The organism is Ruegeria sp. HKCCD6428, from assembly GCF_013110595.1.
Taxonomy (GTDB): Bacteria; Pseudomonadota; Alphaproteobacteria; order Rhodobacterales; family Rhodobacteraceae; genus Ruegeria.
Map to the genome: position 1 here is coordinate 736445 of NZ_WVQX01000001.1, position 57671 is coordinate 794115.

General features: G+C 58.9%; 54 protein-coding genes and 3 tRNA genes (2 of these 57 running past the window's edge). 32 read left to right on the forward strand and 25 right to left on the reverse strand.

Translation table 11 applies throughout. The annotated features are described in order from the left end of the window. Together GS620_RS03615 and pdxH are read right to left on the reverse strand one after the other, a co-directional pair. Positions 1–47, reverse strand: partial view of a cold-shock protein gene (locus tag GS620_RS03615; RefSeq protein WP_174829352.1) — the 5' end (the start) only. 460 nt of this gene lie to the left of the window's left edge; the window shows 47 of its 507 coding nt (coding positions 1–47); its start codon is at positions 45–47; its stop codon lies off the left edge, out of view. A gap of 142 nt (positions 48–189) precedes the next feature. Continuing rightward, on the reverse strand, positions 190–795 hold the full coding sequence (gene pdxH, locus GS620_RS03620; RefSeq protein WP_171116534.1) for a pyridoxamine 5'-phosphate oxidase: 606 nt from the start codon (positions 793–795) through the stop codon (positions 190–192). Between the two features lie 135 nt (positions 796–930). Here pdxH and fabI point away from each other — a divergent pair, with 135 nt between their 5' ends. The 5 genes from fabI to trpE all read left to right on the forward strand — a co-directional run bounded on the left by fabI (position 931) and on the right by trpE (position 6893). After that, positions 931–1737, forward strand: coding sequence for an enoyl-ACP reductase FabI (gene fabI, locus GS620_RS03625; protein ID WP_171167969.1), 807 nt, complete (start codon positions 931–933; stop codon positions 1735–1737). Between the two features lie 4 nt (positions 1738–1741). Then, complete coding sequence (gene gpt, locus GS620_RS03630; RefSeq protein ID WP_152458089.1) at positions 1742–2251, forward strand: xanthine phosphoribosyltransferase; 510 nt, start codon at positions 1742–1744, stop codon at positions 2249–2251. Between the two features lie 21 nt (positions 2252–2272). Next, complete coding sequence (locus GS620_RS03635; RefSeq protein WP_171614097.1) at positions 2273–3448, forward strand: aminotransferase; 1176 nt, start codon at positions 2273–2275, stop codon at positions 3446–3448. 80 nt (positions 3449–3528) lie between these two features. Next, positions 3529–5370: a peptidylprolyl isomerase gene (locus tag GS620_RS03640; protein ID WP_171614099.1), complete on the forward strand. Its 1842-nt coding sequence runs from the start codon at positions 3529–3531 to the stop codon at positions 5368–5370. 11 nt (positions 5371–5381) lie between these two features. Next, entirely contained in the window at positions 5382–6893 is a 1512-nt protein-coding gene (trpE, locus tag GS620_RS03645) for an anthranilate synthase component I (protein ID WP_171204822.1), read from the forward strand. A 58-nt stretch (positions 6894–6951) separates the two neighbouring features. Here the strand turns inward: trpE and GS620_RS03650 are convergent, their stop codons facing one another. Further along, the gene (locus tag GS620_RS03650) at positions 6952–8385 is read right to left on the reverse strand and encodes a divergent polysaccharide deacetylase family protein (protein WP_171614101.1); all 1434 of its coding nucleotides are present in this window, start codon (positions 8383–8385) and stop codon (positions 6952–6954) included. A gap of 198 nt (positions 8386–8583) precedes the next feature. Between GS620_RS03650 and GS620_RS03655 the strand changes: the two genes are divergently transcribed. From GS620_RS03655 to lexA, 6 genes are all read left to right on the forward strand, one after another. Then, positions 8584–9165, forward strand: a complete 582-nt coding sequence (locus GS620_RS03655) for an aminodeoxychorismate/anthranilate synthase component II (RefSeq protein WP_171115746.1) — start codon at positions 8584–8586, stop codon at positions 9163–9165. Beyond that, positions 9162–10181 (forward strand): anthranilate phosphoribosyltransferase, encoded by a 1020-nt coding sequence (gene trpD / locus GS620_RS03660; protein ID WP_171115744.1) that lies wholly within the window; start codon positions 9162–9164, stop codon positions 10179–10181. The genes GS620_RS03655 and trpD overlap by 4 nt, the downstream gene beginning before the upstream one ends. After that, positions 10178–10990, forward strand: coding sequence for an indole-3-glycerol phosphate synthase TrpC (gene trpC / locus GS620_RS03665; protein WP_152458096.1), 813 nt, complete (start codon positions 10178–10180; stop codon positions 10988–10990). Before trpD ends, trpC begins: the two co-directional genes overlap by 4 nt. Then, the gene (moaC, locus tag GS620_RS03670; protein ID WP_171614103.1) at positions 10990–11463 is read left to right on the forward strand and encodes a cyclic pyranopterin monophosphate synthase MoaC; all 474 of its coding nucleotides are present in this window, start codon (positions 10990–10992) and stop codon (positions 11461–11463) included. The genes trpC and moaC overlap by 1 nt, the downstream gene beginning before the upstream one ends. Next, the gene (gene glp, locus GS620_RS03675; RefSeq protein WP_171614105.1) at positions 11460–12632 is read left to right on the forward strand and encodes a gephyrin-like molybdotransferase Glp; all 1173 of its coding nucleotides are present in this window, start codon (positions 11460–11462) and stop codon (positions 12630–12632) included. The genes moaC and glp overlap by 4 nt, the downstream gene beginning before the upstream one ends. Before the next feature lie 78 nt (positions 12633–12710). Next, positions 12711–13409, forward strand: a complete 699-nt coding sequence (gene lexA / locus GS620_RS03680; RefSeq protein ID WP_171614107.1) for a transcriptional repressor LexA — start codon at positions 12711–12713, stop codon at positions 13407–13409. On the opposite strand, the gene GS620_RS03685 is transcribed toward lexA, so the two are convergent. Then, positions 13403–15451, reverse strand: coding sequence for a ComEC/Rec2 family competence protein (locus GS620_RS03685; protein ID WP_171614109.1), 2049 nt, complete (start codon positions 15449–15451; stop codon positions 13403–13405). The two genes, lexA and GS620_RS03685, sit on opposite strands and share 7 nt — an antisense overlap. Positions 15452–15529: 78 nt before the next feature. Here GS620_RS03685 and gltX point away from each other — a divergent pair, with 78 nt between their 5' ends. Together gltX and gltA are read left to right on the forward strand one after the other, a co-directional pair. Continuing rightward, entirely contained in the window at positions 15530–16930 is a 1401-nt protein-coding gene (gene gltX / locus GS620_RS03690; protein WP_171614111.1) for a glutamate--tRNA ligase, read from the forward strand. Between the two features lie 121 nt (positions 16931–17051). After that, entirely contained in the window at positions 17052–18347 is a 1296-nt protein-coding gene (gene gltA, locus GS620_RS03695) for a citrate synthase (protein WP_171115733.1), read from the forward strand. Between the two features lie 135 nt (positions 18348–18482). Here the strand turns inward: gltA and GS620_RS03700 are convergent, their stop codons facing one another. Beyond that, a complete protein-coding gene (locus tag GS620_RS03700; RefSeq protein ID WP_171614113.1) occupies positions 18483–19550 on the reverse strand; it encodes a PA0069 family radical SAM protein in 1068 nt (355 codons plus the stop codon). Between the two features lie 270 nt (positions 19551–19820). Here GS620_RS03700 and GS620_RS03705 point away from each other — a divergent pair, with 270 nt between their 5' ends. The 3 genes from GS620_RS03705 to GS620_RS03715 all read left to right on the forward strand — a co-directional run bounded on the left by GS620_RS03705 (position 19821) and on the right by GS620_RS03715 (position 22455). Continuing rightward, a complete protein-coding gene (locus GS620_RS03705; RefSeq protein WP_152458104.1) occupies positions 19821–20519 on the forward strand; it encodes a B12-binding domain-containing protein in 699 nt (232 codons plus the stop codon). Positions 20520–20680: 161 nt separating this feature from the next. Continuing rightward, positions 20681–21718 carry a Hint domain-containing protein gene (locus tag GS620_RS21915; RefSeq protein ID WP_171614115.1) on the forward strand — a complete coding sequence of 346 codons (1038 nt, stop codon included), beginning with the start codon at positions 20681–20683 and terminating at the stop codon, positions 21716–21718. A 77-nt stretch (positions 21719–21795) separates the two neighbouring features. After that, positions 21796–22455, forward strand: coding sequence for a DUF1638 domain-containing protein (locus tag GS620_RS03715; RefSeq protein WP_171614117.1), 660 nt, complete (start codon positions 21796–21798; stop codon positions 22453–22455). A gap of 2 nt (positions 22456–22457) precedes the next feature. On the opposite strand, the gene GS620_RS03720 is transcribed toward GS620_RS03715, so the two are convergent. Then, on the reverse strand, positions 22458–22868 hold the full coding sequence (locus GS620_RS03720) for a SufE family protein (protein ID WP_117868838.1): 411 nt from the start codon (positions 22866–22868) through the stop codon (positions 22458–22460). Positions 22869–23007: 139 nt separating this feature from the next. Here GS620_RS03720 and GS620_RS03725 point away from each other — a divergent pair, with 139 nt between their 5' ends. Then, complete coding sequence (locus GS620_RS03725; protein ID WP_171204833.1) at positions 23008–23538, forward strand: hypothetical protein; 531 nt, start codon at positions 23008–23010, stop codon at positions 23536–23538. A 6-nt stretch (positions 23539–23544) separates the two neighbouring features. Here GS620_RS03725 and rnd read toward each other — a convergent pair whose 3' ends face one another. From rnd to purM, 3 genes are all read right to left on the reverse strand, one after another. Next, positions 23545–24702: a ribonuclease D gene (gene rnd / locus GS620_RS03730; RefSeq protein WP_171362791.1), complete on the reverse strand. Its 1158-nt coding sequence runs from the start codon at positions 24700–24702 to the stop codon at positions 23545–23547. Positions 24703–24816: 114 nt separating this feature from the next. Further along, a complete protein-coding gene (purN, locus tag GS620_RS03735) occupies positions 24817–25413 on the reverse strand; it encodes a phosphoribosylglycinamide formyltransferase (protein ID WP_171614120.1) in 597 nt (198 codons plus the stop codon). Further along, positions 25410–26456, reverse strand: coding sequence for a phosphoribosylformylglycinamidine cyclo-ligase (purM, locus tag GS620_RS03740; RefSeq protein WP_171614122.1), 1047 nt, complete (start codon positions 26454–26456; stop codon positions 25410–25412). The genes purN and purM overlap by 4 nt, the downstream gene beginning before the upstream one ends. Positions 26457–26562: 106 nt before the next feature. Between purM and GS620_RS03745 the strand changes: the two genes are divergently transcribed. After that, a tRNA-Ile gene (locus GS620_RS03745) sits at positions 26563–26639 on the forward strand. A 53-nt stretch (positions 26640–26692) separates the two neighbouring features. On the opposite strand, the gene GS620_RS03750 is transcribed toward GS620_RS03745, so the two are convergent. Then, positions 26693–27250: a hypothetical protein gene (locus GS620_RS03750; RefSeq protein WP_171614124.1), complete on the reverse strand. Its 558-nt coding sequence runs from the start codon at positions 27248–27250 to the stop codon at positions 26693–26695. Between the two features lie 98 nt (positions 27251–27348). Continuing rightward, positions 27349–28668 carry an ATP-binding protein gene (locus GS620_RS03755; RefSeq protein ID WP_171167937.1) on the reverse strand — a complete coding sequence of 440 codons (1320 nt, stop codon included), beginning with the start codon at positions 28666–28668 and terminating at the stop codon, positions 27349–27351. Between the two features lie 44 nt (positions 28669–28712). On the opposite strand from GS620_RS03755, the gene GS620_RS03760 reads away from it, so the two are divergent. From GS620_RS03760 to GS620_RS03770, 3 genes are all read left to right on the forward strand, one after another. Next, the gene (locus tag GS620_RS03760; RefSeq protein ID WP_171614126.1) at positions 28713–29627 is read left to right on the forward strand and encodes an MBL fold metallo-hydrolase; all 915 of its coding nucleotides are present in this window, start codon (positions 28713–28715) and stop codon (positions 29625–29627) included. A gap of 76 nt (positions 29628–29703) precedes the next feature. Next, positions 29704–29778: transfer RNA gene (locus GS620_RS03765), tRNA-Asn, on the forward strand. A gap of 128 nt (positions 29779–29906) precedes the next feature. Continuing rightward, positions 29907–29981, forward strand: a tRNA-Asn gene (locus tag GS620_RS03770). A 21-nt stretch (positions 29982–30002) separates the two neighbouring features. Here GS620_RS03770 and GS620_RS03775 read toward each other — a convergent pair. The 4 genes from GS620_RS03775 to zwf all read right to left on the reverse strand — a co-directional run bounded on the left by GS620_RS03775 (position 30003) and on the right by zwf (position 35540). Beyond that, positions 30003–31622, reverse strand: a complete 1620-nt coding sequence (locus GS620_RS03775; protein ID WP_171614498.1) for a long-chain-fatty-acid--CoA ligase — start codon at positions 31620–31622, stop codon at positions 30003–30005. 186 nt (positions 31623–31808) lie between these two features. After that, on the reverse strand, positions 31809–33413 hold the full coding sequence (gene pgi / locus GS620_RS03780; protein ID WP_171614128.1) for a glucose-6-phosphate isomerase: 1605 nt from the start codon (positions 33411–33413) through the stop codon (positions 31809–31811). Positions 33414–33417: 4 nt separating this feature from the next. Beyond that, complete coding sequence (gene pgl / locus GS620_RS03785) at positions 33418–34089, reverse strand: 6-phosphogluconolactonase (RefSeq protein WP_152458116.1); 672 nt, start codon at positions 34087–34089, stop codon at positions 33418–33420. Continuing rightward, on the reverse strand, positions 34086–35540 hold the full coding sequence (zwf, locus tag GS620_RS03790) for a glucose-6-phosphate dehydrogenase (RefSeq protein ID WP_171614130.1): 1455 nt from the start codon (positions 35538–35540) through the stop codon (positions 34086–34088). Before zwf ends, pgl begins: the two co-directional genes overlap by 4 nt. Positions 35541–35703: 163 nt before the next feature. On the opposite strand from zwf, the gene GS620_RS03795 reads away from it, so the two are divergent. Next, positions 35704–36657, forward strand: a complete 954-nt coding sequence (locus GS620_RS03795) for a radical SAM protein (RefSeq protein WP_171614132.1) — start codon at positions 35704–35706, stop codon at positions 36655–36657. On the opposite strand, the gene GS620_RS03800 is transcribed toward GS620_RS03795, so the two are convergent. Then, complete coding sequence (locus tag GS620_RS03800) at positions 36658–37320, reverse strand: hypothetical protein (RefSeq protein ID WP_216597803.1); 663 nt, start codon at positions 37318–37320, stop codon at positions 36658–36660. Positions 37321–37419: 99 nt separating this feature from the next. Then, the gene (locus GS620_RS03805) at positions 37420–37689 is read right to left on the reverse strand and encodes an usg protein (protein WP_152458119.1); all 270 of its coding nucleotides are present in this window, start codon (positions 37687–37689) and stop codon (positions 37420–37422) included. Positions 37690–37882: 193 nt separating this feature from the next. Between GS620_RS03805 and gyrA the strand changes: the two genes are divergently transcribed. Continuing rightward, entirely contained in the window at positions 37883–40609 is a 2727-nt protein-coding gene (gene gyrA, locus GS620_RS03810) for a DNA gyrase subunit A (RefSeq protein ID WP_171328236.1), read from the forward strand. A gap of 191 nt (positions 40610–40800) precedes the next feature. After that, positions 40801–41403 (forward strand): hemolysin III family protein, encoded by a 603-nt coding sequence (locus tag GS620_RS03815; RefSeq protein ID WP_253283782.1) that lies wholly within the window; start codon positions 40801–40803, stop codon positions 41401–41403. A gap of 961 nt (positions 41404–42364) precedes the next feature. Here GS620_RS03815 and GS620_RS03820 read toward each other — a convergent pair. The 3 genes from GS620_RS03820 to GS620_RS03830 are packed head-to-tail and all read right to left on the reverse strand — an operon-like array spanning position 42365 to position 45787. Next, positions 42365–43834 carry a carboxypeptidase M32 gene (locus GS620_RS03820; RefSeq protein WP_171614136.1) on the reverse strand — a complete coding sequence of 490 codons (1470 nt, stop codon included), beginning with the start codon at positions 43832–43834 and terminating at the stop codon, positions 42365–42367. 1 nt (position 43835) lies between these two features. Further along, positions 43836–44984 carry a heme A synthase gene (gene ctaA, locus GS620_RS03825; RefSeq protein WP_171614138.1) on the reverse strand — a complete coding sequence of 383 codons (1149 nt, stop codon included), beginning with the start codon at positions 44982–44984 and terminating at the stop codon, positions 43836–43838. Between the two features lie 59 nt (positions 44985–45043). Continuing rightward, entirely contained in the window at positions 45044–45787 is a 744-nt protein-coding gene (locus GS620_RS03830) for an RNA methyltransferase (protein WP_171614140.1), read from the reverse strand. 155 nt (positions 45788–45942) lie between these two features. Between GS620_RS03830 and GS620_RS03835 the strand changes: the two genes are divergently transcribed. Then, positions 45943–46563 (forward strand): thiamine phosphate synthase, encoded by a 621-nt coding sequence (locus tag GS620_RS03835; protein ID WP_171362777.1) that lies wholly within the window; start codon positions 45943–45945, stop codon positions 46561–46563. Here the strand turns inward: GS620_RS03835 and GS620_RS03840 are convergent. Further along, positions 46560–47702, reverse strand: a complete 1143-nt coding sequence (locus tag GS620_RS03840; protein WP_171614142.1) for a HupE/UreJ family protein — start codon at positions 47700–47702, stop codon at positions 46560–46562. The two genes, GS620_RS03835 and GS620_RS03840, sit on opposite strands and share 4 nt — an antisense overlap. A 171-nt stretch (positions 47703–47873) precedes the next feature. Here GS620_RS03840 and GS620_RS03845 point away from each other — a divergent pair, with 171 nt between their 5' ends. From GS620_RS03845 to GS620_RS03855, 3 genes are all read left to right on the forward strand, one after another. Beyond that, entirely contained in the window at positions 47874–48767 is an 894-nt protein-coding gene (locus GS620_RS03845; protein WP_152458128.1) for a PfkB family carbohydrate kinase, read from the forward strand. Next, positions 48764–49675 carry a pseudouridine-5'-phosphate glycosidase gene (locus GS620_RS03850; RefSeq protein WP_171614143.1) on the forward strand — a complete coding sequence of 304 codons (912 nt, stop codon included), beginning with the start codon at positions 48764–48766 and terminating at the stop codon, positions 49673–49675. Before GS620_RS03845 ends, GS620_RS03850 begins: the two co-directional genes overlap by 4 nt. Positions 49676–49739: 64 nt before the next feature. Then, a complete protein-coding gene (locus GS620_RS03855) occupies positions 49740–50417 on the forward strand; it encodes a DUF502 domain-containing protein (protein WP_152458130.1) in 678 nt (225 codons plus the stop codon). Here GS620_RS03855 and GS620_RS03860 read toward each other — a convergent pair whose 3' ends face one another. Both GS620_RS03860 and GS620_RS03865 read right to left on the reverse strand, forming a co-directional pair. After that, on the reverse strand, positions 50418–51443 hold the full coding sequence (locus tag GS620_RS03860) for a patatin-like phospholipase family protein (RefSeq protein WP_171614145.1): 1026 nt from the start codon (positions 51441–51443) through the stop codon (positions 50418–50420). It lies immediately after the preceding gene. 64 nt (positions 51444–51507) lie between these two features. After that, entirely contained in the window at positions 51508–52281 is a 774-nt protein-coding gene (locus tag GS620_RS03865) for a 3-hydroxybutyrate dehydrogenase (RefSeq protein WP_171614147.1), read from the reverse strand. 297 nt (positions 52282–52578) lie between these two features. On the opposite strand from GS620_RS03865, the gene GS620_RS03870 reads away from it, so the two are divergent. Further along, positions 52579–54396: an extracellular solute-binding protein gene (locus GS620_RS03870; protein ID WP_171614149.1), complete on the forward strand. Its 1818-nt coding sequence runs from the start codon at positions 52579–52581 to the stop codon at positions 54394–54396. Between the two features lie 26 nt (positions 54397–54422). Here the strand turns inward: GS620_RS03870 and GS620_RS03875 are convergent, their stop codons facing one another. Beyond that, positions 54423–54830: a hypothetical protein gene (locus GS620_RS03875; protein ID WP_171614151.1), complete on the reverse strand. Its 408-nt coding sequence runs from the start codon at positions 54828–54830 to the stop codon at positions 54423–54425. A gap of 123 nt (positions 54831–54953) precedes the next feature. Between GS620_RS03875 and GS620_RS03880 the strand changes: the two genes are divergently transcribed. Continuing rightward, positions 54954–55193 (forward strand): hypothetical protein, encoded by a 240-nt coding sequence (locus tag GS620_RS03880; RefSeq protein ID WP_171614153.1) that lies wholly within the window; start codon positions 54954–54956, stop codon positions 55191–55193. Here GS620_RS03880 and GS620_RS03885 read toward each other — a convergent pair. After that, on the reverse strand, positions 55182–55805 hold the full coding sequence (locus GS620_RS03885; protein WP_171167898.1) for a helix-turn-helix domain-containing protein: 624 nt from the start codon (positions 55803–55805) through the stop codon (positions 55182–55184). The genes GS620_RS03880 and GS620_RS03885 overlap by 12 nt on opposite strands. 64 nt (positions 55806–55869) lie before the next feature. On the opposite strand from GS620_RS03885, the gene GS620_RS03890 reads away from it, so the two are divergent. Together GS620_RS03890 and GS620_RS03895 are read left to right on the forward strand one after the other, a co-directional pair. Then, positions 55870–57387, forward strand: coding sequence for a class I adenylate-forming enzyme family protein (locus GS620_RS03890; RefSeq protein ID WP_171614155.1), 1518 nt, complete (start codon positions 55870–55872; stop codon positions 57385–57387). After that, positions 57384–57671 carry the 5' portion of a DsbA family oxidoreductase gene (locus GS620_RS03895; RefSeq protein ID WP_171167894.1) on the forward strand. 372 nt of this gene lie beyond the right edge of the window, so the window shows 288 of its 660 coding nt (coding positions 1–288); the start codon lies at positions 57384–57386; the stop codon falls past the right edge of the window. Before GS620_RS03890 ends, GS620_RS03895 begins: the two co-directional genes overlap by 4 nt.

Consider the following 57671-nt stretch of genomic DNA (forward strand, 5'->3'; position numbering starts at 1 on the left):
CCCTTGGCAGGGTCGAACCATTTTACGTGTCCACGGACGCGGTACATGTTGTTCAGGTCTTCTGGCACGGTTTTCCCATCGCGAATTTCAACAGTTCGTTAAGGGTTTGTTGTTTATGGGAATGGCAGGCAAATTCAAGCTGAAAAAATCGTTTATTTTCTGCCTGTTGCATTTCACGACACGTGAACGTCATGGATTCAACCTTTCAACATGCCATGCCGATCCCGGCTCAATTCGTTGCCATCTGAACCGGTCATGCAAGCGGAATGCTCCATCGGCCCAGAACTCAATCTCGGTGGGCGTCAATCTGTACCCGCCCCAAAACGGCGGACGCGGTGGATTTGGCCCAAGTTTCGCCGTCACTTTCGCGACCTCTGCCATCAAAGCTGCCCGGCTTGAAAGCGGTTGCGACTGCTTTGAAGCCCACGCGCCCAGTCGGCTTTTCAATGACCTTGATGCATAATACTCATCTGCCTGGGGCCCATTTTCACGACGTATTGTACCACGAACACGAAGTTGACGCCGCAAAGATTTCCAATGCATCACAAATGCAGCTTTTCCTGCGGTATCCAGTTCCTTGGCCTTGGCGCTTTCGTAGTTCGTATAAAAAACAAACGAGTCCGCTTCGATTTCCTTGAGCAACACCATGCGTGCATTTGGCAAGCCATCCGGATCAACGGTTGCTAGCGCAATCGCATTCGGGTCGTTCAATTCGGTTTCTTCAGCCTCGGCAAGCCACCGGGCCGCTATTTCAAACGGATCGGAGCCAGCAAAGATGCCATCACGCTCGGTCATTTCCATCCCCTGGAAAGTATTAACGACGAACCTAAGGCGAGAACCCGCTGCGGGCAAGAGCGCACGGCCTTGATGCAACGCAACCAATGGCATAAACCAACTCAACATAACGCGAAGACAGGCGGAGAACCGAACATGTCAAATCAGTTGATGGCCGGCAAACGCGGCCTCATCATGGGACTGGCCAATGACAAATCAATCGCATGGGGAATCGCCCGCGCCTTGTCGAATGCCGGGGCCGAGCTGGCCTTTTCCTATCAGGGCGAGGCTTTGAAAAAGCGCGTCGACCCGCTGGCGGCGCAATTGGGCAGCGAAATTGTTCTGCCCTGCGACGTCAGTGACGAAGCATCCATCGACGCGCTCTTTGCAGCGCTGGAAGAAAAATGGGGCAAGCTGGACTTCATCGTCCACGCCATCGGCTTTTCCGACAAGAACGAGCTGCGCGGTCGCTATGTCGACACCAGCCGCGCGAATTTCAAACTGACGATGGATGTTTCGGTATATTCCTTCACAGCCGTGATGCAGCGTGCTGAAAAGATGATGTCCGAGGGCGGCAGCGCTGTGACCCTGACCTACTACGGCGCCGAGCAGGTCATGCCGCATTATAATGTCATGGGCGTCGCCAAGGCCGCGCTGGAGGCGTCGGTCAAATACCTGGCCGAGGATCTGGGCAAGGATGGCATCCGCGTAAACTCGATCTCGGCCGGCCCGATCAAGACGCTGGCCGCCAGCGGCATCGGCGATTTCCGCTATATCATGAAGTGGAACGAATATAACTCGCCCCTGCGCCGCAACGTGACGATCGATGACGTCGGCAACTCGGCGCTGTACCTGTTGTCGGATCTGTCCAGCGGTGTCACAGGTGAGAATCTTCATGTGGATTCGGGGTATCACATTGTCGGCATGAAGGCCGTTGACGCCCCGGACGTTGAAAAAGGTTAAGAACATGAGCGCCAAGGACCGCTTGCCCCACGAAAAAGGCTTTCATATCAGCTGGGACCAGATTCATCGCGATTCGCGTGCACTGGCCTGGCGTCTCGACGGGCAAGGTCCCGATGATGGCAATTGGCGGGGTGTTGTCGCGATCACGCGCGGCGGCATGGCGCCTGCGATGATCGTCAGCCGAGAACTGGATATACGCACGGTCGATACGATCAGCGTGCGTTCATACCACCACCAGGAACAGGGTGAAGCAGAGGTGTTGAAATCTCCGGACGCCGACCTGATGGGTGACGGAACCGGTATTCTGATCATCGACGACCTGGTCGACAGCGGAAAGACATTGGAACTGGTTCGGGACATGTACCCAAACGCGCATTTCGCGACGGTTTACGCCAAACCAAAGGGCCGCCCGATGGTGGATACCTTCATCACCGAAGTCAGCCAGGACACATGGATCTTCTTCCCATGGGATATGGCCCTTCAATATGTCGAGCCGTATCGCGGCACCGATTGATTTCTGAACAGTAGACCGCACATGACGCTCAGCCGCACCGCCGCAACATTCGCACCTCCGGTGATGGAGGCGCGCCGATGGGTCGAGGGCGTTGCCTTCCCATCCGACCGCCCGTTGATCAACGTAAGCCAGGCGGCCCCGGTCGATCCGCCGCCGCTGGCCTTGCGGCAGGCTATGGCCGAGTTTGCTGTGCGCGAAGACAGCGCGCATCTTTACGGCCCGGTATTGGGCAATGACGATCTGCGCACCGAACTGGCGGCGCAGATCAGTTCTCACTATGCGGCGCAGGTAGACGCACCTCGGATCGCCATCACCTCGGGCTGCAATCAGGCGTTTTCGGCCGTGATATCGGCGATCACCGGCGAAGCGGATGAGGTCATTCTGCCAACCCCATGGTATTTCAACCACAAAATGTGGCTGGATATGGCCGGAGTACAGGCTGTGGACCTGCCGACCGGCGATGATCTTTTGCCCGATCCAGAGCGTGCCCGCGGAATGATTACCGACAAGACACGCGCCATTGCGCTGGTCACGCCCAACAATCCGGGCGGCGTCGAATACCCTGCCGAACTTGTCAAAGCCTTCTACAACCTGGCCCGTGAAACCGGAATTCGCCTGATCGTCGATGAAACCTATCGCGATTTCGACAGCCGCAGCGGCCCCCCGCATGATCTGTTTCAGAAACCCGGGTGGGACGAAACGCTTGTCCACCTATACTCTTTCTCCAAAGCTTATCGTCTGACGGGCCACAGGGTGGGTGCCATCGCAACAAGCCAGGCGTTGTTGGCCGAGGTCGAGAAATTTCTGGATACGGTCGCCATTTGCCCCGGCCAGATCGGCCAGTTCGCAGCGTTGTGGGGTATGCAAAACCTGTCGCAATGGCTGGCCGGCGAGCGTGACGAAATTCTTGACCGCCGCGCAGCCATTGCAGAAGGGATGCCGGCGCTTGAAGCACGGGGGTGGCGGCTTTTGGGACTTGGCGCCTATTTTGCCTATCTCGAACATCCGTTCGATATGCCCTCAGACGAGCTTGCGCGCCGTCTGGTCCAGGAAGTTGGCGTGCTGCTGTTGCCCGGCACCATGTTCATGCCGGATCATGACCCGGCTGGAAAACGGCAGGTGCGCATTGCTTTTGCCAATCTGGATCGGGCCGGGCTGGGCCAATTGTTCGACCGGTTGCAGGACCTGTCCTTCTAAGCTTGCCCCTCGGCGGTGTGCGTCGTATTCAGGGCCGCAACCGACAGGGCAGAACTCTGCCGAAAAAACAAGAGGGCATCATGGCCGCAGGCGCTAAAAGTCTTTCGAAAACCTTTGTCTGGATTCTGATGGGCCTGCTGATGCTGGGCCTTGCGGGATTTGGCGCGGTCAACCTCAGCGGTACGATCCGCACAATTGCGACAGTCGGCGACGAAAGCATCTCGGTCGACGACTACGTGCGCGAATTGCAGCGCGAGATCCGAGCGGTGGAGGCACAATCCGGGCAGCCTTTGCAGATGTCGCAAGCCCGCGACCTGGGTCTGGACCGAAACGCCCTTGCCCGTCTGACCGCTTTGGCTGCGCTGGACAACGAGGTCGGTCAGCTTGGGATTTCCATCGGCGATGAGAATCTTCAGCAAGAGATCATCTCGATTCCGGCGTTTCAGGGTGTCAACGGAACTTTTGACCGTGAATCCTATCGCTTTCAGCTGGAACAGGTCGGCATGACCGATTCCGAATTCGAATCCGATCTGCGCAAGGAATCCGCCAGAACCATCGTGCAGGGCGCAATCATGGGCGGCGTGAAAATGCCGGCAACGCTGACGGACACGATGATCGATTATATCGGCGCGCGGCGCAGCTTTACGGTTGCAACTGTTGGAACGGAAGCGCTGGAGTCACCTGTGGCCGATCCGACGGACGCACAGATCCAGGCATTCTATGATGACAATGGCGACCAGTTCATGCTGCCCCGCACCAAGCAGCTGACTTATGCGATTCTGTCGCCTGCAATGTTGGTGGACACGGTCGAAATCGACGACGACGCGCTGCGCAAGCTTTATGAAGAACGAAACGACGAATACAACCAGCCCGAACGCCGTTTGGTCGAACGTCTGAACTTTCCAAGCGAACAGGCCGCCAAGGACGCTTTGGCGCAGCTTGAGGTTGGCGGCACAACTTTCGAACAGTTGGTTCGGGATCGCGATCTGGAACTGAACGACATTGATCTGGGCGACGTGACGCGTGAGGATCTGGGCGAAGCTGCGGACGCCGTTTTTGCGGCCGAGCTTGACGCTGTCGTGGGCCCGTTGCCTTCGGTGTTCGGTTCGGCGCTGTTCCGCGTCAACGGATCACTGGCGGCGAACAACGTTCCATTTGAAGAGGCCGAGCCGGCACTTCGCGAAGAGTTGGCGACTGAACGCGCCCGCCGTCTGATCGAGGCGCAATCCGAGGATATCAACGATATGCTGGCTGGCGGTGCCACGCTGGAAGAACTGGCGGAAGAAACCGAAATGGAACTGGGTCAGATCGACTGGACCCGTGACAGCGACGAAGGCGTTGCGGCCTATGACGGGTTCCGAGCGGCCGCAGAAGCCGTTCAGGAAGGGGATTTCCCTGAAATCGCCTTCCTCGAAGACGGGTCAATTTTTGCCCTGCGCCTGGACGAGGTTCTGCCGCGTCGCCCGGAACCGCTGGAGAGCGCGCGCGACCGTGTCGCCGAGGCCTGGCAACAGGCCGAGATCAACAAAGCCCTGCGCGAAAAGGCGGATGCCATTCTGAACCAACTGGCACCTGACGGTGATTTCGCAGCGACTGGCCTGCCCTTCCGCGTCGAAAACGCCCTGACCCGCACCGCGTTTCTGAATGACGTTCCGGCCAATTTCATGAACGAAGTTTTCGCGATGGAACCGGGCGAGCTGCGCGTTGTTTCGGGCAATGGTGCGGCTTGGATAGTGCGTCTGGATGAAACCCTGCCGCCGGCGGATACGGATGAACTGCGTCAGTTGCGTGATGCCCTGAGCTCGCAGATGGATCAGGCTTTGGCACAGAATATCTTTAACGCCTACGTACGTGATGCCCAGACTCGGGCGCGCCCCGTGGTGGATCAACAGGCGCTGAACGCCGTGCAGGCGAGCTTTTAAACGAGACCGATATGGCCCTGACACCCGATTTCGAAACCTTCGCGCGCGCCTATGATGCGGGCGAAAACCAGGTTGTATATACGCGTCTGGCCGCCGATCTGGACACACCTGTTTCACTGATGCTCAAGCTGACGGGCGCGCAGAAAGATGCGTTCATGCTGGAATCGGTGACAGGCGGTGAGGTTCGTGGCCGCTATTCGATCATTGGCATGAAACCTGATCTGGTTTGGCGCTGTCATGGGGAAACCTCGGAACTGAACCGTTCGGCCCGTTTCGATGCCGAGGCGTTCTCGCCCCAAGATGGCAACCCGATGGACAATCTGCGGGCGCTTCTTGCCGAAAGCCGCATGGAATTGCCCGATGACCTACCACAGGCCGCTGCCGGGCTGTTCGGGTATCTGGGTTATGACATGGTTCGGCTGGTGGAACACCTTCCGGATGTGAACCCTGATCCACTGGGTTTGCCCGATGCGATCATGCTGCGCCCGTCTGTCATCGCGGTACTGGATGGTGTCAAGGGTGAGGTGACGGTGGTTTCACCTGTCTGGGCCAGCGACGGTCAATCGGCCAAGGCGGCCTATGCCCAGGCGGCTGAGCGTGTGATGGATGCGGTCCGCGACCTGGAACGTGCCATGCCCGCGGAAACCCGCGATCTGGGCGACGCACGCGAGGTTGCCCCGCCGGTGTCGAACTTCACCAAATCCGGCTATATGGAGGCGGTTGAAAAGGCCAAGGAATACATCCGCGCGGGTGACATCTTTCAGGTTGTCCCGGCACAGCGCTGGACGCAGGATTTTCCACTGCCACCTTTTGCTCTCTACCGATCCTTGCGGCGCACGAATCCGTCACCCTTCATGTTCTACTTCAACTTCGGCGGTTTTCAGGTAGTGGGGGCAAGCCCCGAAATCCTGGTGCGTGTGTTTGGCAATGAAGTCACCATTCGCCCCATCGCAGGCACGCGCCCGCGTGGCGCGACGCCTGAAGAAGACAAGGCGAACGAGCTGGACCTGCTGGCCGACAAGAAAGAACTGGCCGAGCATCTGATGCTGCTGGATCTGGGTCGCAACGATACCGGTCGTGTGTCAAAGATCGGAACCGTGCGTCCGACCGAAGAGTTCATCATCGAACGCTACAGCCACGTGATGCACATCGTATCAAACGTTGTAGGCGAACTGGCCGAAGACAAAGACGCGTTGGATGCCTTTTTTGCGGGTATGCCGGCAGGAACGGTTTCGGGCGCGCCAAAAGTGCGCGCGATGGAGATCATAGACGAGCTGGAGCCGGAAAAACGCGGCGTTTACGGCGGCGGCGTCGGCTATTTCAGCGCCGGCGGAGACATGGACATGTGCATTGCCCTGCGCACCGCCATCGTGAAGGATCAGAAACTCTATATCCAAGCCGGTGGTGGTGTTGTTTACGACAGCGACCCCGAAGCCGAGTTTATGGAAACTGTTCATAAATCCAACGCCATACGGCGCGCGGCAGCTGACGCCGCGCGGTTTACCGGCAACGGAAACGGCTAAAAAAACAGGGGCGGCCGATCAGATGATCACCGCCCCTTTTCTTTGCATTCTGCGAAGATTACTGCACCTGTTTCATCATGACGGCCGAAATCGGAGCCATTGCCACGCGGTTGCCCCGATCTTCCAGCCCCCACAGCAACAGGGCTGAAATCGTCTCGGGACGCACGCGTCCCAGCATGACCACTGTCCCTTCCTGACCCGCACGGAACGCGGCCTGATCCAGGAATCTGCGCATGATTTTGGGATCCTGCCGTGCGCCGTCGATATCGCGGAAAACGACACTGGACGGAACTCCGTTTCGCGCCGCCAGTTTCTGCACGGTGTTGAGCCCATTGTCCTGCGTAATCAGCCCCCGGCCGGTTCCCGCAGCAATCGCGGCGACCTGATCAGCCAGTTTGCGATTGCCCTGAATCCCGCTGTTCACACCTTCCAGAATACCAACCGTTTCCGGCAGGGTATCCAGCCACACCGACAGCGACACCTCGGCGTCCTGCGCGCTTGCGGCCTCGGGCAGATCCGCCAGGGCCAGCACCTCGAACCCGGCCTTGCGGTGACGGGCCATCTTTTCTGCCGCATCAGGATCCGATGGGTTCACGGCAAAGCTGATCGGATAGGGAAAGTCCTGCAACGCCTCGGACCCGAATGCACCCTCGTCATCAATCAGAATAATGGACATCAGCGGCTTGGATTCGGGGTTTTCGAACTTTGCCGCAAAACGCTCGATCGGCTTGGTCGATTTCGGCTGTTCAGCCGAGGCCTGTTCCACGACGGGCTCATCATCCCGTTCCGTCAGCGGAACGACGCGTTTTCCGATGATCGAGCTGGCACTTGCTTTCTGCTCACCCCCGATCTGGGGCAGCGCAGCGATGCGCGGCAGTTCCCGAGGCATGGTGTCTTCATCCCCTTCCACGGCAATCGGGCTGTTTTCAAACGGGTTCTGTTCTTCGGTCTCTGTCGACTCTGGCTCCGGCTCTGGCGCTGCCCGTGGCAGAGGGTCTGGCTCGGGCGCAAGCGCGGCCACCTCGGTGTTCTCGGGCTCTGCCGGCGGGGCCGGTGTTTCATCAATTACGGCAGGCAGCGCATCGTCTGGCTGAATCGAGGGCACCTGACTTGGCTCCGGCAGGGCGGCGGGCGCTTCGATCACGAATGACACTTCATTTGCACCTGCCGCTTCCGGTTGGTTCAGCGCATCCGTTGCCGCACCGACAACCGGCTGGGAATCGATTGACGTTTCCAGCCCCGACAGATCGGCCAGATCCTCGCCTTCGTCATCGGCGGCTTCTGGCGCACGCGGGGCAAGTTCCACCAGATCGGCGTCAGATCCGGCGTCCGCCACTTCAGCCGGAGCCTCGGGAGTTTCAGAAATCGTCGGCGCCGGTGCTTCGGTTGCAACAACCGGGGTATTCACCATCGGCGTCTTGAGTGACACAACCGCACCCAAGATCAAAACAACGATCGCGCCCGCGACCATTCCTCCGAAAAATCCGCCCATTTTCCTGCCTTTCGCCTCTTTCCTCTGCCTCGTCCAGCTCTGCGCCATCTGGTGTGGCACTCGGCCAATTGAACGCGCCAGAAACGGTATGTCCTCTTGACGCTGCCGCTCAAGCCTGAGCATGTATGTGCGGACATTATACCGTGGCCCGGGGCTGCATCGCCAGCCCGAAATGCCCAAGCGAAGATAAGTGCCCAAATGCTGCTGCTGATCGACAACTACGACTCGTTTACCTACAATTTGGTACATTATTTAGGCGAACTTGGTGCCGAAATGGTCATTCGCCGAAATGATGCGCTGGATGTGCAGGAAGCGATGGCCATGAACCCTGCCGGCATTCTGCTGAGCCCCGGCCCCTGCGACCCGGATCAGGCGGGGATTTGCCTGGCACTGACGAAAGCGGCCGCTGAAACCAAAACGCCGCTATTGGGGGTTTGCCTGGGCCATCAGACCATAGGCCAGGTGTTTGGCGGCAAGGTGGTTCGATGCCACGAGATCGTTCATGGCAAGATGGGCACGGTGAAGCACACCGGCAAGGGGTTGTTTGCCGGTCTGCCCTCACCCTTTGAGGCAACGCGCTACCACTCGCTGGTGGTCGAGCGCGAGACCCTGCCCGATTGCCTGGAGATCACGGCCGAGCTGGACGACGGCACGATCATGGGATTGCAGCACAAGGAATTGCCGATCCACGGTGTGCAGTTCCACCCGGAATCCATCGCATCCGAGCACGGTCACGCCCTACTCAAAAACTTCCTGCAAGAACTGAAAGTCCCGGCATGAGCGACGCGCTTAAACCGCTGATCGGAGCCGCTGCCGATCGTCCTTTGACGCGTGCCGAGGCCGAAAAAGCCTTTGCCATACTGTTCGATGGCGAAGCCACGCCCAGCCAGATCGGCGGATTGCTGATGGCCATGCGGACACGCGGTGAGACGGTGGATGAATACGCCGCGGCAGCCGCCGTGATGCGTTCGAAATGCAATGCCGTAAACGCACCCGAGGGGGCGATGGATATCGTCGGCACCGGCGGCGACGGCAAAGGCACCCTGAACATCTCGACCGCGACCGCTTTTGTCGTGGCCGGTGCCGGAGTCACGGTCGCGAAACACGGCAATCGCAACCTGAGCTCGAAATCCGGCGCGGCAGACGCATTGAGCCAGATGGGTATCAACGTCATGGTTGGCCCGCAAGTCGTTGAAAATGCGCTGAAAGACGTTGGTATCGGCTTCATGATGGCGCCTATGCACCACCCTGCCATCGCCCATGTGATGCCGTCCCGGCAAGAACTGGGAACACGCACGATCTTCAATATTCTCGGCCCACTGACCAACCCTGCCGGCGTCAAACGGCAATTGACCGGTGCCTTCAGCCGCGACCTGATCCGTCCGATGGCCGAAACGCTTGGCCTGCTGGGCTCGGACCGGGCCTGGTTGGTGCATGGTTCGGACGGGACCGACGAGCTTACAATCACCGGCATCAGCTGGGTCGCCGCTCTGGAAGACGGGATTGTGAAAGAGGTCGAACTGCACCCCGAAGACGCAGGTCTTCCGGTGCATCCGTTCGAGGACATCATCGGTGGCTCGCCCGAGGAAAACGCCGTTGCGTTTCGGGCTTTGCTGGATGGTGCCCCGTCCGCGTATCGCGACGCGGTGTTGCTGAATTCGGCCGCCGCTCTGGTCGTCGCCGAAGCGGCAAATGATCTGCGCGAAGGCGTGGCCATGGCTGCTGAAAGCATCGACAGTGGCAATGCCAAAAACAAAATCACGGCCTTGGCCGCCAAGACACAGGAAGCCGCATGACCGAAACCGTTCTGGACAGAATCAAAGCCTACAAACTGGAAGAAGTCGCGGCGGACAAAGCGCAGAAATCCCTGGAAACACTGGAAAGTGAGGCCCGGTCCGCCTCGGAACCCCGTGGCTTTGCCAATGCGCTGCAACACGCCTCGCGGCAAGGCTATGGCCTGATCGCCGAGGTCAAGAAAGCCAGCCCGTCCAAAGGACTGATCCGGCCGGATTTCGACCCGCCCGTTCTTGCAAAGGCTTATGAAGATGGTGGCGCGACATGTTTGTCCGTCCTGACCGACACCCCCAGCTTTCAGGGCAAGAAAGAGTATCTGACGCAGGCGCGCGAGGCGACGTCCCTGCCCGCCTTGCGCAAGGATTTCATGTACGACCCGTATCAGGTGGTCGAAGCACGCGCCCTGGGGGCGGATTGCATTCTGATCATCATGGCCTCGGTCAGTGATGATCAGGCGGCTGAACTGGAAGACACTGCATTCGATTGGGGAATGGATGTTCTGATCGAAGTACACGACGAGGCAGAGCTTGAACGCGCGGCACAGCTGAAAAGCCCGCTGATCGGTATCAACAACCGCAATCTGAAGACATTCGAGACAACGCTCGACACGACGCGCCGCCTGTCCAAGCTGGTGCCCGCCGATCGCACCATCGTGTGCGAAAGCGGCCTGGGTACACCAGACGATCTGAAGGACATTGCACGCTACGGGGCCCGCTGCTTCTTGATCGGAGAAAGCCTGATGCGGCAGGACGATGTTGAAGCGGCAACGCGCCATATCCTGTCAAACCCGCTTATCCCCGGAGTGATGTGATGCCACTGACCCATTTCGATGCCCAAGGTCAGGCACATATGGTCGATGTCTCGGACAAGGAGGTGACAGATCGCGTCGCCGTTGCCGAAGGTCACATCAGGATGGCGCCGGAAACCTTTGAAATCATTTCCGAAGGTCGCGCCAAGAAAGGCGATGTTCTGGGCATTGCCCGTTTGGCCGGCATCATGGGCGCAAAGAAGACGCCGGGCCTCATTCCGCTGTGCCATCCATTGCCGGTGACCAAAGTGGCCGTCGAACTGACTCTTGACCCGGACCTGCCGGGTGTTCGGATCCAGGCCACCGTCAAGACCTCGGGCCAGACCGGGGTTGAGATGGAAGCGCTGACCGCCGTATCGACAGCCGCCTTGACCGTATACGACATGACCAAGGCCGTCGATAAGGCGATGGAGATAGGCGGCATTCGCGTTCTGCTCAAAGATGGCGGTAAATCAGGGCGTTACGAGGCGAAATGATTACTGTCGAAGACGCGCGCGCCCTGTTGTTCGATCTTGTGGGGCCATTGCCGACAGAAGAAGTCCCACTGGCCCAGTCCGCAGGGCGCGTTCTGTCGCGGGACGTCACGGCCACGCGGGATCAGCCGCCTTTTGCCGCCTCTTCCATGGATGGCTATGCAATCAAATCTGACGAGGTCGAACTGCACGCCATGTTCAAAGTCGTGGGCGAGTCAGCCGCCGGGCGTCGTTTTGAGGGCGCTGTAGGCCCCGGACAGGCCGTTCGCATCTATACCGGCGCCCCTGTGCCCGACGGCGCGGATTTCGTTGTGATTCAAGAGGATACGGACCGCCGCGGTGATCTTCTGACGATCACGGACGCACCCGGCGCCAAAACGAACATCCGACCCGCTGGCGTGGATTTCAAGGCTGGCACGTCCATATCGGCCCCGCGTTTGATCCGCGCTGAAGATGTGGCCTTGATGGCCGCGATGAACATCCCTCGCGTTCCGGTTTCGCGCAAACCCGTGATCGCCCTCATCTCGACTGGTGATGAGTTGGTCATGCCCGGGGAAGAACCCGGCCCGGATCAGATCATCGCCTCGAACACATTTGGCCTAAAGGCAATGCTCGAAGGATTGGGGGCTGTGGTGCGCGTGCTTCCGATCGCACGGGACACTGTATCGTCACTTGAAACGGCCTTTGGTCTTGCGCAGGGGGCGGATCTGGTCGTGACGATCGGCGGGGCGTCGGTTGGCAATTATGATCTCGTGTCGGACGTCGCGCAGGGGTTGGGGATGAAGCAATCCTTCTACAAGATCCGAATGCGCCCTGGAAAACCCCTGATGGCCGGTCGTATCGGCAACGCGGCGATGGTCGGGTTGCCGGGCAATCCGGTCAGCGCCATGGTCTGCGGCTATCTGTTTCTGGCCCCGATGGTGCGCCGGATGCTGGGGCTTGAACAGGTGCTGCCACCCTTCCGCACGGCCCGGCTGAGTGGTCCTTTGCCCGAGAACGGGCCGCGCGAGCATTATATGCGCGCCGTGGTGACGGATGCCGGTATCGAAGCTTGCGCAGATCAGGACAGTTCCCTTCTCAGCGTATTGGCTCAGTCCAACGCGCTATTGGTCCGCGCCCCACACGATCCGGCGCGCGACATCGGGGAAATGGTCGAATACCTGCCGATCTGACCTGCCCTCAAATTCGTTGACACAAAACGTGAACATGCGTAGAACAAAAGAAAACGCATGAGCGACGAGGTGTGAGCGATGCTGACCAAGAAGCAATTGGATTTGCTGGAATTCATCCACAAACGCGTGCAGGCGGACGGTGTTCCGCCCAGTTTTGATGAAATGAAGGCTGCTCTCGACCTGCGGTCGAAATCCGGCATTCACCGGTTGATCACCGCATTGGAAGAACGTGGGTTTATCCGCCGCCTTGCCCATCGCGCTCGGGCCATTGAGATCGTGAAATTGCCCGAAAGCCTTGGCGGCGAGCCGACGGCCGGCTTTACGCCACGTGTGATCGAAGGCGACCGGCCCAAGGGCCCCCGCCCTGCGAATGTGGAGCCTGTATCGGTGGACGCGCTCGAGCTGCCGGTCATGGGCCGGATCGCAGCCGGTGTTCCCATCGAAGCAATCAGCCATGTATCGCATCACGTGGCCGTTCCCGGCCCCATGGTTTCGGGACAGGGTCAGCACTATGCATTGGAAGTTCGCGGCGACTCGATGATCGACGCTGGCATCAATGACGGTGATGTGGTCGTCATCCGGGAAACCTCGGCTGCGGATAACGGCGACATCGTGGTTGCCTTGGTCGAGGATCAGGAAGCGACCCTCAAGCGGTACTTCCGCCGCGGCAACGCAATCGCGCTTGAGGCTGCAAACCCGGCTTATGAAACGCGCGTCCTGCCCGAAGAAAAGGTCAAGGTTCAGGGCCGGTTGGTCGGGCTGATCCGCACCTATTGAGCCTGATTGGAATGACGGTCCCCGGCAGGTTTCGGGGACCAAAGCCGATGACCTGTCATGTCCGCGCTCGAGGTCAGCTTTCCGTTCGAAACCGACAGGCTGCCGGTTTCGTACAACCGTTCCGGATCGAACACCCCGCACGAACCGTGCAGGGCAAGCGCAACAGCAGAGATGATGATCTGGTTTTCCTGACATTCGTCAAACGCCCGCGCCGCCCGTTTTCCGGTGATATGGATGATCTCAAAACCCTTCAGCGGGTATCGTTGCACGATGTCGCTGTCCGGCCATCTGAGCGCCGCCTCGATCTGATCAACGCCGTCTCCGTCATTTTCAAGCCAGACACCGGCGACAAACCCGCTGCCTTTGCTTTTGCTGAGGGCCCGCCCCTTGTCGGTCATAACCCCCACCAATCCGCCGTTTTCAGCGATCAGGACATCCGGTCTGTGCCCCGAGTTCCAAAGCAGAAATGCCAGGACAACTGGCACTGCTCCGGCCCATCGTGCTTGTCCCTGCCACAAGGCCATCCACAAGGCGCCGAATGCGACCAGGGGCAGGATGTACCAAGGCGGGCTGACGACAAAACCCTGCGCGCCATCAAGGTGCGACACCCAGTCCGAAACCGTAAGGATCCAATGCAACGCCCACCCCATGACGGTCAGGGCAATTGCCTCCAGTCCAAACGGGGCCAGAAGCGCCGCAACGACGGCGGAGGGCACGACAAAAAGACCCATGACAGGAACGGAAAGCAGGTTGGCCAGCAGACCGTAGTGGGACATCGTATTGAAATGCGCTGCACCTATGGGGGCTGTTGCAAGGCCTGCAATTGCCGATGACATCACCACGCCGGCGACGGGCTTCAGCCAGTTTGGGCCGGGCATCGGGCGCATCTCTCGCAACGCTCCGAAGACGGCGACCAAGGCTGTGGTTGCGGCGAAGGACATTTGAAATCCGGGGCTCAGCAGCGACTCAGGCCGAAGAACCAGCACGATTACGGCGGCAACAGCAACCGCGCGCAGTGAAATCGCGCGTCGGTCGATCAATACGGCCCCCAGCATGACGCTGACCATGACAAAGGCCCGTTCGGTTGCAACGTTGCCCCCGGACAACAAGAGATAAAGGGTTGCGGCACAAAGCGCGAGAACAGCAGCCACCTTCCGAACCGGAAGTCGCAACGCCACGGGGGGGCACAACGACAGCCCCAACCGACACGCGACGAATACGAAGCCTGTCAGAAGCCCCATATGAAGCCCGGAAATGGCCAGCAGATGGGCCAGATTGGACGCCCGCAAGGATGATAGCGCCTCCTGCCCCATCCCGCTGCGATCTCCGGTGGTGACGGCGGCGGCAAATCCACCGATTTCACCGGGCAGAATCTGCCTGACCCGCTGCGAAATGGCCATGCGGATCGCAGTGACCCGAATGCCGTCGATCCCCTCGGTCGCTGGCGCGATGGTCATGATCGGGACGCGGGTATAGCCGACCGCGCCCAATCGTTGAAACCAGGCATGTCGGCGAAAGTCGAAACCTCCGGGCTCGACCGGGCCCTGCGGCGGCGAAAGATGACCTGTGGTCATAATACGCTGCCCCGGTGGGATTGCGCCCGTTGGAACATGAACGGAAAGACGGATGCGCTGCGGCCTGCGCTCCTGAGGTACATCCCCTATGCGTACCTGATCAAGCGTCAACCGCAACGCATCCGAGGCAGACCGATCCATGGCGACGACCCTCCCCTCGACAGGGCCATAATATCGCCACGACAGTACCGGTTCTGCCACCATATGGGCGCGAACTCCTGCCAGAATGAAACCGGCAGCGATCAGCGCCCCCCCGATTGCCAACGTTCCTACCCCCGGTGGCAGCCAGCGGCGCAAGGCGACAAGAGCGATTCCAAGACAGACAAGACCGGCATAGACTGACCAATCCGGCTCGACGCGGACGCCGAAATAAAGACCAATCCCCGTCGCCAGCAAAACCGGCGTCCAAGGGAAAAGGTAGCCTGTCTGGCGCAGCAGCGCGGCCTCGACCCGTGCAAGAACACGCATGGTTGCCCCCGTCCTTCGGGCTCGTTAGACAGGCTTCAAACTATGCCAGATACGGTTACCAAAAGGTTAATCCTCACCATGACTGAACAGGTCGTCACTCGTTTTGCCCCCTCGCCCACCGGTTTCCTGCATATCGGTGGCGCGCGCACTGCATTGTTCAATTGGCTGTATGCGCGTGGTCGGGGCGGCAAATTCCTGCTGCGGATCGAAGACACCGATCGCGAACGTTCGACACCCGAGGCGACCGCCGCGATCCTTCAGGGCATGGCCTGGCTTGGCCTTGATCACGACGGTGACGTGATCAGCCAGTTCGAAGGGGCCGCCCGTCACGCCGAGGTCGCGCATCAGTTGCTGGCCGAGGGCAAGGCCTACAAGTGTTTCTCGACCCAGGAAGAAATCGCGGCTTTCCGGGACCAGGCGCGCAGCGAAGGGAAATCAACCCTGTTCCGCAGCCCATGGCGTGACGCCGATCCTGCTACACATCCGGATGCACCTTTTGCCATACGCATCAAGGCGCCTCAGGACGGGGTGACCGTGATCCACGATCAGGTTCAGGGCGATGTGAGCATCCGCAATGACCAGTTGGACGACATGATTCTTCTGCGCTCGGACGGAACACCCGTCTACATGCTGGCAGTCGTTGTCGACGATCACGACATGGGTGTCACCCATGTCATCCGCGGCGACGATCACCTGAACAACGCCGCGCGACAAATGATGATCTACGAAGCCATGGGCTGGGACGTTCCGGTCTGGGCGCATATCCCGCTGATTCACGGGCCGGACGGCAAGAAGCTGTCCAAGCGCCATGGTGCTCTTGGAGCGCAGGAATATCAGGCCATGGGCTATCCCGCAGCCGGGATGCGCAATTACCTGGCCCGGCTGGGCTGGAGTCATGGCGACGATGAGTTTTTCACGGACGCGCAGGCAAAGGACTGGTTCGATCTGGACGGGATCGGCAAAAGCCCTGCACGGTTTGATCTGAAAAAGCTTGAAAACCTGTGTGGACAGCATATCGCAATCTCGGATGATGCTGCACTGCGGCAAGAGATCGAAGCATATCTGGCCGCAGCAGACCTTCCGCCCCTTACCGAAGCACAATCCAGTGATCTGGAACGTGCGATGTATTGCCTCAAGGACCGGGCGCGCACTTTCCCGGAACTGCTTGAAAAGGCACATTTTGCACTGACAAACCGCCCGATCGTTCCGGATGAAAAGGCGGCAAAGGCACTGGCAACTGTATCCGATGGTATACTGACGGAATTGACGCCGCATCTGCAAAATGTTAGCTGGTCGCGGAACGAACTGGAGGAGGCACTGAATTCCTTTGCCGAGTCAAAGGAGCTCAAATTCGGCAAGCTGGCCGGTCCGCTGAGGGCCGCCCTGGCGGGTCGGGCCGTTACGCCTTCGGTTTTTGACATGATGCTTGTGCTGGGACGGGAAGAAACCCTGGCGCGGCTTTCTGAAGCAGCGAAATAACCCAAGCTTCATAAAGGGGTAACGCTGCTCCGCTAACACCCGGACTGCGCGTCCACGCGCAGTCATTGCCCGTATCACCGGAGGTAACTCTGGCGTGCGCATGAATGAAGAAGGGACAACCATGACTGAAAGCAACAAAACAGCCACTCTGACCGTTCACGGCAAAGAGTATGAGTTGCCTGTTCATTCTCCGACCGCTGGTCCGGATGTCATTGATATCCGCAAGCTTTATGGTCAGGCCGGCGTCTTCACCTACGATCCCGGGTTCACTTCGACCGCAAGCTGCGACAGCACCATCACCTATATCGACGGCGAAAAAGGCGAACTGCTGCACCGGGGTTATCCGATCGACCAACTGGCCGAGAAATCGCATTTTCTCGAAGTCTGCTATCTTCTGCTGTACGGAGAACTGCCGGCGGCAAAGGATCTTGAGAAATTCGAGACCACGATCACACGCCACACCATGCTGCACGAGCAGATGCAGTATTTCTATCGCGGTTTCCGCCGCGACGCGCACCCGATGGCCATCATGGTCGGCGTTGTCGGCGCGATGTCGGCCTTCTATCACGATTCAACGGATATCTCGGACCCGCAGCAGCGTGAAATCGCATCGCATCGTCTGATCGCCAAGATGCCGACTATTGCTGCATGGGCCTACAAGTATCACACTGGTCAGCCTTTCGTGTATCCGCGCAACGATCTGGACTATGCCTCGAACTTCCTGCGCATGTGTTTCAGCGTTCCTGCCGAGGAATACGAGGTCAACCCGATCCTCAGCCGCGCCATGGACCGCATCTTTACGCTGCATGCGGATCACGAACAGAATGCCTCGACATCGACCGTGCGTCTGGCGTCGTCCTCGGGGGCAAACCCGTTTGCCTGTATCGCCGCCGGCATCGCTTGCCTTTGGGGTCCGGCACATGGTGGCGCAAATCAGGCCTGCTTGGAGATGCTGGAAGAGATCGGCACCGTTGATCGCATCCCCGAGTTTATTGCCCGCGCCAAAGACAAGAACGATCCGTTCCGCCTGATGGGCTTTGGTCACCGCGTTTACAAGAATTTCGACCCGCGCGCCAAAGTGATGAAGCAATCGGCTGACGAAGTTCTTGATCTGCTGGGCGTTGAAGACAACCCGAAATTGCAGGTTGCCAAGGAACTGGAACGCGAAGCACTGGAAGACCCGTACTTCGCCGATAAAAAGCTATTCCCGAATGTCGACTTCTACTCGGGCATCATCCTCGAAGCGATGGGTTTCCCGACCTCGATGTTCACGCCGATCTTCGCCCTGTCACGCACCGTTGGCTGGGTCAGCCAGTGGAAAGAGATGATCGCCGATCCGCAAAACAAAATCGGCCGCCCGCGTCAGCTGTACCTAGGCGAAACGCTGCGCGATTACGTGGATATCGAAAATCGCTGATACGCGCCTCACGTCAATCTGTTTCGAAGGCCCCGGTACTGCCGGGGTCTTTTTGTTTGGGCTGAAGCAATGAGAGCGCGAAGACCCGGTGTTTTCCCGCGCAAGACAGCACCGGACAAGCCGGGGCGCAAGACCTCAGAACAGGCTCAGCTGATCCCCGGGCTGCGGCGGCACCGCAAACAAGTCGCAACGCAACGGGGCCGATTTTATGGACAGCCCCAGACGTTTGCAGGTCTTCACGAACCTTTGAGCGATAATCCCGGCATACTCACCCTCGCCCCGCATTCTGTGCCCCCAACGCGGATCGTAGTCCCGCCCTCCATGCATTTCCCGCAGTTTGGACATGACCTTTTCCGCCCGCGACGGCTCATGATCGGCAAGCCAGCCCTGCCAAAGCTGCGATACTTCGCGCGGCAGGCGCAACATGATCCAGCTTGCGGCATCCGCACCAGCCTCTTTCCCGGCTTCCAGAAGGCTTTCCAGTTCATGATCCGTCAGCCCCGGCACGATGGGTGACGTCATGACACGCACCGGAACGCCCGCTTCCGTCAGCGTTCGGATCACGCGCAACCGCCGAAGAGGCGACGGCGCCCGTGGTTCCATCCGGCGGGACAATTCCGCATCCAACGTTGTCAGCGAAATACCAACCCGCACCAGCCCCCGGCCTGCCATGTCGGCAAGCAACTCCAGATCCCGCTCTATCAAGGTACCCTTGGTGACGATTGCGACCGGGTGGTTGAACTCACTCAAAACCTCAAGACATGATTTTGTAATCATGTGCTTTTTCTCAATCGGCTGATACGGGTCCGTGTTCGTACCAATTGCAATCGGCGCGACTTTGTAGGATCTGGCGGACAATTCCTTGCGCAGAACACGCCCCATGTTGGGTCGAGCGATCAGGCGGGTTTCGAAATCCAATCCTGCCGATAGCCCAAGATACGCGTGGCTGGGCCGCGCAAAACAGTAAACGCAGCCATGTTCACATCCCCGGTACGAGTTGATCGACCGATCGAAAGGCAAGTCAGGGGATCGGTTATAAGTAATAGCGCTGCGCGCAACCTCTTCGCTTGTCTCGGTACGCAGCGGCGGCAATTCTTCCTCTATGTCCCACCCGTCTTCGGCGGGCGTGGTGGCAAAGCGTTCAAACCGACCAGCTTCGTTCGTCGTTGTTCCTCTTGCCTTGATCGTCCGCGCGATGTTCATGTCAGTATGTTCTTCTTTTGTTCTCGCGCAAACATAGGCCTGTCGCCGATTTGGCGCAACCCCCGCCAAATCTTCGTTGGATTGAAGTTAGTTGAAGAGTCTGCAGGATAATCTTGCAGACTTTTCTATCGAGCCCCCCCATTTTTTGGCTTATAGGTCGGTCCCGAAACGACCGACGTCGCAATCGTCACAGTCACGATGCGACGTTTTGGCCAAAACGGAAAAAATGCCACCACGGGTCGATGGCCCGCCCAGCACAGGGAATACCCCATGTCCGACGAAGAAGACATCGTCCTGTCCGAACTGAATGACGACGAACTGGTCGAGCAGATGTTCGACGATCTCTACGATGGCCTGAAGGAAGAGATCGAAGAAGGTACCAACATCCTGCTGGAACGCGGATGGACACCTTATGACATCCTGACCAAGGCTCTGGTTGGCGGTATGACCATCGTAGGCCATGACTTCCGCGACGGCATCCTGTTCGTCCCCGAGGTTCTGCTGGCCGCAAACGCCATGAAAGGCGGCATGTCCATTCTCAAGCCGCTGCTGGCCGAAACCGGTGCACCGCGCGTCGGCAAGATGGTCATCGGCACCGTGAAGGGTGACATCCACGACATCGGCAAGAACCTTGTTTCGATGATGATGGAAGGCGCCGGCTTCGAAGTTGTCGATCTGGGCATCAACAACCCGGTCGAAAACTACCTAGAAGCACTGGAAAACGAACAACCCGACATTCTGGGCATGTCGGCCCTGCTGACCACTACGATGCCTTACATGAAAGTGGTCATCGACACGATGGTCGAACAGGGCGTCCGCGACGATTACATCGTTCTGGTCGGCGGCGCGCCCCTGAATGAAGAGTTCGGCAAAGCCATCGGCGCGGATGCCTATTGCCGCGACGCAGCTGTTGCAGTGGAAACCGCCAAGGAATTCGTGGGCCGCAAGCACAATCAACTGGCTGGCTAACAACTGGCTGGCTAAGACCCGAACAATACTGATTGAAAGGCCGTCCGATCCGGGCGGCCTTTTCGATTCTGAAGCGCCTTATCACCGGAAAATCCGGATTATCCAATTCTAAACCAAAGCAGGTCTAAAAGAACGAGGCATTCACATCCCCGGGGGGTCTCGTGCCGACTACGTTCACAGCCATCTCGCTCGGCAAACTTGCCGATATCGACAGTTTCGAAGGCAACAACACAGCTGAAAACGCTTCGGCGCTTGTCGGGAAAGCCTTTGGCGGGTCCGACGATCCGCTGGCTCACAACAGCGTCACCTGGAGCGCGGTCGGCAATACGGGTTCGTACTACAACATGAACAACATGTCGGCCAATGATCGGTTTTCGATCGATGGCGGGCCGCCTAAGACATTCGATGGCACTTCGGTCTACAACGCCACGATCACCTATTTTGACGGATCAACTGCCAGGATTTCCGCAGTTGTGGCGCAGGATGTGGATGGCAACACCTATCTGATGCCGGAATTCTCGGACAATTCGGACCAATCCGCCTTGGAGGCTGGCCCTGTCCGCTCGATCACGCTCAACAGCCTTGCCGGAAACCGGTATTCAGGCCTGACATCCCGCCGTGAAGATTGGGATCTGGTGCCCTGCTTTACCCCCGGAACGATGATCCGCACCGAGCAAGGCGCGCGACCGATTGAAACCCTGTCCGTCGGCGACCGGATTGAAACCCATGATCATGGGCTGCAACCCCTGCGTTGGATGGGGCGGCGAACCGTCAAGGCAACGGGTCCGCATGCGCCTGTTCTTTTCAAAGCGGGCGCCATCGGAAACACGCGCGACCTTCTGGTGTCACAACAGCACCGCATGCTGATTGGGCATTGGCGTCTCGAGCTGTACACCGGACATTGCGAAGCCCTGGCGCCTGCCAAACATCTCGTGAGCGGGTCCGACATCATACTGCGGCCCGGAGGCGTGGTGACCTACATCCACTTGCTGTTCGACCGGCATGAGCTGCTCTGGGCCGAAGATTGCCTGAGCGAGAGCTTTCATCCCGGCGCGCATATCTGGGACAGTCTCGGGTCTGCCGCACGGCAAGAAATCCTGTCGCTGTTTCCGGAACTGTCGGTGAACGGTGTTGCCGCGTACGGCCCGCTGTCCCGGCCCCTACTGACTGCGTTTGAAGCGCATGCGTCGGCGGCCTGACATGAGATGTCGGATCGGGGCTTGCCCAACGGCCTCAATCATCCTCCTATGGCTAAAGCCCCGGAGGATGCCAAGCGATGTCAAACGAATCCCTGCCAGATGATGCAAGCCTGACCTCGAAGGGCTATGACGATACAGGCAAGGGAAGCATCCTGTTGATTGCCTGTGGCGCTCTTGCGCGCGAAATACTGGACATCAAAACACGAAATGGCTGGGATCACATGGCTTTGACCTGCCTGCCGGCGATCCTGCACGTTCACCCGGAACGGATCATCCAGGCCGTGGAAGACGCCGTGGCCAAGCATCAAAGCGATTTTGACAAGATCTACATCGTTTACGCCGATTGCGGCACCGGGGGTCTGCTTCAGGCCGCCTGCGAAAAACTTGGGGTCGAAATGGTGAAGGGGCCCCATTGCTATTCCTTCTTCGAAGGAAATCAGGCCTTTCAGGACCGCGGAGAAGACGAAACAACCGCGTTCTATCTGACAGATTTCCTGGCCCGGCAATTCGACGCCTTTGTCTGGAAACCACTGGGCCTGGACCGCCACCCGGAACTGCGTGACATGTATTTCGGCAATTACACCAAACTTGTCTATCAGGCCCAGATCGACAGCCCAGAGCTGACGGAACGCGCGCGCGAATGCGCAGACCGGATGGGGCTGGAATTCGAACGCCGGTTCACCGGTTACGGCGATCTGGAAAACACGCTGTCGGACTGGGCAAACCGCCCAGGATGAGGTCAGGCGTTTTCCTGTGCGACCTGCCGGATGCGTTCGATCATAGACCGCAGGCCGTTCGAGCGCTGAGCGGACAGGTGGTCGTTCAGCCCAAGGCGTGCCAGTTCCGCCCCCGCATCGACCTTGGGAACTTCGGCCACGGGCAAACCGTTGTACAAGGACCGAAGAACAGCGATCAGGCCGCGCACGATCAGTGCATCGCTGTCACCATCGAATTTGAAGACGCCGGATTCAATCATCGGATGCAGCCAGACCTGGCTGGCGCATCCATGGACTTTTGTCGCCGGAACCTTGAATGCATCGTCCAGCGGCTCCATCGCCTTGCCCTGCTCGATGACATGGCGATACCGGTCTTCCCAATCCTCGAGAAACTCGAAATCCTCGACAATCTCTTCAAAGGCGGGCGTGGCCATGATGCGGTGATCCTTTGGTTGCATTCACAATTGTGACCTAAGCCGGTGACCCGCCACTGTCCAGCCCCCGCGGTGGCTTTTCAACGCGAAGAATATGCGCTAACCCATTGCCTGAACTCGTGTGAAAGTCTGTGGGTCCATGCAAAAATCTCTGTCCGTTCTCATCATCGCCACGCTGACCCTGACTGCATGCAGCAGCTGGCGTGACTCTCGGGTGAACCCTTCAAACTGGTTCGGATCCAGCAGATCTGTCGAAGCCGAAACGCCGCCCGACCCAAATGCCGCCGACGCACTGGTTCCGAAGCAAGGCGGAGGAACCGGCCTGTTTTCCCGCCCCGATGCCGAAGACACCAGCATTCCAATTGGTCAGATCGACGAGTTGCGTATCGACCCAACTCCCACCGGCGCGATCATCTATGCGTCTGGCACGGCTGTCCGACAGGGGGCATTCAACGCGCGTCTGGTTCCTGTTGAAAAGGAAGAAAACCAGAAGAACGGAACTTTGGAATTTGTGTTCCGTGTGAACTACCCCAGCTATGAGACGCCGCAAGGGTCGGAACGTACCCGGATGGTATCGGACGCCATCAATATCTCGAATCAGGAACTGCAAGGTATTCGGCTGGTCCGCGTGGTCGGACAGCAAAACGCACTGGAATCACGGCGCCGGTAAGCGCCGTTACAGGGACACGACCTTGACCGACTGTCCTTTGGCCGCGAGGGCAATCTTTCCTTCGCACAGTTTGAGAGCATCCTCGCCAAAGACCTCGAACCGCCATCCCGACAAGGCTGGAACATCCCGCTCGCCGGCCGCAATCTGATCCAGGTCCGAGCTTGTGGCGATCAATTTCGCCGCCACACCTGAACTTTCGGTCTTGGACTTCAGCAGAACCCTCAGTAGGTCAGCCAGCGCCGGATTGACCTTGAGCTTGTCGCGCGAAGTGTCGACCTTGGGCAATTTGTCGGGCGGGCAATTCACGCCACGCTTGACCGCTGCCAGAATACCTTCGGCGATCGCCCCTTTGCGGGCTTCGCGCAGCAACAGGCGGGATCCGCCCAAATCCGAATGTGTTTTGGGTTTGGTCGATGCCAGCTCGATCAGCGCGTCGTCTTTGAATACGCGGTTCCGTGGCACGTTGTTTTCCTGCGCATAGGATTCGCGAAACTGCGCCAATTCGCGCACCACGGCCAGAAACTTGGCCGAGTTCGTACGCGTCTTTACCCGCTTCCATGCGTCCTCAGGGCGGATGTCATATGTGGCAGGCTGTGTCAGCGTCCGCAATTCTTCGGCAACCCAATGGCTGCGCTGCGTCTTTTCAAGTTCTGCGGCCAGGTATTCATAGATCCCGCGCAGATGCGTCACGTCTGCCAGAGCATAGTTTTTTTGAGCATCGGTCAACGGGCGCCGGGACCAGTCGGTGAACCGAGAAGTCTTATCAACGCCTTGTTTGCAGATTTTCCGGACCAGAGTTTCATAGCCGACCTGTTCGCCAAACCCGCACACCATCGCTGCGACCTGTGTGTCGAACAGCGGCTTGGGAAAAACGCCGGCTTCGACCCAGAAGATCTCAAGGTCCTGGCGGGCAGCATGGAACACTTTGACCACGCTTTCATTCCGGAAAAGATCGTAAAGCGGGTCAAGCGACAAACCATCGGCAAGCGGATCGACCAGAACCGCGCTGTCTTCATCCTCGGACGGGACAGCCAATTGCACCAGGCACAGCTTGGAGTAATACGTCCGCTCGCGCAGAAATTCGGTGTCGACCGTGATATAGGGATAGCCTTCGGCGGCCTTGCAGAAATCGGCCAGCTCTTGCGTCGTCGTCAGGGTTTTCATGCGCCGTACTAGTATCGCTCTTGTTTTTGTGCCTGCCCGTTTTTGTCCTCGTCCCGAGCGTTGTCGACGACCATAGGCCGATTATTGCACGGGTGTAAATCACCCACAGAGCGTTCACGGCAACAGGACGGGCGACCTGTTGCCTTCAGCAAAGCGCCGCAGCACTTCAGGGTAGAGTTTGTGTTCCCACACCAGCACCCGCGCAGCCAGCGATTCCGGTGTATCATCGGCTTGGATCGGCACCCGTGCCTGGCCCAGAATCGGGCCGTCATCCAGTGCCGCCGTCACCTCATGCACCGAGCAGCCGTGTTCGGAATCTCCGGCTTGTATCGCGCGGGCATGGGTGTTTAACCCTTTGTATTTTGGCAATAATGAAGGGTGGATATTCAGCATTCGTCCTTGAAACCGAGACACGAAATCCGCTGTCAGAACCCGCATGAAGCCAGCCAGGCAGACAATGTCGGGTTGCGCCTCTTGCAGGGGTTTCAAAAGCTCGGCTTCAAAGGCACTGCGGTCCCCCTTGAAAGGGCGATGATCAACCACTGCGGTCGGAATGCCACGGTCCGCAGCTTTTTTCAGCCCGCCTGCCTGCGCGTCATTGGACAACACCAAACAGGGCCGCGCCGGATGATCTTTGGTCATGCTGTCAACAAGCGACACCATGTTCGACCCGCCCCCGGAGATCAGGATCGCGACGCGCTTCTGGCTCACAGCAGTTTGCCCGAATAAGCAACGCCGGGCGTTTCCGTGATGGTACCGATCCGAGCGACGGTTTCACCGGCATCCGCCAGCAGGGCCGACAGCTCATCCGCCTTGTCCGCGGCGCACACGATAATAAGGCCAATACCGCAATTGAAGGTCTTGAGCATCTCCGCCTCAACAATGCTGCCGGTCTTCGCCATCCACCTGAAGACAGGGGACAACTGCCAGCTGCCCAGATCGATCCGGGCCCCAAGCCCTTGGGGCAGCACGCGCGGAAGATTTTCGGTCAACCCACCGCCGGTGATATGCGCCAGCGCGTGAACACCACCCGCACGAACCGCAGCCAAAGCCGGTTTTACGTAAAGGCGTGTGGGCGTCAGAAGTGCCTCACCCAGGTTACCCTCTCCGAAGGGCGACGGCGAATCCCAGCCCAGACCGGACAGTTCGACCAGCTTGCGCACAAGCGAATAGCCGTTGGAATGCACCCCGTTCGAGGCCAGACCCAAAAGGACGTCACCGGCTTGAACGCCCGCGGGCAGATCTGCGCCGCGTTCCATCGCACCGACCGCAAACCCGGCCAGATCAAAATCGCCATCGGGATACATTCCCGGCATCTCGGCGGTTTCACCACCGATCAGGGCACAGCCAGACTGCGCACAGCCTTCGGCAATCCCTTCGATGATCCGCGCCGCCGTATCGGTATCCAGCCTGCCGGTCGCGAAATAATCGAGGAAGAACAGCGGCTCGGCCCCCTGACAGATCAGGTCATTCACGCACATGGCCACCAGATCGATGCCGACCCCGTCCACGACGCCGGTATCAATCGCAATCCGCAGCTTGGTGCCCACGCCATCCGTCGCACCGACCAGGATCGGGTCCTGGTATCCGGCAGCCTTCAGATCGAACAGCGCGCCAAATCCACCCAGGCCGCTCATCACACCGGGGCGGTTGGTCCGCTTGGCGGCGGGTTTGATCCGATCGACCAGGGCGTTGCCCGCGTCGATATCAACACCTGCATCGGCATAGGTGATTCCGTTTTTACCCGCTGTCATGTCCGGTCCCTCAAGAAAGCTTTGCGGGCGGGTTAGTCGATTGTGGCGTTTGTTGCAACGGTCAGGCTTGACGCGGCTGTTCACCGTGATACCCAAGCGCCTAGGCGGGCCTGTAGCTCAATTGGTTAGAGCAGAGCGCTCATAACGCTTTGGTTGGGGGTTCGAGTCCCTCCGGGCCTACCATTTCGCCGAAACATCCGGGTGGGTTGTTGCCGTCTGGACGTTGATGCACTGGCTTATCCGTCCGAATCTTCGAACCCAAAATAGGCGTCAAGCTCCTCTTGGGTTACTTGCCATTCATAGGAATAGCCGTCGCGCCCACCAAAGCTGTAATCCTCGTGACTGCCGGACAGGCTCGGATCTTGATGCACCGCCTCCAAATAGGTCTCGAATTCATCAGGATCGACCCAGAACGAAGCATCCATGATCATCATGTAGTAATCATAGGCAAGAGGCTCATCGAACTTTCCGAAGTCATTCTGCAAATAGTCCAGCATTTCAGCGCAAAATATCGCCATATTGGCACGCACCTGAACCGGAAGAGGTGCCAGATCCTCGTCGCCTTCCACCACGTCCTGCTGCGACGCATGCCACAACTCGGATGCCAACGACTCGATCAGGTCGGACCGCAACCATTTCAGACATGTATCGCCTGCCCCGATAAAACCGGTCAGACGTTCCACCCGCCTTTCATCGGTTTCGTCATACCACTGCCAAAGAGGCAGCAGGGCCGCAAGTGTCGCGCACCCGACAAACCCCTTTTCGGCCAATTTCACGAATCCTGCGATAACCATCCTATGCGCCCCCAAAAAAGCAAAAAACTATGGGGACAGGATGCCATGGCCAGACAAATTAACAAAATTGAACCCCAAGCGCAGACATAACAGGGGGTCTATCGCCCGATAATAATGTCCGCGCAGAGCCCTCCGAGACGTTCACTTTTCGACAGACGCAAAGCGCCACCATGCGCGCGCGCGACATCCGCCACAATCGCAAGACCAAGGCCAACGCCACTGCCCTGATTCTGATTGCGAGCCGGGTCGAGTCGCGTGAAAGGCTTTACCGCCTCTGTACGTTGGTCCGCAGGTATACCGGGGCCGTCATCCTCAACGCGGATGCGCATCGATTTCGCGTTCAAAAACAGGCTGAGCTCGGCCCGGCTGCCATAGCGCATGGCATTTCCAATCAGGTTTTCCACCGCCCGGCGTACAGCCATCGGGCGTATCATGACCGTCCCCTGCCCCTCGACCGCGATCAGCTCTGCCTGATGACCGGCCCGTTTTGCATCATCCACGATCTGGCGGAGGAATTCATCCGGTTGGACCTCTTCCGTCGATCCCTCGGCAGCCCCACGCGAGAAATCCAGAAACGCATCCAGCAAGGACTGCATTTCCGTGACATCCTTTTGCAACGGTGCGGCCTCGTCTTCCGGCAACATCGACAGTCCAAGCTTCAGACGCGTCAACGGGGTGCGCAGATCGTGGCTGACACCCGACAGCATCAACGTCCTTTGTTCGATCTGGCGTTCGATCCGCGACCGCATATCCAGAAACGCATTTCCCGCCGCGCGCACCTCGATGGCCCCACCGGGTGAATACGGAACGATTCGCCCCCGCCCGAAGGCCTGCGCCGCATCAGCGAGGCGCGTAATGGGACGCAATTGATTCCGCATGTAAAGAAACGAGATCGTCGTCATGATGACCGCAAAGAACACCATGGTGACGATCAATTGATGCGGGGCCGCGGGCGACAACCTGCGCCGATCGAACGTCAATTGCAGCAGCCCCAGATGGGTCTTCAAATAAACCCGCGCTTCTTTGCTGCTGGGTAAAGCCACGGCGTCAAGATTGGGCAACCTGGCATACAGTTCGGATTCGACCTGCGGGGCGATGAAATCATACCATCGCCGCGCGCCAATCTCAGGCTGTTCGTTGACGCCCAGAAACCTGGCCTTCATCTCAAGGGCCTGCAAATCGGGACGAATCGACGCCAGCGCCTGTTGTTGCGTTTCCGCGTCCTCGATCATTGTCGAAATCAGCATCACCTCGCGGGATGCCGCGCGCGTCATCTGGCCGGTGACATCCTCAAGATGCTTTTGAAGGAACGCGATTCCCACGACCAGCAACAGCACGATCACAGGTAAAACCAGGATCAGCGCTGCCCGGGCGTAAAGACTGCGAGGCATATAAGGTTTGAGCCAGTGCGAAGACATGCGCTAAACCTAACGGGCTGCCCGGACAAGAGAAAGAGCACAGAATGCAGGCACCAGATGATTTCGATCCGCCCGTCGGCCAGCCAGAGGAACTGCATCCGGGTTTGCGGCGTATTCTGGCCCCGAATCCCTCTCCGATGACCTATCGCGGTACCAACACGTATCTGCTGGGTGAACGCGACATTGCCGTCATCGATCCAGGCCCTGCAAGCGAGGCACATCTGGGCGCAATTCTGGATTCCTTGGCGCCGGGTCAAAGGATCAGCCATATCATTGTCACACATACGCATGTGGACCATTCACCCTTGGCGGCTCCGCTGGCGGCGCGCACAGGGGCGACGATTTATGCTTATGGCGGGCCCGAGGCGGGGCGCAGCGCCGTCATGACCGATCTTGCCGCGCAGGGGCTGACCGGCGGCGGCGAAGGCATCGACACCACGTTTCGCCCTGATGTCGAAGTGACGGATGGTGAGACCATCAATGGCGACGGGTGGCAGCTTGAGGTCATTCACACACCGGGCCATCTGGGCAATCACATTGCCCTGGCCTGGCAGAACATCTGCTTCACGGCGGATCATGTCATGGGTTGGGCCAGCTCATTGGTGTCCCCTCCGGATGGTGATCTGACCGACTTCATGACTGCCTGCCATCGGCTGCGCGCGCGCGACTGGTCGGTTTTCCATGCAGGCCATGGCGCACCGATCACCAGCCCTGCCGAACGTTTGGACTGGCTGATTGCACACCGCCAGACCCGCGAGGCACAGATCCTGAGCGCACTGGAGGATGAAGACGGGACGGCACGGGATCTGGCTGGGCGCATCTATACGGATACGCCAGCGGCATTGCTGCCCGCGGCCGAGCGCAACGTTTTCGCTCATCTCGTTGATCTGAATGGGAAAAACAAAGTGGCTCCCATTGGCCCCCTGTCAGTTTCATCTGTTTTTCGGCGGGTTCGCTAAAACAGCAAAATTTTTTGATGGTTCTCGTACTTAACCACTGGACGTCCGGAATCGGGGTTGCTATATGCGCCTCAGTTCCGGCGTAGCTCAGCGGTAGAGCAGTTGACTGTTAATCAATTGGTCGTAGGTTCGATCCCTACCGCCGGAGCCAAAATCCCCCCTTCGTTCAGACCTGCATTGCCGTCAAAAATCACATCGATTTATGCCGGTTTTTTTCGTCGAAAAACACACGCACCCTCTGGACGTCGGGAAACCGGATTGCTATACGGCGCGAACCGTTCCGGCGTAGCTCAGCGGTAGAGCAGTTGACTGTTAATCAATTGGTCGTAGGTTCGATCCCTACCGCCGGAGCCAATTCCCCAAAACGCAGCAGACCTAGCCTGTCAGGGCGTCGCCGAACTCGGCCCGAAGCTTGCGTTTCAATACCTTTCCGGTCGCGCTCAGCGGCAATGCGTCGACAAAGACAACCTTGTCCGGGATCTGCCACTTGGCGATTTTGCCTTCGAAAAAGGCAAGCAAATCCTCTTCGCCGGGATTCTCACCATCGGCTTTCACGGCAACCAGCAAGGGGCGTTCATCCCATTTCGGATGCGGAACACCAACCACGGCGGCCGTTGCAAGCTGGGGGTGGGCCACGGCGATGTTTTCAAGCTCGACCGAACTGATCCATTCCCCACCGGATTTGATGATGTCTTTGGATCTGTCGCGAATGGTCATGTAGCCATCCGGATCCAAAGTGGCCACATCCCCGGTGGCGAACCAGCCATCCTGTAAAAGTTCCTGATCCTGCAACTGGAAGTAGCTGTCCAGAACCCAGTGACCTCGCACCATCAAATCGCCTTGGGTTTCGCCGTCATGCGGCAGATCATTCCCATCTTCGTCCACGATTTTCAATTCGACCCCAAAGGGTGGTCTGCCCTGACTCAGGCGGATCTTGTGCTGTTCTTCCGGCGGCAGCTTCAGATGTTTGGCCAATGGATAATTCGTCGTGCCCAGCGGGCTCATCTCGCTCATGCCCCAGGCGTGGACCGTGTCAACGCCATAGGTTTCGCGGAACGTTTCGATCATCGACGGAGGGCACGCGGCGCCGCCGATAACCGTGCGTTCAAGGCTTTTGAGTTCGGTTCCGCATGCCGCAGCATAGGCCAGCAAGCCCTGCCAGATGGTCGGCACGCCCATGGCCAAGGTCACGCCATAGGTGTCGATCAGATTGACCAGCGCCTCGCCGTGCAAATCCGGCCCAGGCAATACAAGCCGCGATCCCGACATGGCGCAGGCGTAAGGCGACCCCCACGCGTTGACGTGGAACATCGGCACAACCGGCATGACAACATCCATCGCTGAATACCCGATCACATCCCGTGTGTTCGATGCAAAACTGTGCAGCAGTGTTGACCGATGGGAATACAACACGCCCTTTGGATTGCCCGTGGTTCCCGACGTATAGCACAGACCGCAGGCCGTCTTTTCATCCAGCTCAGGCCATTGGAAACCTGCATCCCCGGTCTCCAGCAACTCGTCATAGAACTTCAGATCAGGAACCTGAGCCGCAGCCTCTTCATTGCGAGGCCCCATGAGGACAAAATGCTGAACTTCGGACAAAGCGTCATGCAGCGCGGCGACCAGCGGAATGAACGTCGCATCAAAGAACAGAACCCTGTCCTGGGCATGGTTGATGATAAAGGTCAGCTGCTCGGGGAACAGGCGGGGATTGACCGTGTGACAGACATAGCCCGCGCCGGACGTGGCAAAATAGATCTCGAGATGCCGCCGATTGTTCCAGGCCAGTGTCCCGATCCTGTCCTGCGGTTCCAGCCCCAGATTGGTCAAGGCCGACGCCATCCGTCGGGCATTCACCGCAATCTCGGACCAGTTGGTTTCAGTGACCGTTCCATCCGTTTCAACCGAAACAATCTCGGTCTGGCCGTGATAGCGGTCAGCGTGATCGATCAGCGACGAAACCAGCAAGGGTTGCGTCATCATCTGTCCTAACATGGACATCCTCCCGTCCTTGGCGAGACCTTGGATGGCCTCTGCCTTGTCCATCTGGCATTGACGGCTTGGGGCGTGACCCGATGCGTCAATACAGTCGTTTCCTACGGAGGAACCCTGCCAATCATTTAATTGTCTGACAATAAAAGAATGCAGCCCAACACGGCCGTGGGCGGCATTTTTTCGCTCTTAGTTTCGGTGTTTCAGCGCGTAGGCGACCAATGCGGCGGTTGATCCGTCCTTACCGTCAGCACTGGCGACACCATCCACGACAGGTCCAAGCGAGTTGGCAAGCTCTTTGCCCAATTCCACACCCCACTGATCAAAGGAATTGATGCCCAGCAGAACACCTTCAACGAACACACGATGCTCGTACAGCGCGATAATCTGCCCCAGAACGAACGGCGTAAGCTTCGGATAGATCAGCGTTGTGGAAGGGCGGTTGCCCGGAAACACGCGGTGTCGCGCCTGTCGGTCAAGTTCGTCGCCATCAAGGCCTTTCTCTGCCATGCGTTCATGGGCTTCATCCAAAGACCGGCCACGCATCAAAGCCTCTGACTGGGCCAGACAGTTGGCCAATAGCAGGCGGTGATGGTGGGTCAACTCGGGTTCGTGCCCTTCGGCGGCGACCATGAATTCACAGGGAATGACATCCGTCCCCTGATGGATCAGCTGATAGAACGCATGCTGGCCATTGGTGCCCGGCTCACCCCAGACCACCGGCCCGGAGGGGACAGCCAGCGAAGACCCGTCCATCGCGACAGATTTGCCATTCGATTCCATTTCCAGCTGCTGGAGATAGGCTGGCAGGCGCAGCAAACGCTGATCATAGGGCAGCACAGCGCGGCTGGTACAACCCAGAACCTGACGGTGCCAGATGCCGACCAGCGCCAGCATCACAGGCATGTTTTCCACCCAATCCGCCGAGCGGAAATGCAGATCCATCGCCTGCCCGCCCCGCAGAAACGCATCAAATGCATTTGAACCGACGGCAATCATGACCGGCAATCCGACCGGCCCCCAGACCGAATAACGCCCGCCCACCCAATCGGCGAAACCGAATACATGCGCCTCGGGGATGCCGAAAGCCTGCGTCTTGTCCAGCGCGCTGGATACGGCGGCAAACTGGCGGGACGGATCACCTCCGCCCTCGGACATCCAGGCGCGGGCCGTGCGCGCATTGGTCATCGTTTCGATCGTGGTGAATGTCTTGGACGCGACAATCACAAGCGTCCGCGCCGGATCCAACGGGCGCAACGTGTCCGCGATATGGGCCCCATCCACGTTCGAGACGTAATGCACCCGCGGGCCATCGTGATAAGGGGCCAGTGCGTGCGTGACCATCACCGGGCCAAGGTCGGACCCCCCGATGCCGATATTCACCACATCGGTGAAACTGCCCCCTGCCCCCGCAATGGCGCCGCCGCGCACTTCCTCGGCAAAGACACGCATCCGATGCAGCGTGTCCAGAACCCCGGGCATGACGTCCTGACCGTCCACGTCAACCGGCCCACCATCAAGGTTGCGCAGGGCGGTGTGCAGCACTGCGCGCCCTTCGGTTTCGTTGATCTTCTTCCCGGCAAACATGGCGTCGCGCCGCGTCGCAAGCCCGGCATCTTCGCACAATTGCAACAAAGCAGCGCGCACGTCTTCATCGATCTGCGTTTTTGAATAATCGAACAGCAAATCCCCGGTCGAGGCTGAAAACGACCCGGCCCGGGTTGCATCCTTTGCAAACAGGTCGACGATACGGCGGTCAGCTGCTGCAAGCGCCTTCAAAGCATCCAACTGCATTGCCTCACTCCGCCCAATGAACCGTCATGCCGCTGAGGACCGCGGCGATCGGTGCCTCTTCCGGTGGCATCGACATGGCTTTGTCCAAAACGTCTCGTTTTGCCTGACCGTAGATGATCAGATGCTTCGACAAGGCCCCGTCCAGAACAGGGGCCGTCAAAGAAATCCGGGGCTCTGGCTGCACATCGGTCCGGGCGACGATCAAGGTTGGCGCCTGGCTGTCGAGGGCCTTGTCCAGCCCGTCCATTCCCGGGAACAACGAGGCCGTGTGCATGTCTTCCCCCATCCCGAGGACAAGAACCGACAAAGGCAGCACCGGCGCGATCAGCGATTCAATTTCCGGCAACGCCGCTTCAGGCTCTGCGCCCGGAACATAAAGTGGAAGATACTGCGCCACGGATGCCCGGTTTGTCAGCAGTCTTTCCCGGATCAGACGTTCGTTCGAACGTTCGTGATCAGCCGGCACGCAGCGTTCGTCCGTAGGCAGAACACGCACACGGTCCCACTCGAGATCGGCGGCACACAGGCTGTCAAAAACCGGCCCCGGTGTTGTCCCGCCGGGGACGGCCAATGCAACGGTGTCATTGTGCAACAAAGCGGCCTCAAGCTCACCAGCCAACGCGTTTGCCACATCGATGGCCAGCATTTCCCGGTCGGCATATTCCTGAATGTTCATGGCTTTATTCCCTGCCAGCGGCGACCGTCCCGTTTCATCAGCAGCTCGGCGTCGCCCGGCCCTGTGCTGCCGCTGTCATAAGGTTTCGGCACGTCCCCGCGCGCCAGCCATCCGGCGATGATCGGATCGGTCCAGGCCCAGGCGGCCTCGACCTCGTCTCCGCGCATGAACAGCGTCTGGTTGCCCCGTATCACGTCCATGACGAGGCGCTCGTAAGCATCTGGCGGGTCTTGATTCTCAGGCCCCAGTGCTTCGGCGAAACTCATGTCCAATGGAACGTCGATCAGCCGCATCCCGCCCGGTCCCGGCTCCTTGATCGTCACTTTCAGCGTGATCCCTTCGTTGGGTTGCAACCGGATCGACAACGCATTGGCGTGACGCCCGGCCTCTTCCCCGAAAATCGAATGCGGCGCGTCCTTGAACATCACATTGATAATCGACGAGCGCGCCACCAGCCGTTTGCCCGTACGCAGATAAAACGGCGTGCCCGCCCATCGCCAATTGCTGACATGCGCCTTCAGCGCCACATAGCTTTCAGTGGTCGAGCGTGGATTGCCGACACATTCGCGGTATCCCACCCCTTCCGGCCCTGCCGAAAACTGGCCGCGCACGATGTGATGCGGCTCCACCGGATCAAGCGCCCGGATCACCTTGAGCTTTTCATCCCGCACCGCGTCCGGATCGAACTTCGCCGGGGGTTCCATGGCAATCAGGCACAGCAGCTGCATCAGGTGGTTTTGCACCATGTCCCGCATCGCGCCGGCGCGTTCATAGTATTCTTCGCGCCCATCGATGCCCACGGTTTCGGCAACGGTGATCTGGATGTGGTCGACATACTGGCTGTTCCACAACGGTTCGAACAGCATATTGCCAAACCGTACGGCCATCAGGTTCTGGACGGTTTCCTTGCCCAGATAGTGATCGATTCGGTAGATCTGGCTTTCATCAAAATGCGCAGCCAGTGTGGCATTCAGCTCTCGCGCGCTGCCCAGATCATGCCCGAACGGTTTTTCCACCACGATGCGCGTATCTTCGGTCGCCAAGTCATAGGCCCGGACCCGCTCGGCCAAGGGGCCGAACAGGCTGGGGCCGACCGAGAAATAGAACGCGCGCACGCGGTTGGGTGACAGTTTTTTACCCAGCAGGTCCCATCCTTCGGCTGATACTGCATCCAGCGGGACATAATCGACCCGCTGTAGAAAACGGGACACTCTCTGGGACTCTGAAGCGCGGACCGCAGCATGCCGGTGAAGCGATTCTGCGACCATCCGTCGGAAATCTTCCGCGGAATGGCCCGCCCGCGCTGCTGCAATAATCCTGGCATCCTCGTGCCATTGCCCGGCGCAAAACCGACGGTAAAGCGCGGGCAGAATCTTGCGCTGCGCCAGATCGCCGGTACCGCCGAAAATGATCAGATCAAAGGGATCAACAGGTATGACGCGTGAAACCATGAATTGTCCTTACCTCGCCCCTTCCGGCATGTCCAATGTTAGCGCAACCATTCGGCAAAAAATCACTCTGTTCAAAACTCTGTCAGAACCGCTGCGTCACCCTTACCAAATCCGCGACAAAGGGCTAGATCGAATTGATGACCTTTAAGAACCGGATGCGGGAATGAAAGACAACGCCCCTCAGCTCGCCAATATCGGCAAGTTTCAAAACAAATCGGTGACAGCTGACGGCCAAACCCGCGCAAAGGTTTCCCTGACACGGCCCGAGACCCTTTGGTTCAATACGGGCACTTTGTGCAATATCGAATGCGTGAACTGCTATATCGCCAGCAGCCCGACCAATGACGCTTTGGTTTACATCACCGCTGACGAGGTCCGGAACTACCTGGATCAGATCGAAGCCCGCAACTGGCCCGTGCACGAGATCGGTTTCACGGGCGGTGAGCCGTTCATGAACCCGCAAATGATCGACATGACGCGCGCCGCGCTGGAACGAGGGTACAAGGTTCTGATCCTGACCAACGCAATGGCGCCGATGATGCGCCGCAAAATGCGCGAAGGGTTGCTGGGGTTGCAAAAGGAATTCAACCACATGTTGACTCTGCGCATTTCGGTCGATCACTTCCGCCCGGCCCTGCACGACGAAGAACGCGGCGACGGCAGTTTCGACAAAACCCTGGCCGGGATGGAATGGTTGCGCGACCACGGTTTCAACATGGCCATCGCCGGGCGTACGGTCTGGGGGGAGTCAGACGCGGAAAGCCGTGCTGGCTATGCCAGGTTCTTTGCCAGGCACGGATTTGATATTGACCCGCAGAACCCGGCTCAGACCGTTCTGTTTCCCGAAATGGACGAAACTGTCGAGGTTCCAGAAATCACCACCGCGTGCTGGGGAATTCTTGACAAATCCCCCAACGACGTCATGTGCGCCAGCGCCCGTATGGTGGTCAAACGCAAGGGGGCCGAAAAACCTGCTGTCCTGGCCTGCACCCTGCTGCCCTATGAGCCCGAGTTCGAGATGGGTCATACCCTGGCCGAGGCCGAGGCGGACGTGCATCTGAACCACCCTCATTGCGCCAAATTCTGCGTTCTGGGCGGGGCCAGCTGTTCTGGCTGATCAGTTCAGCTCGGGCGATTTCCAGAACTTCGTACCGGACGCGCCGGCCGATACGCGCCAGCCCTTTTTGTTGAGAACAAAGAACGAGCGTCCGTCAGTAAAACGCAGGGTTTCGCCCGTTTTGTCCTCGCCATACATGGCCCCCGTTTCTGCGGTCGCGTCATAGCCCTGGTTTATGAACTTTTCCAGATCAGCAGGGGTTTCGAACAGGATCACGAATTTGGTCTCGAACCCACCGATGCCGATGGCGCCGCCAACGCCGCCCGTTCCCATGTTCATGTATGTGTGTTGCCCGGTGTCTTTCGACACCGCCACGCCCCGGCCATAGCCCGCCGACACAGGGAATACTGTAACCTTACGAGAGTCGAACACCGCATACCCGGCACTGACGTCATAAAGTGGCCTCGCATCGGGGTTTTCCGCCAAAAGCTGATCCAAAATCTCGCCTGCCATCGCGTCAAGCTTTGCGCGCGTTTCTTCAGGTGTTGCCTCGTTGGACAGCAGCTCCGAAGTGGACGTGATCGTATCGTCAACCGCTTCGGCACCTTTGTCGATCGTCTTCCCGACGCTCTCGGCGCCCTTTTTGATTTTGTCCAGAACACCCTCGGCAAAAACGGGGCTGGTCATGCAAAGCGCTGCAACAAATAGAACGGCTCTGATCATTGTTTTTTCCTGTGACGCCATCAGATTGGCAGTCACCATACGCGACTTGCCTCAAATGAGAACAGGAATTCCGACGCACAGGCGAACCTGGCCGATCACTCAGTTCACGCGAAACTCGCCAACCATGTTGCGCCACTCGCCCGGTGCGATCATCTTGCGGTGCGTGAATTTCACGGAATGCAGCGGCCCTTCTATTTCTCGTTGCCAAAACTCGATGAATTCGAAGAGTTTCGGATGATCCGGCGCAAGGTCATATTCCTGCCAGATGAAGGTATTCAGGACGTGGACGTAATCGGGCATATGATAGAAAAATTCGGCCGTTGTCAGGCCATAGCCCTTAAGCATCAATTCGGTTTCACTTGTCTTCATGCAGACCTCCGGTTTGTTGCACGATATTCTCAGGCTAGCACGAAAACCCCCTAATACTTAGATAACAATATGTTACTTGGGTGTTACCGAGGATTCGAACCTTGGGGAGCGCTGCTTGCTTGCACCTTATGTGCCGGGTCTGATAAGGTGCATCCACAAGATATAGACCCAGCACAAAATACGGGCAGTTTACGTGAGCGATACGCCAGAAATCCCCGAAAACATGGATGAAACCCCGCCCGAGCGCCCTGTCTATGACGGCCCGACGGTCTCGATCGAATCCGAGATGCGCACGTCCTATCTGGACTATGCGATGTCGGTCATCGTCAGCCGCGCGATCCCCGATCTGCGCGATGGTTTGAAACCGGTGCATCGGCGCATCCTCTATGCGATGCACGAGACCGGAAATACCCATGACAAGGCCTATCGCAAATCGGCCCGTCCGGTGGGTGACGTGATGGGTAAGTACCACCCCCACGGCGACAGCGCGATCTATGATGCGCTGGTGCGGATGGCGCAGGATTTTTCGATGTCGCTGCCACTGCTGGATGGTCAGGGCAACTTCGGCTCGATGGACGGCGACAACCCGGCGGCCATGCGTTACACCGAAGTGCGGATGGACAAGCCCGCCGCCGCCCTACTGGCGGATATCGAGAAAGAGACGGTCGATTTCCAGGACAACTACGACGGCAAGGACAAGGAACCCACCGTCCTGCCCGCGCGGTTCCCCAACATGCTGGTCAACGGCGCCGGCGGTATCGCGGTGGGCATGGCCACCAACATCCCGCCGCACAACCTGGGCGAAGTAGTTAACGCGACACTGGCCCTGATCGACGACCCGGACCTGACGTCCGAGCAGTTGATCGAATACGTCCCCGGCCCCGATTTCCCCACCGGCGGCGTGATGCTGGGCCGTTCCGGCGCGCGCAAGGCCTATCTGGAAGGCCGCGGCAGCGTCATCATCCGCGCCAAGACCCGCGTCGAGGAGCTGCGCAAGGATCGCTATGCCATCATCGTGGATGAAATCCCCTATCAGGTGAACAAGGCCTCGATGATCGAAAAGATCGCCGAAGCGGTGCGCGAAAAGCGCATCGAAGGTGTCAGCCACGTTCAGGACGAATCCGACCGCAACGGCGTACGGGTGGTGGTCGAGCTGAAACGCGACGCAACGCCCGAGGTGGTGCTGAACCAGCTGTACCGCTTCACGCCGATGCAGACCTCGTTCGGCTGCAACATGCTGGCGCTGAACGGCGGCCGCCCCGAGCAGCTGACCCTGCGCCGTTTCCTGACCAGCTTCATCGATTTCCGCGAAGATGTCGTTGCCCGCCGCACCGCCTTTGACCTGCGCAAGGCGCGGGAACGCAGCCATATCCTCTGCGGTCTGGCCGTGGCGGTCTCGAACGTTGACGAGGTCGTGGCCACGATCCGGTCTTCGGCCGACGCGGCCGAGGCGCGCGAAAAGCTGATGACCCGGCGCTGGCCGGCCGCCGACATCGCGGATTATCTGCGCCTGATCGACGATCCGCTGTCCAAGATGAACGACGACGGGACCTATAACCTGACCGAGGTTCAGGCACGCGCCATCCTTGACCTGCGCCTGCAACGCCTGACGCAACTGGGCGTCAAAGAGGTCACGGACGAGCTGGAAAACCTGGCCGCAAAGATCAAGGAATACCTGGATATCCTGTCCTCGCGCGAACGCATAATGGGCATCATCGCTGATGAACTGCGCAGCGTCCGCGAACAATTCGCGGTACCGCGCCGCACCGAGATCGTCGACTGGTCGGGCGACATGGAAGACGAGGACCTGATCGAGCGCGAAGACATGGTCGTGACCGTGACTTCGGGCGGCTATATCAAGCGCACGCCGCTTGCCGATTTCCGCGCGCAAAAGCGGGGTGGCAAGGGGCTGTCGGGCATGCAGACCAAGGAGGAGGACGTGGTTACCACCCTCTTCGTGGCCAATACGCACACCCAGCTTCTGTTCTTCACCACCGACGGGATGGTCTACAAACTCAAGACCTGGCGCCTGCCCCAGTCGGGGCGCACCGGCAAGGGCAAGGCGATTGTCAACATCCTGCCGATTCCCACCGGCGTTTCCATTGCGGCGATCATGCCGGTCGATGTGCCGGATGAAGAATGGGAAAACCTTCAGATCGTCTTCGCCACCAGCGCCGGCGACGTGCGCCGCAACGCGCTGAGCGACTTCACCAACGTCAAGCGCAACGGCAAGATCGCGATGGACCTGCCCGAGGGCGTGGAACTGGTCAACGCGCGCATCTGCTCGGACGATGACGATGTGATGCTGGTCACCAATTCCGGCCGGGCGATCCGTTTCTCCACAACCGACGTGCGGGTGTTCAAGGGGCGCAAATCGACCGGTGTGCGGGGCATCCGGCTGAACGCGGGCGACCGCGTAGTCTCGATGTCGGTGATCCGTCATTTCGAGGCCACCCCGGACGAGCGCGCCGCCTATCTGAAAATGCGCCGCCTGATGGCCGGCGTGACCGACGATACCGAAGCCGACGAGGATGGCGGCAATGCCGACAGCATCCTGCCGCAGGAACGTTATGCCGAGATGTCGGCGGCCGAGAACCTGATCCTGACCATCACGGCCAAGGGGTCCGGCAAGCTCAGCTCGTCGCATGACTATCCGGTGCGCGGCCGTGGTGGCATGGGCGTGATGGCGATGGACAAGGCGATGCGGGGCGGCCCGCTGGTGGCCTCGTTCCCGGTCGAAATCGACGATCAGATCATGCTGGCCACCTCCAAGGGACAGTCGATCCGGGTTCCGGTCGACGGCATCTCGTTCCGGTCCCGCAGCGCCGGCGGGGTCAAAGTTTTCAACACCGGTAAGGGCGAAGAGGTCGTCAGCGTCGCCCGGATCGCCGATCAGGGTGATGAGGAAACCGAAGAATAATCCTCACGCTAAATTACGGATATGAAACAAAACGCTCGCTCTGCGGGCGTTTTGTCATTCTGGATCACGATATCGATAGCTCTCGGGATGATCCGCTTGCCCGAAGCCATTCTGACGCCTAGCGTTTTCATATGTGGTCTTTTGCACATATCCGACCAGCTTACAGCCGCACAGAACGTATCAGCGACGGGATGGTCCATGTGCTCGGTGTCTCGAGTGCGTTGATTGCGGTTCCCTTGCTGATCACGATGACCATCAATTACCGGAATGATCAATCTGCGGTACTGGGTGCCTCGGTTTACGGGGTGACGTTGATACTCATGCTGACGTTTTCTGCGTTGTACAACATGATCGAGAGCGAGGAATGGCGCGGGTTTCTGCAACGCCTCGACCATTCTGGCATCTACGTCAAGATCGCAGGGACCTATACCCCATTTCTACTGTTGTCCGGTGCTCAGCCTCCTGGGCTGTTGCTCGGGTTGTGGTCCTCGGCAACGCTTGGGTCAGTTCTCAAGATGTTAGACCCAAACCGGTTCCGTTGGTTCGGGCTTGCGCTTTACCTTTTGATGGGTTGGGCAGCCGTCTGGGCCGGGCAATCCATGTTGGCAGATCTGTCCCTCACAATCGTCACACTGATGATTTCCGGTGGGCTCGTGTATACGATCGGTGTCGCCTTCTACCTGCTGGATTGGCTGCCGTTCCACAATACGATCTGGCACGTATTTGTGTTGGTCGGCAGCGTTTTGTTCTTTGCAGCCGTCGCGACCCGGATTGAACTGGTGCCAGTGGTTTAGGTCAATCTGTGCATGTTTGTTCGGCAAGTGTTTGGGCAGAATGAAAGGACGCGCCACCCAAAATCAGCGTTCAGTGTGAAATCAAAAAACAATCTGACTTTCATATATCGCAGGCTCCTATCGATCTTCACGTGATCGGATTTGTGCTAGCAGCGCTCTGGCCCAAAGCATTCACCGCTTCAAACCAGTCAAGCATCACATCGCTGCAGCCATTTGGAACGCCATGCCCGATTTCATAGCCGATAACCGAAATATTCAAACCGGCCTCACAGTCCCTAGGAATGCGCTGATCATAGCCTTCTTACTCAAAAAACTCGGTCCTCTTGAAAACTCGCAGAAGCCCTGAACTTTAGCGTGGCTTCCACGGCGCCTATAAATCCTGGATCAGACCAATCAGAACCGGGTATGGCGAAGGGAACCTCTGCTGTCGTAGCCATGGCGGCAATACATGTCGAAATCTGCTGATGCGCACTTTTCCAGTTCGCCGCGGGAATGGCCGGTGGTTACGATCTGTGCCAGATCAATCGGGAATCGTGCCAAGGTCGCCTAAAGCATATAGGCAATGAATTCAAAGTCATCGCGCCTATCGTGAGAGTCACTCCAAACCCAGCCTGTGCCCCGGCCATTCTGGTGCTCAATTTCCAGCGTGGTCGGAACGACGCTGGCCTACCGGCGTTCAAGTACCGGTGTGACAGGAAACACACTCTGAAGCACCCGTTGCGCCGTTCCGCGAGATCCATGAAGAAAAATCATGGTTGGACATGGTCATTCGCCCTTCGGACGCAAGACATTGGGTTGTCACCCGGAAACCATACATGAAATACCCGCGCGTCCGAATTCCCCTGCTTGGTACAGATGTGAAAACTTTTTGCACGACACGCTGGTTCGAGTATTCAAGCCAAAGCCAATGTTGCAGCTTATATGGCCAGAAGCCTTGCCAATCGGCTACCGTTTCATACCGTCACAGCCCGTACAATCCGCTGAACTTCTGTTCCAGATAGTCCAGCAAAGGTTCGGGCCCCGGCTCTACTCCACTCGCCCTCTGGATAATCTCGCGTGGGGCATAAAGCCCGCCATGTTGCTGAACGTGTTCGCGCAGCCAAGCGGTTGCGCCTGTTGTGTCACCTTCTGCCAGTTGCGCATCCAGTTCAGGAACTGCGCCGCGCAGTGCCTGATACAGACATCCTGCATAGACATTGCCCAGCGAATAGGTCGGGAAGTAACCGAACAGTCCAACCGACCAGTGCACATCCTGCAAACAGCCGTTCGACGGTTTGTCGACCGCATAACCGAAGTCGGCCTTGAACCGGTCATTCCACGCCGCTTCCAGCTCGCTGACCTGCAAGTCCCCGGCCATCAAAGCGCGCTCAAGATCGAACCGAAGCATGATGTGCAGATTATATTGAACTTCATCAGCTTCGGTGCGGATATAACCGTTGTGAACTCGGTTGACGGTAGCGCAGAAAGCATCTGCGTCGGCAATTCCGAAATCGCCGAATGCGTCTTTCATCTGATCGAACAACCATCCCGTAAACGCACGCGAACGGCCAAGCTGGTTTTCATAGATCCGGCTTTGGCTTTCATGCACCCCCATGGACACGCCACGCCCCAGCGGCGTCAGCAGGTAGCCGCGGTCGATCCCCTGTTCGTAAGCCGCGTGGCCGACCTCGTGAATGGTGGAATAAAAGCAGTTGAACGGGTCCGTTTCGCTGGTTCGCGTGGTGATGCGCACATCCAGGCCCGAACCCGAGCTGAACGGGTGAACCGCCTTGTCGACACGGCCGTTGTTGAGGTCATAGCCGAAGGCGACCGCCAGTTTTTGCGTAAGCCGCATTTGGGTCAGCTCGTCAAAGCTTCCGGTCAGCGCGGCAGGTTCCGGGCGTTCCAGAACGGCCGCACGCAAGGCCACAAGACGTGGGCGCATCTCATCGAAAATGGCCGCGATCTGAGCGCCGGTTGTATAGGGTTCATAATCCTCGACCATGGCGTCATAGACGTCTCCGCCCTGTGCCAGCGCCTCGCCTTCCTGACGCTTCAGCGATACGACCTCTTCCAGCACAGGAAGGAAGGTCGAGACATCTTCGTCCGCGCGCGCCTGTGCCCATGTTCCCTGTGCAGCGGACGTGGTCCGGGCAATCGCCGTGGCCAGATCAGCGGGCACCTTGACCGCCCGATCATAGGCACGCCGGATTTCCCGCAGCTGCGCCTTTCCGACTTCATCCTGAGGCGCGGCCTGATCCAGCCACTCTGCCACGCGCGGATCCGATCGGCGCGCGTGCAGGACGGCCTCGATCGCTGCCATTTCCTCGGCGCGTTGAGGCGCGGCCCCGCGCGGCATGACGGTTTCCTGATCCCAACCCAATCGTCCGGCGATCTGGCCCAATGCCGATGTTTCGCGCTGAAAAGCCATCAATTCGTCGAAAGCGGTCATGTTATTTTACTCCGCGCACAGATGTTGCGATTGGATATGCAGTCAGGAACCGCGCGCGCAGGATCAGGGTCCAGACGACGACGGCCATGAACTGGTGGAAGATGGCGATCTGCCACGGCGCTCCGTAGACGACGGTCACAATGCCGACGACAACTTGCACCGACAGGGCCGCGAAAGCCGCATTAAAAGCGAAGCGTGTCTGAGGATGTGCGCTGGCGCTGCCGCGGCGCCAGGCGACAATAGCAAAGATGAACAACAGGTAACCTGCGCAGCGGTGAATAAACTGCACAAGCCCCGGGCTTTCGAAGAAATTGCGCCACATCGGCTCCAACGCGGTGGCGTCCGGCGGCAGCAGCTGCCCGCCGATCAGCGGCCAGTCGGTATAAGACCGACCAGCGTCGATCCCGGCGACAAGCGCGCCAATGAGTATTTGCAAAAAGGCGAAATGCATCAGGCCGGTGGACAACGAGAACAGTTTCGCTTCCTTCATGCGACGCGCCTGCATCAGGTCACGTTCTTCCCGGCCAAGCTCGAAAATATACCACGCGAGGAACCCGAGAATTACGAATGCCAGCCCCAGATGGGTGGCCAGGCGATAGCTGGCGACGGCGGTCATCCCCTCGCCCTGCGTCACACCCGATGCGACCATCCACCAGCCGACAGCACCCTGCACACCGCCCAGAAGGCCGGGGATCAGCAGCTTGCCGGTCCAACCCGTGGGTATCTTGCGGGCCACGAGGAAGCCCAGGAAACCGATGGCCCAGACCAGCCCAATCACGCGGCCCAGTTGGCGATGCCCCCATTCCCACCAATAGATGGTTTTGAAGTCGCTCAGCTGCATCCACTGGTTCTGAATACGCCACTGGTCAATCTGCTTGTACTTGTCGAACTCGGCCTGCCAGTCGGCCTCGGACATCGGCGGGATCGCCCCGGTAATCGGGCGCCATTCAGTGATCGACAGCCCGCTGTCAGTCAGCCGCGTCAGACCGCCGACAGCGATCATCACCACGACCAAAGCGAACAGGATCATCAGCCAGGCACGGATTGCCTTGCGCGCACCGCCACGCCCCCGGTCGATCATACCGGGTTGAACGGTCTGTTGTTTTTCGGTGTCCGAGACCTCTTCGAAGATGCTGCGCTTACCGCTCATGCTGTCCTCATGTCCTGATTTCGTCGCAAGCTAGGGCTTGGTGGAAGATAGGTCCAGCCTCAGCCTTTGTCTTTCCAGCGGACCATCTGCCGCATGATCCCGTGCAGCATCTGCACGTCGGCCCGCGTCATCCGCATCCGCGACCACAGGTTACGCAAGTTGATCTTCATGCCCTCGGCCTTTTCGGGAGGATAGAAGAACCCGGCCTCTTCCAGCCGGTCCTCGTAGTGTTCGACCAGTTTCTCGACCTCGATCCCCGTGGCCCAGTCCCCCTTGCCCAGATCGATGGATTCATGCACCACGTCGCCGGTCTGGCGCATCCACTCGTAAGCGGTCAGCAAGACGCATTGGCCCAGGTTCAGCGACGCGTATTCCGGGTTCACGGGCACCGAGATGATTGCGTTTGCCTTGGCGATGTCTTCGTTCTCCAACCCTGCGCGTTCGGGGCCGAACAGAACCGCAACCTTTTCACCCGCCGCGACCTTTTCGGCGGCGATCTGCATGGCACGCTCGGGGCTGTAGACGGGTTTGGTCAACCCGCGTTGCCGAGCAGTGGTGGCGAAGACAAAGGTGCTGTCGGCCAGCGATCCGGCCAGATCGTCAAACAGCTGCGCTTCGTCCAGCAACCGGCCCGCACCGCTGGACATGGCCACTGCCTTGGGGTTTGGCCAGCCGTCGCGAGGCGCCACGATGCGCATCCGGTCCAGCCCAAAGTTCCACATCGCCCGGGCCGCGGCACCGATATTCTCACCCATCTGCGGGCGAACAAGCACGAAGGAAGGCTGGGATTTGTCGCTGGGCATGGTTCACCTTATGAAAACTTGGCCTGCTGTAATCGGCAGGCTCATGCAGGGCAAGGCGCTGGGGCTGGAATTTGCATGGTCTCGGCCATAAAAGTTTGCTTCCCCGCCGCAATCCGCTAAACCGCGCCAAAGACCAAAAGCCGAAGGACGCGCCCATGGACACCCCCGAGCAGCCGCAGATTTACCTGATCACGCCTCCGACCATCGAGCTGAGCACGTTCCCCGCCAAACTGGCATCGGTTCTGGACGGGGCTGAGATCGCCTGCATCCGCCTGGCGCTGGCTGGCAACGACGAAGACAGCATCGCCCGTGCTGCTGATGCCTGCCGCGAGGTTGCCCACGCCCGCGACGTGGCCATCGTTATCTCGAACCACGTGCTGCTGGCGCAACGTCTGGGGCTGGACGGGGTGCACCTGGATGACGGCGCACGTTCGGTCCGTGCCGCGCGCAAGGAGCTGGGCCCGGACGCGATCGTCGGAAGCTTCTGCGGCGCGTCCAGCCATGATGGCATGACGGCGGGCGAACATGGCGCGGATTATGTGGCCTTCGGCCCCGTAGGCACCGCCACGTTGGGCGACGGAACCCGCGCCGAAAAGGATCTGTTCCAATGGTGGTCCGAGATGATCGAAGTTCCGGTCGTGGCCGAAGGCGGCCTGACGCCCGAACTGATCGGCGATCTGGCCCCCTGCACCGATTTCTTCGGCATCGGGGACGAGATCTGGGGCGATGACGACCCGCTGGGTGCGCTGAACAGGCTGAGGGCGGCAATGTCTTAAGCCAGCAACCAGGGTTCAGCCATCCAATACACGCCGATCCCGGCGATCAGCATCGAGGCCAGAACCGAAATCCGGCCTCGTTTTCTGTGTGACCCGCCTGCAACCAAAAGCGCGCAGGCAAAGGCCACAACAGCCACAAAGACGACAGGCAGTAGATTTCCGACGCCAAACCCCAAAACAGCCGGGGCCAGATGATCGGGCGGCACCCCGATCTTTGTCAAATCCGAAGCCAGCGCCAATCCGTAAACACAGCCTGCGGCAAACACGGCCAGCAGGCGCCAGACCTGCAAGTGCCGGGCCACCAGGTTCCATAGCGCCAGAATGATGATCGAAGCCACCAAGGCCTGATCCTGCAAGCTTTCCGGCAGGTCCAACACGCCGTACATGTCCAACCCGAGCCCGACAAAACCCCCTGCTGCCAAAAACGCCACCTGAGACATCACAGGCCGCAGGCTCAGCGTCAGCATCACGAGTGTCAGAACAACGATGGTTGGCTTGAGGGGGCTTTGAACAAATCGGCTGATCCCCTTTGCCAAAAACGTCTGCAATGTCTGCTCGGTCGTCAACGACGCCCCGCCCTGCAACGGGATCAACGGGCTGATTTCTCCGGCCGCCAGAAAGCCAGTATACGGGGCCACAACCTTTTGCTGGCGAAGCACGACCGACCCGCCTTGCAACGGCCAGGTCAGGCGCAGGTTCGATGCCTGATCCGACAAATGTGCGGTCAACAACAATTTGGAAACACGCACTTTTTCCACATCCCCCACAACGGGAATGCGCACACCTTCATAAGACAGGTCCAGGCGTTCAGGCGCTTCGACCACAAGGTTCTGCTTCCAGACCTGAACGAAATTTCGGATCTGCGGTTCCAGTTCCGATGACACCATTCGCCGCAGAGATCGGTACTTTGAATTGCCGGAATAAGCGTCGGGTTGTGTCGGATCGGTACCGACCAGCATGGCCTCGGCGTTCAGTTTCACCTCGAGAAACAGAGTGTCATCCTTGACCCAGAAATCAATGACCGTCGGCGGGGCCGTTTGCGCCTTTACGGATCCCGGATGCAAGGTCAGAAGAACGATAAAACTCAGGGCGCAGGTATTGAGGGCTCGGAGGATGGCACGGAAGACTGGGCCATTCATACGAAACGCTCCAACAGGAAAATAAAACTACCAATCATTGCTATTGATTGTTTCCGCGAAGACCACGGATCGCAAGCCCAAAGGCGATATCGGCCCAGGCCGGTCGGGAATCTCTTGTTGCGATGACGTTCCGGCTTGCACGGGCAACACCGCTGCGGCATGACGTCCCCTATGACTCAGAACACCAATATCCTGTGCATCGGCTCGGTCCTGTGGGACGTGATCGGCCGATCGGCCAGCGCCATGCGACAGGGCTCGGACGTGCCGGGCCGGATCACCCGCCTGCCCGGCGGCGTTGCGATGAACATTGCCATGACACTGGTTCGGTTCGGCATGACACCCACCCTGCTGACAGCCATTGGCCGCGATCCCGAAGGCGACGAGCTTGTCCATGCCTGTTCGCGCCTCGGCATGGTGACGGATCACATCTATCGGTCGCAGGATTTGCCGACAGACCGCTATATGGCCGTCGAAGGTGCGAACGGGTTGATCGCGGCGATTGCCGACGCGCATTCGCTGGAGGCCGCAGGCGCTAAAATACTGCATCCCTTGATGCACGGGCCTCTGGGCTATGAGAATGCACCATTTGAGGGCCCGATCGCACTGGATGGCAATCTGACACTGGACCTGCTGGAAGAAATTGCCCAAAGCCCTGCTTTTGCGCGTGCGGATCTGCGCGTGGCACCGGCATCGCCGGGCAAGGCCGAACGACTGCTGCCGTTCCTGAAACACGCCCGCGCCACACTGTACGTGAACCTCGAAGAGGCCGGTATCCTGTGTCAGCGCGAGTTCACCGATTCCGAATCCGCGGCCAAAGGCCTTTTGGATCGCGGCGCGCTGCGTGTGCTGGTCACCGACGGCGGCAATTCGGCAACCATCGGCAGCTCGACAGAAATCCTGACGCAAACACCCCCTGCCGTCCTGGTCACCCGCGTGACCGGTGCCGGGGATACCTTCATGGCGGCCCATATCGCCTCAGAATCCGGCGGTGCATCCAGTGACGAGGCTTTGACCCGCGCTCTGCACGCCGCTGCAACCTACGTTTCCGGAGAAACCCCACTGTGATCGACATCCAATACTCAGCCGAGGTTCGCGCCGCCAAGGACGCGGGCCTGCCCATCGTTGCGCTGGAAAGCACCATCATCACCCATGGGATGCCCTATCCGCAGAACATCGAAGTCGCGGCACAGGTCGAACAGGACATCCGCGATGCGGGTGCGGTTCCTGCAACCATGGCCGTGATCGAAGGCAAATTGCATGTCGGGCTAGAGCAGGATCAGCTGCAATGGCTGGGTCAGGCCCAAGGCGTCGCCAAGATCTCGCGCGCGGACATGGCGGCGTGCATCTCGACCGGTGGCACCGGGGCCACCACCGTTGCCGCCACGATGATCGCCGCGCATTATGCCGGGATCGAGGTTTTTGCCACCGGCGGTATCGGCGGCGTGCATCAGGGAGCCGAGACCACCTTCGACATCTCTGCCGATCTGCACGAACTTGGGCATACGCCAGTGACCGTCGTTGCAGCCGGGGCGAAGGCCATCCTGGACCTCGCCAAAACGCTTGAGGTTCTGGAAACGCTGGGCGTGCCTGTGATCGCACATGGCCAGGACGAGTTTCCTGCGTTCTGGTCGGCAAAGTCGCCCTTCAATGCGCCCCTGCGCATGGACAGTGTCGATGCCATCGCCAAAGCCCACACGACCCGCCGCGCGCTGGGTCTGCCCGGCGGGCAGTTGGTGGCGAACCCGATTCCAGCCGCCGATCAAATCCCGGCCGAGGAATTGGCCCCCATCATCGCCGAAGCCCAGTCAGATGCAGATGCCCATCGCATCACCGGCAAAACCGTGACCCCCTATCTGCTGCAACGTATCTTTGAAAAGACCGAAGGCCGGTCATTGGTCGCCAACATCGCCCTTGTTCGAAACAATGCGCGTTTGGCGGCCAAGATCGCGCAAGCGCTCGTCAAACAGAGGTGACGTTAACCTATTGTACCAAGGCCGTGGATTGACTACCTAAATCCGGAAACCATTCGGAACCGCAATGAATACACCCTTCGACGAAGAGCCTCACCGCCGCCCGGGCATGCTTTCACGGCTGCGCGCGTCCTTTTTGACGGGCATCGTGGTCATTGCGCCTGTCTGGTTGACGGTCTGGCTGATCTGGTCGGTGGTCGGCTGGATAGACAGCGCGGTGCTGCCGCTGGTGCCCCAACAGTTCCAGCCCGAACAATACGTGGGCATCAACCTGCGCGGTGTGGGTGTGGTGATCTTCCTGATCTTCACCGTTCTGGTCGGCTGGATCGCCAAGGGCATTCTGGGCCGTTCCCTGATCCACTTCGCCGAAAGCGTTGTTGATCGGATGCCCGTCGTGCGCTCGGTCTATTCCGGGATCAAGCAAATCTCGGAAACGGTGTTTGCCCAGACCGAGCGTTCTTTTGAAAAAGCCTGCCTGATCCAGTACCCGCGTCGCGGGATCTGGGCCATCGGCTTTGTCTCGACCAGCGCCAAGGGTGAGGTCAGCCAACGCGCCGAAACCGGAGGCGAGCTGTTGAGCGTGTTCGTACCCACAACACCTAACCCGACATCTGGGTTTCTGCTGTTCTTCCCCGCAGAAGACGTGATCCTGCTGGACATGAGCATCGAAGACGCCGCCAAACTGGTGATTTCGGCGGGGCTTGTATACCCGAATGGAAAAGACCCGACACAGCCGCCCGAGTGATCAGCTGAACATCGCAGGCAGATCAATTGTGCTGGTCTGACCCAAATCGTCCTTATGGTTGGCAAGAAAACCGTCTGCGGCGTTCCGTCCGGCCTGTTTCAACTTATGCAGAATGACCGGATTGGGCACGGTTTTGGTGGCAACAGACAGGCTGTTCATCAACTCGTTATCTGCAATCAAGTGAACCAGCACGCGGCTCATCTCTCCGGCCGTCAGCTTGCCTTCTTTCAACAACCGCTGGACAAAGCTGATCGCCCGCAACTCGCGAAACAGGGATGAGTTGAAGCTGATCTCGTTGATCCGGTTCTGGATTTGCTGCGGCGTGATCGGAACCTCGTCGCGCTCCAGCGGATTGATGTTCACGATCACCACGTCATCCGGCAAATCATCGTTGAACAGCGGATAGAGCGCCGGATTGCCGGTATACCCTCCGTCCCAATAGGCTTCGGTCCGGTTTGTCTTCGGATCGAAAATCTCAACCGCCTTGAACAGGGTCGGCAAACAGGCCGAGGCCAGGATGGCGTCGGTGCTGATTTCGTCGCCGGTAAAGACGCGGATCTTGCCGCTGCGTACGCAAGTGGCACACACAAACAGGCGCGGGCCTTCATCTGCGCACACCTCGTCGAAATTGAACCTGTCCACCACCGGCTTCAAAGGGTTGCTGTAGAACGGCCCGTACGCATAGGGCGACACCATCCGCGACCAGGCATCCCCGATCGAAAACGGCACCGAATATTCCATCGCCTGCGCAATGGCCGCCGGTTCAAGGCCGCGAAACCAGTTGGCAAAGCGCATGTCGCCAATAGCGCCCATGCGCTTCCACAACCCGTCCAGGCGCGCCCGTGCACCTTCGCGCCCGGAATGAACCATTCCCGACTTGTAGGCCGCACCGTTCAGCGCCCCTGCGGAAGTTCCGGTAATGGCAGCGACTTCGATGTCTTCCTCGTCCAGCAGCCGGTCGAGCACACCCCAGGTGAACGCCCCATGCGCCCCACCCCCCTGCAAAGCCAGATTGATCCGCTTCATGCCGCAACCCCTTCATCTTTTTCAAAATACTCTGGGGGTGTGGGGGCAGCGCCCCCGCAAAACCTCAAAGCGCGGTCCAGCCACCATCGACGGAAATTGTGGTTCCGGTGATCTGAGCGGCCGCGTCCGAACACAGAAAGACAGTCGTTCCACCCAGTTGCTCGACCGTGGCGAATTCCTTGGACGGTTGCCGTTCCAAAAGAACGTTCTTCACAACGTCTTCACGGCTCATGTTGTATTCTTTCATCGTGTCGGGAATCTGGGACTCGACCAGCGGCGTCAGCACATATCCCGGGCAGATGGCGTTGCAGGTGATCGGCTCCTGCGCTGTTTCCAGCGCTACGGTCTTGGTCATTCCAACCACACCGTGCTTGGCCGCAACATATGCCGCCTTGAAAGGGGATGCCGTCAGACCGTGGGCCGAGGCGATGTTCACCACACGTCCCCAACCCGCCTTGCGCATCATCGGCAACGCGGCCGCCGTGGTGTGAAAGGCCGAGTTCATGTTGATTGCGATAATCGCGTCCCATTTATCAACCGGGAATTTGTCGATCGGTGAGACATGCTGAATCCCGGCATTGTTCACCAGAATGTCACAAGACCCCGCCTGTTCGATCAAGGATCGGCATTCCTCGCCCTTGGACATGTCGGCCTTGATGTAGCGCGCATTGGTTCCGGTCTCTTTCGCAATCTGCGCGGCAAGCGCATGATCTTCATCGCGATCGGTAAAGGAATTCAGAACCACATCGGCACCGGCCTTGGCCAGCTCGCGTGCGACGCCCAGGCCGATGCCCGAATTTGATCCCGTGATGATTGCCGTTTTGCCGGACAGGCTCATGTCCATTCTCCCTCAAGCGTTGATCAGGCGCACCATGCCATGCTGCACCTGCAAAGAAAACGGGGAAACATGTGGGATTGGAATACCGGCCTGAGACTTCCACAGGCAAAAAAAACGCCCGCACGAAGCGGGCGTTAAGTTATTGAGGCAGGTTTCATACAGGCAAGAAACCTATCGAGCAGTGCAACCTTTATAAGCAATTCTGCGCCTTGGTCCAAGCTAAAAGTTTGATAATAAGAAAAATCATCACTACGGTGAATACCAACAAAATAAGGCCAGAGCAGGATTGTTTCCAAAATGAGCCCGGATTTTCTCCGTCCGTTTCGATCACTTGTGGCGGGAATCGCCAGCATTTTCGTGATCTCTGTCGCCCATGCAGAATCGTCTCATGGCATAGCTATGTATGGGGACCCGGCCCTACCACCGGATTTTGTGTCACTCCCATACGCCAACCCGGATGCCCCCAAAGGCGGCAAAGCGGTGTTCGGAAACACGGGCGGCTTTAACAGCCTGAACCCGTTTTTGCAAAAAGGCACCGCGCCATGGCAATTGCCGTTCTGGACCCACGAAAGCCTGATGGGGCGATCCTGGGACGAACCTTTCACACTTTACGGGCTGTTAGCCGAATCAGTTGAGACCGATCCAGACCGGTCCTGGGTCGAATTCACCCTGCGGGAGGAGGCGCGGTTTTCCGACGGCAGTCCGGTCACGGTCGATGATGTTATCTGGTCTTACGAAACGTTGGGCACGCACGGGCATCTGCGCTATCGCGGTCTTTGGGGCAAGATCGAAAGCATCGAACAAACCGGCCCGCGTACGGTGCGGATCACTTTCAATGAACCCGACCGAGAGCTTGCGCTGCTGGCCGGGATGCGCCCGATCCTGAAAAAGGCGCAATGGGAGGGCAAGGATTTCGCGGATGCGCAACTGCATGATGTACCGATTGGAACCGGCCCCTATGTGATCGAAAGCTACGAAGCGGGGCGCTTTGTGAATCTGCGACGCAATCCGGACTATTGGGGGAACGACATCCCGTTTCGCCGCGGCACCATGAACCTTGATGAGCTGCGGATCGAATTCTATGGCGACGGCAGCGTCTTGTTCGAAGCTTTCAAGGCCGGAGAGTTGTCAGCCGTGCGTGAATTCAACGCCGACAATTGGGACACGCAATACAACTTTCCCGCCGTGCAGCGCGGCGATGTCATCAAGACCGAAATTCCGCATGGAAAACCTTCGGGAATGACCGGATTCGTGATGAACACACGAAAGGCTCCGTTCGACGACTGGCGCGTGCGCGAAGCACTGACGCTCGCGTTCAATTTCGAGTTCATCAACGACACGGTAACCGGTGGTGCGCAACCAAGGATCACGTCTTATTTCTCGGGGTCCGACCTTGCGATGCAGCCCGGCCCGGCCCAGGGGCAGGTAAAAGACCTGTTGCTTCCTTTCGCTGACATCTTGTTGCCCGGCACGCTGGAAGGGTATGAACTGCCGAAAGGCGACGGATCGGCCCGGAACCGGGCAAACCTCCGCAAGGCCGCCGGACTATTGGCCGAGTCAGGCTGGACCGTTCAGGATGGCGTGCTGCGCAATGCAAATGGCGATCCCTTTCAGATGACTTTCCTGCTGCAACAGGGTGACAGCGAGATGGCAACCGTGGTCGAGATCTATTCCCGCGCGCTGGAACGTCTCGGCATCCGGGTCACGACGGAACAGGTCGACAATGCCCAATATGTCGGGCGCACGTCTGAACTGGACTTTGACGTCACGACGTTCCGCCGGGCGCTTTCCCTGTCTCCCGGCAATGAGCAGCGTCTTTATTGGGGCAGCGAAACTGCCGATGCGCCCGGCACTCGCAACCTGATGGGCGTATCTTCGCCCGCGGTTGATGCCATGATCGATGCCATGCTGGCCTCAAAAACCCGCGAGGACTTTACCGCGGCCACCCGCGCGCTGGACCGGGTATTGACGGCAGGCCGCTATGTCATCCCGATCTGGAGCTTCGACATCGGGCGCATTGCTCATGTCAAAGAGCTGAAGCACCCGGAAACCCTGCCCATCTATGGCGACGGTCCGCAATACATGCCCGAAGTCTGGTGGTACGACGCCCGGTAAAAGGCGCAAACCCAAGACCAGCCGTTCTACATGTGAATCCGGCTGGTCTTTCCAATTGAAGTTTCCGAAAGACGGAAGCTTGAAGTTCCAGCTGTTTCATACAAATAGCGCTCAGGAAATTTCCACCAATCGGCAAATTTCAGCACATTGCCATCCCACACAAGATATCGTTTGGCCGCATTGGAAGCATCGAAATCAGCGTCCAACATCGTCACATGCAAGCGATCCGGAAAGAAATACCTACAACCAGTTTTACTTATCTGGAAAATACGCATATATTTTGCGCATTTAGGCTTAATAACAGGCTGGCGATGACCCCGCCACTCTGCCTGCCGGGACAATCTGGCGCTGCGGATTACAGAACAACCGGGCCCGCCACCACTCACACCAAATGTAGGCCCGCCGGCCCGTTGCGGAAACTTCGCAGCGGGCATTTTTCCCCTCAAGAAGGAGAGGTCCAGCACTGCGACATTTTGTCATGTCTTACGTTACGGCACCCTATCCGTACTCTGAAGCGGGGGAGAGCAGTCCTAATCGTTGCTAAGGGAAGCTCATTGATGATGAACTGGACCGATCTTACGAGCGACTGGAATGCGGCATGCGAACGCGCAAAGCGGCGTTTTCCGAACCTGCGTGACAAGGACATGATGCGCGTGTTGAAGGATCGAAAAGGGTTTGAAGCCTATTTGGCCGAACGTCACCAACTTACGATAAATGAGGCGCATGAAGAGGTCGAAGATTTCCTGTTCACCGAAGGGCTGAACCGGGAATTCAGCAGAACCGCTTTAGGCAAGTGATGTAACCCAAAGGATCGTCGCGTCTTCGTCACTGACGGAAATCACGTTGTGGCCCATGCTGCCATCGTAATACGCGCTGTCCCCTCTGCGCATCTCAACCGGCTCGTAAAACTCGGTGTAAAGCTTGACGACACCGGTCAGCACATACATGAATTCTTCGCCGTCATGGCGCACCCAGCCGTCAAATTCATCCATTGATCTTGCGCGGACCCGCGCACGATAGGGCAGCATCTGTTTCTTGGTCAGGGTTTCGGCCAGCAACTCATGCTCATAGGTTGTGGTGGCATGAGCCGTGCCGTCGCCCACACGGGTGATCGCCATGCGTCCGATCACCTGATCGCGTTGGGGCGGCGTAAACAGTTGAGGAACAGAAATCTCCAGCCCGGTCGCAAGCTTCTTGAGCGCGTCGTAAGTCGGCGACATCTGCCCGTTTTCAATCTTGCTGAGGGTCGAGCGTGCCAATCCGGCCTGACTGGCGGCCTGTTCCAATGTCCATTCCCGCGCTTTGCGCAGCTCTCGCACACGTGCGCCAAGGTCCAGCGGTTCGACTTCGGTATGGTCGCCAGAGTCGCGGGCAATTCGGATCAGAGATTTGGGGTCTTGAGTGCTCATGACCCTTCTATAGGCCCGGCCAGCCACGCTTGCAACGCGGCAGGCGGCGCGATAGCCAGAGGCCATGTTGTCAATCTTCGATCAGGGGTCGCCCGCACCCTTCCCCACGCCATTCAATCTGGCAGCCCATGTTCTGGGCCGTGCCGATCACGCGCAGGATAAAGTGGCTTTGTCGATATTGCGCCCGAACGGCGCGCAGGACTGGACCTATCGCGATCTGAAAGCGGCTGTGCTGGGCACAGGCACGGGATTGCTGCGGGCCGGGTTGAAACCCGGTGATATCGCCCTGATGCGGCTGGGAAACACGGTGGATTTCCCGATTGCCTATCTGGGGGCAATTGCCGTGGGCATCGTGCCGGTGCCGACATCGTCACAACTGACGGAACCCGAAACCGCCAAAATGATCGACGAGCTTTCTCCGGCGGTGATTCTGCGTGATCCGGGCGTTGCCTGCGCCTCGCATTCCAAGCAGATCGGGCTGGACGCGCTGAAAGCGATGCGATGCCTGCCCCCGGCAGAATTTGACATGGGCGATCCGGAACGTATGGCCTATGTCGTCTATACCTCTGGAACCTCGGGCAAGCCTCGTGCCGTGGCCCATGCCCACCGGGCAATCTGGGCGCGGCAGATGATGGTTGATGGCTGGTATGGTCTGCGCGAGACCGACCGGCTGTGTCACGCCGGAGCATTCAACTGGACCTATACGCTGGGCACCGGCCTGATGGATCCATGGACCATGGGCGCAACTGCCCTGATCCCCGCGCCCGGCACCGAAATCACGGCCCTGCCTGCCCTGCTGCGCCAGCATGGCGCAACGATCTTTGCAGCGGCCCCCGGGGTCTATCGCAAGATGGTGCAAGGGTGCGATCGAATGGAGCTGCCAGACCTGCGCCACGGCTTGTGCGCGGGTGAGAAACTGTCGCGCACGCTGCACGAACAATGGCGAAAGGCCACCGGCACCGAGTTGTTCGAAGCCTATGGCATGTCCGAATGCTCTACCTTCATTTCTTCCAGCCCGGATCACCCCGCGCGCAGCGACGCATTAGGACAACCGCAACCGGGGCGTCGTGTGGCGATCCTTGGTCCGGACGGTCCGGTGCCAAAGGGCCAAGAAGGCACTATCGCCATTCACCGCACTGACCCCGGTTTGATGCTGACCTATCTCAACGCACCCGATGAGGTTGAAACACGGATACAGGGAGAGTGGTTTTTGACCGGCGATCAGGGCGCCATGGCCGTGGATGGTCAGATCAGCTATCTGGGCCGCGACGACGATATGATGAACGCGGGTGGCTATCGCGTGTCCCCGGTCGAGGTCGAAGCCGCCCTGTCCCGCTTTCCGGGCATCACTCAGGTCGGCGCCGCCGCGGTCGAGGTCAAACCGGACACATTTGTGATAGCGGCCTTCTATACGGGCCCGGAAAAGCTGGACGATGCGGCCTTGCGCACCTATGTCGAAGCCAACCTGGCGCGTTACAAACAACCACGCGCCTTCATCCATCTGCCCGCCCTGCCGACCGGCGGAAATGGCAAACTCCTGCGCCGGGCGCTGCCGGCCTATTTCGAGGCACCAACAAAATGACCCAGACCGTCAAGCTCGACATCCTGTCCGATCCGATCTGCCCGTGGTGCTATATCGGCAAGACTCAACTGGACAAGGCGCTGGCCAACGTACCCGACCACCCCTTTGTCATTGAATGGCATCCGTTCCAGTTGAATCCTGACATGCCGGATGCAGGAATGGATCGGCGCGAATATCTCGAGCGCAAGTTCGGCGGCAAGGACGGCGCGGTTCGCGCCTATGCGCCGGTGGTGGAACATGCCGAAAAGGCCGGTCTGAACATCAACTTCGAGGCCATGAAACGT

Coding starts and splice junctions, on each gene's coding strand:
- pdxH (WP_171116534.1), bottom strand. CDS start 795: ATGACCGAGCGTGATGGCATCTTTGCTGGCTCCGATCCGTTTGAAATA.
- fabI (WP_171167969.1), top strand. CDS start 931: ATGTCAAATCAGTTGATGGCCGGCAAACGCGGCCTCATCATGGGACTG.
- gpt (WP_152458089.1), top strand. CDS start 1,742: ATGAGCGCCAAGGACCGCTTGCCCCACGAAAAAGGCTTTCATATCAGC.
- GS620_RS03635 (WP_171614097.1), top strand. CDS start 2,273: ATGACGCTCAGCCGCACCGCCGCAACATTCGCACCTCCGGTGATGGAG.
- GS620_RS03640 (WP_171614099.1), top strand. CDS start 3,529: ATGGCCGCAGGCGCTAAAAGTCTTTCGAAAACCTTTGTCTGGATTCTG.
- trpE (WP_171204822.1), top strand. CDS start 5,382: ATGGCCCTGACACCCGATTTCGAAACCTTCGCGCGCGCCTATGATGCG.
- GS620_RS03650 (WP_171614101.1), bottom strand. CDS start 8,385: ATGGGCGGATTTTTCGGAGGAATGGTCGCGGGCGCGATCGTTGTTTTG.
- GS620_RS03655 (WP_171115746.1), top strand. CDS start 8,584: ATGCTGCTGCTGATCGACAACTACGACTCGTTTACCTACAATTTGGTA.
- trpD (WP_171115744.1), top strand. CDS start 9,162: ATGAGCGACGCGCTTAAACCGCTGATCGGAGCCGCTGCCGATCGTCCT.
- trpC (WP_152458096.1), top strand. CDS start 10,178: ATGACCGAAACCGTTCTGGACAGAATCAAAGCCTACAAACTGGAAGAA.
- moaC (WP_171614103.1), top strand. CDS start 10,990: ATGCCACTGACCCATTTCGATGCCCAAGGTCAGGCACATATGGTCGAT.
- glp (WP_171614105.1), top strand. CDS start 11,460: ATGATTACTGTCGAAGACGCGCGCGCCCTGTTGTTCGATCTTGTGGGG.
- lexA (WP_171614107.1), top strand. CDS start 12,711: ATGCTGACCAAGAAGCAATTGGATTTGCTGGAATTCATCCACAAACGC.
- GS620_RS03685 (WP_171614109.1), bottom strand. CDS start 15,451: ATGCGTGTTCTTGCACGGGTCGAGGCCGCGCTGCTGCGCCAGACAGGC.
- gltX (WP_171614111.1), top strand. CDS start 15,530: ATGACTGAACAGGTCGTCACTCGTTTTGCCCCCTCGCCCACCGGTTTC.
- gltA (WP_171115733.1), top strand. CDS start 17,052: ATGACTGAAAGCAACAAAACAGCCACTCTGACCGTTCACGGCAAAGAG.
- GS620_RS03700 (WP_171614113.1), bottom strand. CDS start 19,550: ATGAACATCGCGCGGACGATCAAGGCAAGAGGAACAACGACGAACGAA.
- GS620_RS03705 (WP_152458104.1), top strand. CDS start 19,821: ATGTCCGACGAAGAAGACATCGTCCTGTCCGAACTGAATGACGACGAA.
- GS620_RS03715 (WP_171614117.1), top strand. CDS start 21,796: ATGTCAAACGAATCCCTGCCAGATGATGCAAGCCTGACCTCGAAGGGC.
- GS620_RS03720 (WP_117868838.1), bottom strand. CDS start 22,868: ATGGCCACGCCCGCCTTTGAAGAGATTGTCGAGGATTTCGAGTTTCTC.
- GS620_RS03725 (WP_171204833.1), top strand. CDS start 23,008: ATGCAAAAATCTCTGTCCGTTCTCATCATCGCCACGCTGACCCTGACT.
- rnd (WP_171362791.1), bottom strand. CDS start 24,702: ATGAAAACCCTGACGACGACGCAAGAGCTGGCCGATTTCTGCAAGGCC.
- purM (WP_171614122.1), bottom strand. CDS start 26,456: ATGACAGCGGGTAAAAACGGAATCACCTATGCCGATGCAGGTGTTGAT.
- GS620_RS03750 (WP_171614124.1), bottom strand. CDS start 27,250: ATGGTTATCGCAGGATTCGTGAAATTGGCCGAAAAGGGGTTTGTCGGG.
- GS620_RS03755 (WP_171167937.1), bottom strand. CDS start 28,668: ATGTCTTCGCACTGGCTCAAACCTTATATGCCTCGCAGTCTTTACGCC.
- GS620_RS03760 (WP_171614126.1), top strand. CDS start 28,713: ATGCAGGCACCAGATGATTTCGATCCGCCCGTCGGCCAGCCAGAGGAA.
- GS620_RS03775 (WP_171614498.1), bottom strand. CDS start 31,622: ATGTTAGGACAGATGATGACGCAACCCTTGCTGGTTTCGTCGCTGATC.
- pgi (WP_171614128.1), bottom strand. CDS start 33,413: ATGCAGTTGGATGCTTTGAAGGCGCTTGCAGCAGCTGACCGCCGTATC.
- pgl (WP_152458116.1), bottom strand. CDS start 34,089: ATGAACATTCAGGAATATGCCGACCGGGAAATGCTGGCCATCGATGTG.
- zwf (WP_171614130.1), bottom strand. CDS start 35,540: ATGGTTTCACGCGTCATACCTGTTGATCCCTTTGATCTGATCATTTTC.
- GS620_RS03795 (WP_171614132.1), top strand. CDS start 35,704: ATGAAAGACAACGCCCCTCAGCTCGCCAATATCGGCAAGTTTCAAAAC.
- GS620_RS03800 (WP_216597803.1), bottom strand. CDS start 37,320: ATGATCAGAGCCGTTCTATTTGTTGCAGCGCTTTGCATGACCAGCCCC.
- GS620_RS03805 (WP_152458119.1), bottom strand. CDS start 37,689: ATGAAGACAAGTGAAACCGAATTGATGCTTAAGGGCTATGGCCTGACA.
- GS620_RS03815 (WP_253283782.1), top strand. CDS start 40,801: ATGGTCCATGTGCTCGGTGTCTCGAGTGCGTTGATTGCGGTTCCCTTG.
- GS620_RS03820 (WP_171614136.1), bottom strand. CDS start 43,834: ATGACCGCTTTCGACGAATTGATGGCTTTTCAGCGCGAAACATCGGCA.
- ctaA (WP_171614138.1), bottom strand. CDS start 44,984: ATGAGCGGTAAGCGCAGCATCTTCGAAGAGGTCTCGGACACCGAAAAA.
- GS620_RS03830 (WP_171614140.1), bottom strand. CDS start 45,787: ATGCCCAGCGACAAATCCCAGCCTTCCTTCGTGCTTGTTCGCCCGCAG.
- GS620_RS03835 (WP_171362777.1), top strand. CDS start 45,943: ATGGACACCCCCGAGCAGCCGCAGATTTACCTGATCACGCCTCCGACC.
- GS620_RS03840 (WP_171614142.1), bottom strand. CDS start 47,702: ATGAATGGCCCAGTCTTCCGTGCCATCCTCCGAGCCCTCAATACCTGC.
- GS620_RS03845 (WP_152458128.1), top strand. CDS start 47,874: ATGACTCAGAACACCAATATCCTGTGCATCGGCTCGGTCCTGTGGGAC.
- GS620_RS03855 (WP_152458130.1), top strand. CDS start 49,740: ATGAATACACCCTTCGACGAAGAGCCTCACCGCCGCCCGGGCATGCTT.
- GS620_RS03860 (WP_171614145.1), bottom strand. CDS start 51,443: ATGAAGCGGATCAATCTGGCTTTGCAGGGGGGTGGGGCGCATGGGGCG.
- GS620_RS03865 (WP_171614147.1), bottom strand. CDS start 52,281: ATGAGCCTGTCCGGCAAAACGGCAATCATCACGGGATCAAATTCGGGC.
- GS620_RS03870 (WP_171614149.1), top strand. CDS start 52,579: ATGAGCCCGGATTTTCTCCGTCCGTTTCGATCACTTGTGGCGGGAATC.
- GS620_RS03875 (WP_171614151.1), bottom strand. CDS start 54,830: ATGCCCGCTGCGAAGTTTCCGCAACGGGCCGGCGGGCCTACATTTGGT.
- GS620_RS03880 (WP_171614153.1), top strand. CDS start 54,954: ATGATGAACTGGACCGATCTTACGAGCGACTGGAATGCGGCATGCGAA.
- GS620_RS03885 (WP_171167898.1), bottom strand. CDS start 55,805: ATGAGCACTCAAGACCCCAAATCTCTGATCCGAATTGCCCGCGACTCT.
- GS620_RS03890 (WP_171614155.1), top strand. CDS start 55,870: ATGTTGTCAATCTTCGATCAGGGGTCGCCCGCACCCTTCCCCACGCCA.